This window comes from Delftia sp. CH05, from assembly GCF_009827015.1.
Lineage (GTDB): Bacteria > Pseudomonadota > Gammaproteobacteria > Burkholderiales > Burkholderiaceae_C > Comamonas > Comamonas tsuruhatensis.
On record NZ_WUMG01000002.1, the window covers coordinates 1 to 55,518 of the forward strand.

The following is a 55,518-nucleotide window of genomic DNA, read 5'->3' on the forward strand; positions in this document are numbered from 1 at the left end:
CCACTGCCCCCCCGCCCCTGCCTGCGGCGCTGGTCTTTGACGCCTGCAACGTAGGCGTGGTGCTGCGCGCCGTGCTGTTTGTGCAGGCCGTGGTGGCAACGGCCTCGATGTTCGGCGCCGACTCGCCCCTGCAGTGGCTGCAGGGCATGGCCCTGCTGACCGGCGCCTGCCTGCCCGGCACGCTGGTCTGGCTGGTGGCCGCCTGCCTGCTCAAGCACCCGCTGCAGCGGCTGCCCGCATCCGGCCAGTACGCGGCCGGTGTGCTGCTGGGCATGGCGGCCGGGCTGTATGCCTGCGCCATGCTGCACCTGGCCGGCGGCACCAGCGCCCCCTGGCTGGCCAGCGCCGTGTCCGGCGGACTGCTGGCAGCCCTGCTGGTCGCAGCCCTGGTGCTGCGCGCACGCGGCCACGCACCCGCCGACACGCAGGCGCGGCTGGCCGAGCTGCAGTCGCGCATACGCCCGCATTTCCTGTTCAACACGCTCAACAGCGCCATCGCCCTGGTGCGCGCCGAGCCCGCCAAGGCCGAGGCCCTGCTGGAGGACCTCAGCGACCTGTTCCGCTATGCGCTGGCCGAGCCGCACAGCACGACCACGCTGGCCGAGGAGATCGAGCTGGCCCAGCGCTACCTGGCCATCGAGCAGGTGCGCTTTGGCGAACGGCTGCAGGTGCGCTGGCAACTGGACCCTGCCGCCCACGGCGCCCTGCTGCCGCCGCTGCTGCTGCAGCCGCTGGTGGAAAACGCCATACGCCATGGCGTGGAGCCCAGCGCACGCGGCGGCAAGCTGCAGGTGCGCACCGAGCGCCGTGGCGATCTGGTGGAGGTGCGCATCACCAACACCCTGCCCTCCGAGATCGATTCCGCCAGCGCAGCCGGCACGCGCGGCAACGGCATTGCGCTGGCCAATGTGCGCGCCCGGCTGTCGCTGCTGCACGACCTGCAGGCCCACCTCACGGCGCGCACGCTCAACGGGCATTTCGTGGTGCGCATCAGCCTGCCGCTGGCACCGCCTGCCAGCCAACCCACGAAGGCTTTATCGAAGAAGAAGCACCATGCACATCCTGATCGTTGACGACGAAGCCCTGGCCCGCGCGCGGCTGCGCACCCTGCTGGCCGACGTGCAGGCATGCACGGGCAGCGGCCCGCACCAGGTCAGCGAGGCGGCGGACGCCCGCCAGGCCATGGCCGTGCTGCAGGCGCCGGGCCCGCGCCCCGTGGAACTGGCGCTGCTGGACATCCACATGCCCGGCCAGGACGGCCTGGCCCTGGCCCATATGCTGCGCCGCCTGCCGCTGCCGCCTGCCGTGGTCTTCGTCACCGCCCATGCCGGCCACGCGGTCGAGGCCTTCGACCTGGATGCTGCCGACTACCTGACCAAGCCCGTGCGCCGCGAACGCCTGCAGCAGGCCCTGGCCAAGGCCGCGCGCACGGCCGCGCACCAGACGGCCGAACGCGACAGCGGCCCCGTGCTGCTGATACAGGACCGGGGCGCCACCGTGCGCCTGCCCCTGTCGGAGGTGCTCTACCTCAAGGCCGAACAGAAATACGTGACCGTGCGCACCGTGGGCCGCAGCTACATCCTCGACGGCGCCCTGGCCGACCTGGAGGCCCGCCACGCCGACCACCTGCTGCGCGTGCACCGCAACGCCCTCGTGGCACGCAGCGCCCTGCGCGCCCTGGAACGCCACGACGACCCCACCGAAGGCGAAGGCTGGGCCCTGCGCCTGCACGGCATCCCCGAACTGCTCATGGTCTCGCGCCGCCAGCTCCCCCAGGTCCGCGCCGCCATCCGCGACGAAGGACAGCCCGGCTGAGGCGCAGGGCTCAAGGAGCCCGGCCCAAGACAGCCCCCCGCGTCAGAAAGCACGCCCGCAACACAAGCATGGCCCAACGCGAGGGACACCGAGCAAGGGCCGCCCCGCAGCGAGGGTGTCGTCCCCCTCGGGGGGAAGGCGCGCAGCGCCTCAGGGGGCTACATTTTTCTAGACAGATCCCACATCGCATCCACCAGCAGATCGATGTCCCGCGCGTCATGCCACAGGTGCGTGGACACGCGCACGCCGTAGTGGTCTGCCGCCGCGCCGATCACGGGGAAGTTGGAGTTGCGGATCACGAAGCCCTGCRGATAGTCGCTGAGCATGCGCGCCACGAAGGTCGAGGACTTGGTCCCGTTCATCACGTCGTCCTTGTTCTGGAACGGGTTGAAGCAGGTCAGCGCCGACAGCAGCTTGGGATCGTCCTTGGGCGAGTACAGCGAGTCCACGCCCCAGCGCTCGACGATCTTTTCCTTGAGGTAGGACGACAGCGTCAGGTCATAGGTCTCGATCTTCTTGCGGCCGATGCTGTCCCACTGCGCGCAGGCCTGGGCCAGCGCCATGAACATGGGCGTGTGCACGCTGCCGCAGGAAGTGACCGAGGCGGCGATGTCGTAGGTCTCCTTGGCCGTGGTCGTGCGCTCCAGCGCCGGATAGGCGCTGGTGTGCACCGGGTACCACTTGGGCAGGGGCAGCGGGTTGGAGGCGCGGATCTTGTTGCGGATGATGAGGATGCCCGTGGAGCCCGGGCCGCACTGCCACTTGTGGCCCGCGCCCGACATGAAGTCCATGCCCAGCTCCGCATAGTTGTAGGCCATCATGCCCGGCAGGTGGGCGCCGTCCACGATGCTGATCAGGCCGTGCGCCTTGACCACGCCCATCAGGTCGGCAATGGGCAGCATGGTGCCGGTCTTGTAGGTGGGAGAGGACCACATCATGGCGCGCACGCGCTTGCCCTGGGCCTTGAGCGCGCGGATGCGCTCGTCGAACAGGTTCACGTAGGTGGCGGCCGTCTGGTTGTTGCCCACGGGCAGCGCAATGCGCGAGACCTCGATGCCGTAGCGGTCCTGGGCGATCTTCAGCGGCGTGTCGCCGCCGCCGTGCTCGTGGTTGGTGGTCACCACCACGTCGCCACGCTGCCAGTCGATGCCCAGGATGGCGTGGCACATGCCCGAGGAGGTGTTGGCCGAGAAGGCCAGCTCGTCGGCATCCACGCCAAAGCCCGGCGCCACCTGCTTGCGCAGGTCCAGCAGGTTGCTGTAGCCGTTGCCCGAGTCGGCGGCCTTCTTGCGGTTTTCGGTATCGAACACATCGAGCACCAGCTTGGGCATGGAGCCCGCCGTGCCGATGTTCATATAGGTCTTCTCGGGCTTGAGGATGAACATGCTCTGCACGTCGGTCCAGAAGGCCTCGTCACGCATGAGCTGCTCGCGCAGCGCAGCGGCCGAGGTCTGGGCATTGCCGCTGCCGCAGGCAGCCAGCAGCGGGCCCAGCGTGGCTGCGCCGGTGCCGTAGCCCAGCATGCGCAGGAAGTCGCGGCGCTTGGAAGTCCAGCGCGCGGGATAGCCGGATTCGCCGGCGGCCGCAGTGGCGGTCAGGGATGTGGCCTGCTCGGCCGCGATCTGGGGGTGTCGTGCGTTCATGCGGTCCTCCTGTCGTTGCGCAAGCGGTCAGCGGCGGCCGACGATGGCCGAGATTTCGATCTTCACATCGCGCGGCAGGCGCGCCACCTCCACCGTGGCCCGAGCGGGGGCGCCGGTCTTGAAGTACTCGCCATAGACCTTGTTCATGGCGGCGAACTCGTTGAGGTCCTTCATGAAGACCGAGGTGGACAGCACATCCTCATAGCCCAGTCCCTGGGACTTGAGCTTGGCGCCGATGTGGTCCAGCACGGCGCGCGTCTGCTCCTCGATGGTCGTGCCCTGGATGGCCGTGCCCTGCGCGTTCAGCGGCAGCACGCCCGAGAAGTAGATCGTGTTGCCATGCGCCACCATCTGCGAATACGGGCCGATGGCCGGATAGATCTGCGTGGTGGACAGCACCTCGCGCTTGTGGGGCGCGGCGCAGCCCGCCAGCGTCGCTACCGCCGCCGCCACACCGCATGCCAGCGCCACGCGCCGCAGGTTCGATCGAATATCCATGGTATTGCCTTTCTGAAACAAAAATACAAACTGCCACTGCCGTGCCGCGCATTACTGCAACGGCGCCCCGGAAACACTTCGTCACCATTTAATTGGGTCATCGAAGGCGACATGAATCATTGACACAAAATGATTCGAATCAGTGATTTCACGGAGAAATTCTAGGCAGGGATCTGGAGCATTCGATAATGAATTTTCCCCTACGCACCACTACGCAGGACCGCTTGCGCAGTGCTACGCAGCAGGATAACTCTCTTCTGAAACAACGGCTTGGCACGGAACCTGCTCAACCGTAGCCAGGCATGTCAGACAGATGAGGGACGGCGCACCACAATACGGCAAAACCATTATTCAAGACCCCAAAAAGGGGACAACGCACCAAGAAAATGCATATCGGATTCCCTATGTCAATGGGATATTCTTTCGTGCGCGAAATATATTATCCATGGCATTTTCCTTGGGATATTCAAATTCCTTTTCCTGCGCGCGTGGATATGCAGCGCGCACAGGCCATTGGCAGATACGACGCCCGCCATTCAAGGTCCGCTGCCGGGCCCCGGCGCCATGCGCGCAAGCCCTGTTGACAAGGTCCGTGCACTGGGCGGAAAAGATCGTCGGTGCACTCCACACAGGCTCCCATGCAACTTCCGCTGAAACTTGCGCTTCTGTCGATTGCCGCCATCGCGTTGGCCCTGGGCCTGGTCGCGGTGACCGTGCAACACCAGACACTGGAGCTGGCCCGCCAGGAACGAGAGCTGGTCGAGACCGCCTACCTGCACAGCAAGGAGACCGAGCTGCGGCACTACGTGCAGCTTGCGACCACGGCGCTGGCGCGCATCCAGTCCAGCGGCGAGGAGCCATCCGTGCAGCGGCGCCAGGCGCTGGATACGCTGGCGCGCATGCAGTTCGGCGAGGACGGCTACTTCTTTGTCTACGACGAACACGGCAACGTGCTGCTGGATGCGCGGCAGATGGGCCTGTCGGGCGTGGACCTGTGCGATCCCAACAGCCCGGGCGGCGCAGGGCCCGCCAGGATCATCCTGGATGCCGCGCGCAGCGGCGGCGGCCTGGTGCGCTACCAGTGGCAAAAGCCGTCCTCGCTGCGTACCGAGGCCAAGCTCGCCTACGTGGCCACGGTCCCCGAATGGGGCTGGTCGCTGGGCACGGGCCTGTACCTGGACGATGTGGAGCAGGCGCTGCGCCAGATCGACGAAAGCGCCCAGGCCAATATCGCGGCCACGCGCTGGCGCATCTTCGGCATTGCGGCGCTGTGCATCGTGCTCATCGGCGTGGCGGGGCTGGCGTTCAATCTCAGCGACCACCGCGTGTCCAGCACCAAGCTGCAGCGCCTGGCCCAGCGCGTGGTGCATTCGCAGGAGGAAGAACGCACGCGCGTGGCGCGCGACCTGCATGACGGCGTGGTCCAGGTGCTGGTCTCGTCCAAGTTCCTGCTGGAGACGGCCCAGGCCCAGCTCAGGCGCCTGGCCGCACAGGACCCGGCCACGGCCCAGCGCATGGTGGACCAGGGACTGGAGCAGCTCAACCACGCGCTGGTGGAGATACGGCGCGTCTCCCACGGCCTGCGCCCCGCCCTGCTGGACGACCTGGGCCTGGCCCCGGCCCTGGCACTGATGAGCCAGCAGATGCAGGCCGAGGACGGCCTGCGCATGCAGTTCGGCTGCCGGGGCGAGACCCGCTTTCTGCCGCCCAGCCACGCCACGGCCCTGTTCCGCGTGGCCCAGGAGGCCGTGACGAATGCGCAAAACCATGCGCAGGCCACGCGCATCGACGTCAGCCTGCACTTTCAGCGCCGCCGCGTGGTGCTGCAGGTCAGCGACGACGGCCAGGGCTTCGACATGCGCCGCGTGCAGCGCGACCGCCAGGGCGGCATCGGCCTGCGCAACATGCGCGAGCGCATCGAGGGCCTGGGCGGCCATCTGAGCATCAGCTCGGGCGCCCGGGGCACCCGGCTGGTCGCCGTGCTCTACCGCAGCGGCGGCATGCCGCTGTCTCCCTCACCGGAATTCGAACTCCCACAGGCCGCTGCATGAACCCCATGATCCGCATCCTCCTGGTGGACGACCACCCTCTTGTGCGCGACGGCGTGTCCATGCGCCTGCAGGCCACCGACCATATCCGTGTCGTGGGCGAGGCCGCCAGCGTGGACCAGGCCGTGCCGCTGGCGCGCGAGCTGTCGCCCGACCTGGTGGTGACCGACATCCGCATGCCGGGCGCCAGCGGCATCGACCTGGCCGCGCTGTTCCGCGATCAGTTCCCCCTGGTGCGCGTGCTGGTGCTGTCCATGCACGAGGACCCCGAGTACGTGCGGCGCGCCGTGGCACTGGGCGCACGCGGCTATGTGCTCAAGGATGCGCCGGCGCAGCAGCTCATCGAGGCCATAGACCGGGTCTACGCGGGCGGCCTGTATTTCAGCCCCGGCCTGCAGCCCGTGGTCGAGGACGACGGCGCCGGTGCCGGCCCCCGGCGCGCCCTCACGCCGCGCGAGGCCAGCGTGCTGCAGTGGATCTCGGAGGGCCGCTCCAACAAGGAGATTGCAGCGCTGATGGGCACCTCGGTGCGCACCGTGGAAACCCACCGGCTGCACCTGCGCCGCAAGCTGCGCATCGACGGCCATGCGGCCTTCATCAAGTACGCCGTGGACTATGCCGACCTGCTGGGCAGCACGCCCGTGCAGGCCGGTGCGGGATAGCCTGAAACGCCGCCCGCTCAGTGCGCGTGCGCCGCGCGGCTGACCACGGTGACCAGCACGATGCCCAGCATCAGCCAGCCCACCTGGGCCACGGTCTCGCGCGCGCTCAGGCGCTTTTGCAGCTGGGGAATCAGGTCGGCCAGCGCCACGTAGATGAAGCTGCTGGAGGCCACGGCCAGGAAGTACGGCAGCAGCTCCTGCAGCTGGCCGACCAGGAAATAGCCGCCAATGCCGCCCAGCGTGGTCACGGCCCCGGCCATGGACACCTTGATCAGGGCCACGCGCCGGTTGGAGCTGGACTGGCGCAGCACCACGATGTCGCCCATGTGGTGCGGCACCTCGTGGGCCAGCACCGACACCGCCGCGATCAGCCCCAGGCGCATGTCGGCCATGAAGGCGGAGGCGATCAGCACGCCATCGCCGAAGCAGTGCACGCTGTCGCCGGTCAGCACCGCCCAGCCGCCGTGGCGGTGGCCATGATGGTGGCCATGGGAATGGTCATGGGCGTGGCCCTGGTGATCGTGATGCTCGTGGTGATCGTGCTCATGGGCCGGCGGCGCGCCGTGCTCATGCCCGTGGTGCCACAGCTCGGCCTTGGACAGCAGGAAAAAGAACACCAGGCCCACCAGCAGCGTGACGAACAGGTCGTGCGCGCCGGCCTCGCTCTCGAAGGCTTCGGGCAAGAGGTGCATGAAGGCCGTGGCCAGCAGCGCGCCCGCCGCCAGGCTCAACAGCCGCTGCGGCATCATGCCCGGCGAGCGGTTGCCTCCCAGCCCCATCAACAACGCGGCCACCCAGACGCTGCCAATACCGGCGGCCAGGGTGGCCAGAATGATTGCTACCAATGTCATAGCGATTTGTGCTTCAACCGTATGCCCTTGCAGGCGAAACCCGCGAATTCTCGCAGAAAGACCGGCCCCATCGCAGCCGTGGCCTGCGATCCCATGAAGGAAGCAGGCCACGGTGTCGGGTGCCCTCGGTTTCAGCCTACAGAAGCTGTCAAGCCCCCCCAGCGCAAAAAAGCTCAGGGCGCGACGCCGTTCTTGTTGAACCAGGCCAGCATTTTTTGCCAACCGTCGCGCGCAGCCTGCTCGCGGTAGCTGGGCCGGTAGTCGGCATGGAAGGCGTGGGGCGCCTCCGGGTAGATCACAAACTCCGAGGCCTTGGCCGCTGCCGAGCCCTGCTTGAGCGCCTCGCGCATGCGCTCCACGGATTCCAGCGGAATGCCCGTGTCCTGCCCGCCATACAGGCCCAGCACCGGCGCCTTGAGGCTGGAGACCAGCTCCAGCGGATGGCGTGGCTGCAGCGCGGTCTTGGCGCCTTCCAGCCGGCCGTACCAGGCCACGCCGGCCTTGACCGGGCCATGGGCCGCATACAGCCAGGTGATGCGCCCGCCCCAGCAAAAGCCCGTGATGGCCACGCGCGCCGTATCGCCGCCCTGCGTGCCCGCCCATTGCACGGCGCCGTCCAGGTCGGCCATGACCTGTTCGTCGGGCACCTTGGAGACCAGCTCGCTCATGAGCTTGGCGATCTCGGTATAGGTCTTGGGATCGCCCTGGCGCGCATACAGATCGGGGGCGATGGCCAGGTAGCCGGCACGCGCCAGGCGGCGGCAGGTGTCGGCAATGTATTCGTGCACGCCGAAGATCTCGGAGATCACCAGCACCACGGGCACATTCTTCTTGCCGGCGGGTGCGGCGCGGTAGGCCGGCACCTTGAAGCCGTTCACGGTGAAATGCACCTCGCCGGCCGTCAGGCCATCGGCCGGCGTGGAGATGGCGGTCTGCGCCATGAGCGGCGTGGCCGCGGCGGCATAGCCCAGGCCCAGGGCCGTCTGCAATGCCAGGCGCCGCGTGGGCCCCTCTTCGCTGCTGCGCCCCGGAACCAGGGCCTTCAGGTCTTGCTGCTGATCGTCACGCATGCATCTCTCCTTGGTGGTGGTTGAGAACCGGCCAAGTCTACGATGCGCGCGTGAAGCTCAATGTGCCTTGTCCCAGTTGGGGCCGACGCCCACTTCGGCGAGCAAGGGAACCTTCAGTTCCGCCACGCCGGCCATCAGGCGCGGGATCTCGGTGCGCACCCAGTCCGACTCGCCTTCGGGCAGCTCGAACACCAGTTCGTCGTGCACCTGCATGATGACGCGGACCTCGGACTGCCTGGCATCGAGCTCGGCCTGCACCGCCACCATGGCCTTCTTGATCAGGTCGGCCGCCGTGCCCTGCATGGGCGCGTTGATGGCCTGGCGCTCGGCCGCCTTCTTGCGCGGGCCGCTGCCGCCGTTGATATCCACCAGGTACAGGCGGCGGCCGAAGACGGTTTCCACGTAGCCGTGGTCGCGCGCGAATTCCACCGTCTCGTCCATGTAGCGCTTGACGCCTGGATAGCGCTGGAAATAGCGGTCGATGTAGGCGGCGGCAGCCTTGGTCTCTATGCCCAGGTTCTTGGCCAGGCCAAAGCTGCTCATGCCGTAGATCAGCCCGAAGTTGATGACCTTGGCATAGCGGCGCTGCTCGCTGCTGACCTGCTCCAGCTCCACGTTGAAGACTTCCGATGCCGTGGCCCGGTGCACGTCGCGGCCTTCGTGGAAGGCGCGCAGCAGCGACTCGTCGCCCGACAGGTGGGCCATGATGCGCAGCTCGATCTGCGAGTAGTCGGCGCTGGCGATCACATGGCCGGGCGCGGCAATGAAGGCCTCGCGCACGCGCCGGCCTTCGGGCGTGCGGATAGGGATGTTCTGCAGGTTGGGGTCGTTGCTGGACAGGCGCCCCGTCACGGCCACGGCCTGGGCGTAGTGCGTGTGCACCCGGCCCGTGCGCGGCAGCGCCAGCTGGGCCAGCTTGTCGGTATAGGTGCCCTTGAGCTTGGACAGGCTGCGGTGCTCCAGCAGCTTGGCGGGCAGCGGATAGTCCTCGGCCAGCTTCTCCAGCACCTCTTCATCGGTGCTGCGTGCGCCGGTGGCCGTCTTCTTGACCACGGGCATGCCCAGCTTGTCGAAGAAGATCTCGCCCAGCTGCTTGGGGCTGGCCAGGTTGAAGGGCTGGCCCGCGATGTCGTAGGCCTCCTGCTCCAGCTGCACGATGCGCTGGCCCAGATCGTTGCTCTGCCTGGCCAGCGTGGCGGCATCGATGAGCACGCCGTTGCGCTCTATGCGGAACAGGGCCTCGCTGGTGGCGATCTCCAGCTCGTAGATGCCGCGCAGGCCGTCGTGCGCCTGCAGCTGCGGCCACAGCACGCGGTGGACGTCCAGGGTCTGGTCCGCATCCTCGCAGGCGTAGGCGGCAGCCTTGTCCACGGGCACCTGGGCAAAGGGGATCTGGTGGGCGCCCTTGCCGCACAGGTCTTCATAGCTGATGCCCGTGCGGTTGGTGTGGCGCAGCGCCAGGCTGGCCAGGCCGTGCGGGCGGTGCACTTCCAGCACATAGCTTTGCAGCATGGTGTCGTGCACATAGCCCTGCACCTCGATGCCGGCATTGGCGAAGACATGGCGGTCGTACTTGACGTGCTGGCCCAGCTTGGGCCGGGCCGCATCCTCCAGCCAGGGCTTGAGGCGCTGCAGCACTTCGTCGGCCGGCAGTTGCTCGGGCGCGTCGGGGCCGGCATGGCGCAGGGGGATGTAGGCAGCGGCGCCGGGCTCCACGCTCAGCGAGATGCCGACGATCTCGGCACGCATCTCGTCCAGCGAGGTGGTTTCGGTATCCAGGGCCGTGAGTTCGGCGGCGTTGATCTTGGCCAGCCACTGGTCGAACGCTTCCCAGGTCAGCACCACGTCGTAGTCCAGCGCACGCTGCTGGGCGGTCTCGGCCTCGGCGGTGGCGTCGTCGGATTCGGCCTGCTCCTGGGCAAACATGTCGCCCGTGGACTGGTCGGCACGCGGCTTGGCCGCTGGCTTGCGGCCGGCCTTGACGGCTTGCAGCGCATCGGGCTCGGGCGCGGCACCGCCGAGCATGCGTGCCAGCCCCTTGAAGCCGTAGCGCTCATAGAACTCGCGCAGCGGCGCGGTATCGGGCTCGCGCGGCGCCAGCGCGTCGAGCACGGGCAGGGTGGGCACTTCGGCGCTCAGGTCGCAGTCGGTCTTCATGGTGACCAGCTGGCGGCTCAGTGCCAGCTGGCCCGAGGCGATGGCATCGCGCAGGTTCTGGCCAGCCACGCCCTTGATGCCGTCGGCCGCAGCGATCAGGCCGTCGAGCGAGCCGTGCTCGGCCAGCCACTTGACGGCCGTCTTGGGGCCGACCTTGGCAACGCCGGGCACGTTGTCCACGGCATCGCCGACCAGCGCCTGGTAGTCGATCATCTGCGCAGGCGGCACGCCGAACTCGGCCGTCACGCCGGCCACGTCGCGGCGCTTGCCGCTCATGGTGTCCATCACCATGATGTGGGGATCCACCAGCTGGGACAGGTCCTTGTCTCCACTGGAGATGACCACGTTCACGCCCTGGGCGGCGGCCGTCTTGGCCAGGGTGCCGATCACGTCGTCGGCCTCCACGCCCTGGATGGCCAGCACGGGCCAGCCCATCAGGCGGACCACTTCGTGGATGGGCTCGATCTGCGAGCGCAGATCGTCGGGCATGGGCGAGCGGTGCGCCTTGTATTCGGGATAGAGCGCATCGCGGAAGGTGGGGCCGCTGGCGTCGAACACGCAGACCGCGTAGTCGGCCGCCACTTCCTTGCGGATCGCCTGGAGCATGTTGATCATGCCGCGGATGGCGCCCGTGGCGGGGCTTTCCGGGTTGCCGGGCTCGGCGCGCAGATCCGGCATGGCGTGGTAGGCGCGGTAGAGGTAGCTGGAGCCGTCGATCAGCACCAGGGTCTTGGAATTGCTCATGCGCCGATTGTGCACGCGCCGGCAGGGGGACAGGGCGGGACAGGGCCCGCCGCAAGACCTACAATGGAGCCCATGCGCGCCGCTCCACTTCTCATCCTCCTGAGCCTGGCCGCCAGCCCCGTGCTGGCCCAGAACCCCACGCCTGCCCCGGCTGCCTCCACCGCCCCCGCGGCGGCGACCGCCGGGCAGACCGCGCCGGACACGGCCAGGCCCGAGGCCCGCGACCGAAGCAACCAGCGCGTGGAACGCATCCATGTGGAAGACGAAGGCAGCCGCGTTGACGAACTGCGCGTGGGCGGCCAGACCCGAAGCATCACCGTGCAGCCCAAGGTCGGCGACATGCCCTCCTATGAGGTGCAGTCCAACGACGGCGCCCGCTCCTCGCGCAACCGCGGCGATGGCGACGGCACCAACGGCACGCGCGTCTGGAACCTCAAGAAGTTCTGATCCTCACCGGACTGTCCGGGCCCCGGGCCCGGCGGCATCCCAGGGGGCAGCACCTGACGGCGCTGCCCTCTTTCCATATCTGACGACAACGATTTCCGCCGAGCCGCGCTGGCCGGCAATGCAAACATGGCCGTTTTCACCGAAGTCTCCGACAAAGATGCGCGCGAGCTGCTGCGCCGCATGTCCCTGGGTTCCTTCAAGGAGCTGCGCGGCATCCAGGGCGGCATAGAGAACACCAACTACTTTCTCACCACCGAGCAGGGCGAGTGGGTGCTGACGCTGTTCGAGCGCCTGACGGCCGAGCAACTGCCCTTCTACCTGTACCTGATGAAGCATCTGGCGCAGGCCGGCATTCCCGTGCCCGACCCTCAGGCCGAGACGCGCAGCGGCGACATCCTGCTGCGCGTGTGCGGCAAGCCCGCCTCCATCGTCAACCGCCTGCCCGGCAGGAGCGAGCTGACCCCCCAGCCCGCACACTGCGCCGCCGTGGGCGAGATGCTGGCGCGCATGCACCTGGCCGGCCGAGACTACGATCGCCAGCAGCCCAATCTGCGCGGCCTGCCCTGGTGGAACGAGACCGTGCCCACGGTGATCCCGCACATCGACGCACCCACCGCCGACCTGCTGCGCTCCGAACTGGCCTTCCAGAACCATGTGGCCGCCTCGCCCGCCTATGCGGCCCTGCCGCGCGGCCCCGTGCATGCCGACCTGTTCCGCGACAACGTGATGTTCGAGGGCGAGCGCCTGACCGGCTTCTTCGATTTCTACTTCGCAGGCGTGGACAGCTGGCTGTTCGACCTGGCAGTGTGCCTCAACGACTGGTGCATCGAACACGCCACAGGCGCCCATGACGCGGCCAAGGCCAAGGCCATGATCGATGCCTACCAGTCCGTGCGCCCCCTGACCGCCGCCGAGCGAGAACTGTTCAACCCCATGCTGCGCGCGGGCGCGCTGCGCTTTTGGATCTCCCGCCTGTGGGATTTCCACCTGCCGCGCGAGGCCTCCATGCTCGTTCCCCACGATCCCACGCATTTCGAGCGCGTGCTGCGCCAGCGCCTGGCCCGCCCCGTGGCGCTGGACTGACGTCCCAGGCCGGCCACGACGCGGCTGCCGGAGGGCTTTGCGGTCCACGGGCCGCGCTTCCTCGGGTACAGTCCCCGTTCGGGCGCCAGCGGCGCGGCCCATGCCAGAGGCCATGCCCCATCCAGGCGCCCCGACTTCCTCACCCCATGAAACTTCTCATCGTTCCCGCCCGTACCGGCCTGCAATGGGTGCAGCAGGGCATCCGCACCTTCCGCCAGCAGCCGCTGGCGCTGGCGGCACTGTTCTTTCTGTCGATGGCGGCCATGTCGCTGGTCACGGTGCTGCCGCTGATCGGCCCCGTGATCGCGCTGGGCCTGCTGCCGGCCACATCGCTGGCCATGATGGTGGCGGCGGCCGAAGCCTCGCACGGGCGCGCGCCCACGCCGGCCCTGCTGCTGGTGGCCTTTCGCACCGGGCGCCAGCGCCTGAATTCCATGCTCACGCTGGGCGCCATGTATGCGGCAGGCTTCTTGCTGATCATGGGCCTGTCCATGCTGGTGGACGATGGCCAGTTCGCCAATGTCTACCTGGGCGGCGAGCCGCTGACGCGCGAGATCGCCGAATCGCCCGACTTCCAGGCCGCCATGTGGCTGAGCATGGGCCTGTACCTGCCGCTTTCGCTGCTGTTCTGGCATGCGCCGGGCCTGGTGCACTGGCACAACGTGCCGCCGGTCAAGGCCGTGTTCTTCAGCCTGGTGGCGTGCGTGCGCAACATCGGCGCACTGGTGGTCTTCGGCCTGAGCTGGATGGGCGTGTTCATCGTGGCCGGCATCGTGATGGCACTGATCTCGGCCGTGCTGGCCCAGGTGCTGGGCGGCATTGCCAACGGCCTGATGATTGCCACGGCCATGCTGCTGGCCGCCATGTTCTTCACCTCCATCGTCTTCACCTTCCGTGACTGCTTTGCGGCGCCCGATGAAAGCGATGGCAGCGACGCCATCGGCACCGAACCGCCGCAGCCGCCCGGACTGTCCGGCTGACGCCTGCACGGCACCAGATCACCAGGCCCCTTTCGAGGGGCTTTTTCTTTGCCGTTTCTCTGTCGTGCCAGCGGCCACCCGGGCGTCCACATGACGCAGTCACTGTTGTGTCATACGGATGCCATCGCTTTGTCACAGTGCCTGCCTAGCATGCCGTGCGGATGCATAGCCAGCGAGTGCGCAGCGGCATCCCGGCCCATCCCGCCCCCGATGGGCTGATGCAGACAACCCCACAACGGAAGCCCCATGTCCCAATCCACGATGCTCTCCCGCCGCAAGGCGCTGCAATTCCTGACCGGCGCCCCCCTGCTGCCGCTCGGCTCCGCCGTGTCCGCCGCCGGCCTGCTGACCGCCTGCGGCGGTGGCGATGACGGTCCCGCGAAGAACTATGTGGCGGCCAGCTTCACCTCCATGGCCGCGCCCACGCTGGCCACCCCCCAGGCCATGGCCCGGATGACCGTGGCCTCGCAGCTCAAGGTGCAGTACAGCGACAACAGCGAGCAGAGCTTCGACCTGGGCTACCAGCCCTTCTTCGTGACCGGCGACGAAGTGCCGGACGGCAAGGGCGGCAAGATCCTGGCCGGCGGCTACTACGACATCAACAACAACAAGATCATCGACCGCACCGTGGCCGGCAGCGAGCGCCACTTCTTCTCCGATGCGCCCGACGGCACCTCGCTGCTGACCGTGCCCAATGCCAAGGTGGATGGCGTCAAGGGCAAGCCCGTGTTCGCCGTGGTGCAGTTCGAATACACGACCTGGGCGCAGGATGGCAAGACCGACATGTACGGCAAGCTGCCCTCGCCCATCGCCGTGCTGACGCTGGACCAGGACCAGACCACGGGCAAGCTCAGCCTGGTCAAGTACCACAACGTGGACACCTCCAAGGTGCACGGCCTGTGGATCACCTGCGGCGCCAGCCTGTCGCCCTGGGGCACCCATCTGTCCAGCGAAGAGTACGAGCCCGACGCCTTCGCCACCGGCAATGCGCAGTTGCAGGCCTTCAGCCAGAACCTGTATGGCGACCAGACCAAGGCCAACCCCTACCACTACGGCCACATGCCCGAAGTGACTGTCAACGTGGACGGCACGGCCAGCATCAAGAAGCATTTCTGCATGGGCCGCATCTCGCACGAGCTGGTCCAGGTCATGCCCGACCAGCGCACGGCGCTGATGGGCGACGACGCCACCAACAGCGGCTACTTCGTCTTCGTGGCCGACAAGGAAAAGGACCTGTCCTCGGGTTCGCTGTACGTGGCCAAGGTGGGTGCAGGCTTCTCCATCGACCCCGCATCGGGCAGCGCCGCCGCGCTGACCTGGATCAAGCTGGGCTCGGCCACCAGCGCCGAGATCGAGCAGTTGGCCAACACGCTCAAGCCCACGGACATCATGACCGTGGCCAAGACCGATCCGGGCGACGCCAGCTACACCAAGATCACCGCCAACGGCAAGGTGGAGTGGATCAAGATCAACCCCGGCATGGAAAAGGCCGCCGCCTTCCTGGAAACCCACCGCTACGCCGCCTTCAAGGGCGCGAGCATGGGCTTCACCAAGATGGAAGGCACGACCGTCAACGCCAAGGACAAGGTGGCCTACTCGGCCCTGCAGAACTGCGAAAAGTCCATGGTGGCCGGTGATGCGCTGAACGTGGCAGGCAATGGCGTGTCCATCCCCAAGCAGCTCAAGGCCGGCGCCGTGATGGCACTGAACCTGCGCGGTGGCCAGAAGGACACGGCCGGCGCCGCCATCAACAGCGAGTGGATGCCCGTGGACACCAAGGCCCTGCTGGCCGGCGAGGACATCAGCGCCGACGCGCTGGGCAACACCGGCAACCCGAACAAGATCTGCAACCCCGACAACCTCAAGTTCTCGGAGAAGATGCGCACCCTGTTCATCGGCGAGGACAGCGGCCAGCACGTCAACAACTTCCTGTGGGCCTACAACATCGACACCAAGCAGCTGTCGCGCCTGATGTCGATTCCCGCAGGCGGCGAATCCACGGGCCTGCACGCCGTGGACGAGATCAACGGCTGGACCTACATCATGAGCAACTTCCAGCACGCCGGTGACTGGGGCAGCATCCACAACGTGGTCAAGTCCACGCTGGACCCGCTGATCAGCACCAACTATCGCGGCAAGTTCGGCGCCGCCGTCGGCTACCTGACCGGCACCGCTTCCCAGCCCAAGCTGTCGGCCTGACCGCCGCCACAACGCCCCGCCGCCCTGCGGCGCGTGGCGCCACAACAAGAAGGCCATGGATTTCCATGGCCTTTTTGCATGCCTGCGCCGCAACTGCATGGATGTCATGAACCCGACTCCTGGCGTGCAAAACAAGAGTCATTCTCACCTGGTCGCTATAATTTCTGATGCATTGCGGCGTCGCTAGCCCGCCATCGCACCATCTTCAGCCCCGCCGGATCACGCCCCTCAAGGCCCGGCAGGCGCACGCAGAGCCACACCACAGGAGAGACTCCATGACCCCAGCTTCCCGCATCCTTCGCAGCACGGCCTCCGCATGGCTGGCGGCCGCTGCCACCCTGGCGGTGCCGGCTGCACATGCCGACTACCTCTGGCTGCAGCAGGACGCAGGACAGGCCCGGGCCTATGCCGGAGAACTGCGCAAGCCGCTGCAACAGCTGCCGGCCCTGGAGGACGCCAAGCAGGTCCTGCCCGACGGCAAGAGCCTTCCCCTGAAGGCCGAGGCCAATCATTTCACCGCGGACGCAGGCCAGGGCGATGTGCGCATCGCCGCCACGCGCCCCGGCGCCAATGGCGTGCTGACCTATTACCAGGCCCGTTTCGGCCGCAATGACACCAAGGCCGTGAACGACCTGGAGCTGGTGCCCACCACGGCGGGCGGCGATACGTTCCAGCTGGTGTTCAAGGGCCGCAAGGTCGCGGCCAGCCAGGTCAATGTGCAGACCAGCGAGGGCTGGTACCGCACGCTCACGCCATCGCAGGACGGCACGGTGAGCTTCAAGCCCTACTTCCCGGGCCTGTACGTGCTGGAGGTGACGGCGCGCGTGGACAACGGCTCGGTCACGCTGGACGGCAAGAAATACACCGACGTGCGCCACACCACCACGCTGAGCTTCGAAGTCAAGCCCTGACCGCCGGACACGACGGCCCGGCCCTCACTCCACGACCGTGAGCTTGGCAATGGACAGCGCCAGCCACTTCGTGCCGTGGCGCCCAAAGCTGACCTGGGCACGCGCGTCGTCGCCCGTGCCTTCCAGGGCCAGCACCTTGCCTTCGCCGAACTTGTTGTGGAACACGTTCAGGCCCACGCGCAGGCCGTGGCCCGGGTCGGCCTTTTGCGGCGGCACGGGCGGGCTGGCGAAGACCTCGCTGCGCCAGCCTTCGGCCTTGCTGCCGAAGCCGCCGCGATCGCGTGAGCCATAGCCGCTACCACCGCCGCCACCGGGGCGGGGCGCGTAGCTGCCAAAGCCGCCCTGCTTCGGCGTGATCCACTTGAGCGCCTCTTCAGGCAGCTCGTCGAAGAAGCGGCTCTTGACGTTGTAGCGCGTCTGCCCGTGCAGCATGCGCGTCTGCGAATGGCTCAGGTACAGGCGCTTGCGCGCGCGGGTGATGGCCACATAGGCCAGGCGGCGTTCTTCCTCCAGGCCGCCTCGGTCCATCATGGCGTTCTCGTGCGGGAACAGGCCCTCTTCCACGCCGCCGATGAAGACGGCGTCGAACTCCAGGCCCTTGGAGGCATGCACGGTCATCAGCTGCACGGCGTCCTGGCCTGCCTGGGCCTGGTTGTCGCCAGCCTCCAGCGCCGCGTGCGTCAGGAAGGCGGCCAGCGGCGACAGGGTCTCGCCGGTATCGGCATCGACCATGCCGGCCACGGTGCCGGCCGGCGGCGTGAGCGGCGTGTCCAACAGCGGCAGCGCAGGGTCCAGGCCCTGGCTGGCAGGGCTTTGCGTCAGCGCCCTGGCGCCGTCGTGCTCGTCCAGCGGCAGGGCCACGGCATCGCGGCCAAAGCCTTCCTGGGTGACAAAGCTCTCGGCCGCGTTCACGAGTTCCTGCAGGTTCTCGATGCGGTCGGCGCCCTCCTTTTCGTTGCGGTAGTGCTCGAGCAGGCCGCTTTCTTCCTCGATGGCCTCGATGATCTCGCGCAGCGTGCGGCCCTGGGTCTGCTCGCGCAGCACGTCGATCTTGGCGACAAAGCCTGCGAGCTTGGCGCCCGGCGCGCCCGCCACCGCCGAGACGGCATCGTGCAGCGAGCAGCCCGCGCTGCGCGCCGCGTCCTGCAGCGTCTCCACGCTGCGCGCGCCGATGCCGCGCGGTGGGAAGTTCACCACGCGCAAAAAGCTGGTGTCGTCGTGCGGGTTCTCCAGCAGGCGCAGGTAGGCCAGCGCATGCTTGATTTCGGCGCGCTCGAAAAAGCGCAGCCCGCCGTACACGCGGTAGGGAATGGCGGCATTGAACAGCTGCGATTCGATCACCCGGCTTTGCGCATTGCTGCGGTAGAGCACGGCGATTTCCTGGCGCTGCCAGCCGTCCTTTTTCACGAGCTGCTGGATTTCCTCGACCATCCACTGCGCCTCGGCCATGTCGGTGGGCGCCTCGTAGATGCGCACGGGCTCGCCCGGGCCCTGGGTGGTGCGCAGGTTCTTGCCCAGGCGCTGGCTGTTGTGGCTGATGAGCGCGTTGGCGCAGTCCAGGATGTTGCTGTAGGAGCGGTAGTTCTGCTCCAGCTTGATCTGCTGGCGCACATCGAACTCGCGCACGAAGTCCTGCATGTTGCCCACGCGCGCACCGCGAAAGGCGTAGATGCTCTGGTCGTCGTCGCCCACGGCGATCACGCTGCCCAGGGCCTGCAGGCGGCCATCCACCACGTCGCCCGCCAATTGCTTGAGCCACTGGTATTGCAGCTTGTTCGTGTCCTGGAACTCATCGACCATGATGTGGCGAAAGCGCCGCTGATAGTGGGCGCGCAGCGCGGCGTCGTCGCGCAGCAGCTCGAAGGAGCGCAGCATCAGCTCGCCGAAATCGACCACGCCTTCGCGCTGGCACTGCTCCTCGTAGAGCTGGTAGATCTCGACCTTCTTGCGCGTGTCCGGGTCATTGGCCACCACGTCGCCGGGGCGCATGCCCTCTTCCTTGCAGCCGGCAATGAAGTACTGCAGCTGCTTGGGCGGGAAGCGCTCGTCGTCCACGTTGAACTGCTTGCACAGGCGCTTGACGGCCGACAGCTGGTCCTGCGTGTCCAGGATCTGGAAGGTGGACGACAGCCCTGCCGCCTGATGGTGGGCACGCAGCAGCCGGTTGCACAGGCCGTGGAAGGTGCCTATCCACATGCCGCGCACGTTGTAGGGCAGCATGGTCGACAGGCGCGCCAGCATTTCCTTGGCCGCCTTGTTGGTGAAGGTCACGGCCAGGATGGAGCCCGGCGTGGCCTGGCCCGTCTGCAGCAGCCAGGCGATGCGCGTGGTCAGCACCCGCGTCTTGCCCGAGCCGGCGCCGGCCAGGATCAGCGCATGGCCGGCCGGCAGCGTGACGGCAGCGAGCTGCTCCTCGTTGAGGTTGGCCAGCAAAGGGGAGTTGGAGGCGGGTGCGGCACCGGAGGCGCCGTCGAGCAGATCGATCGGGAACATCCCGGCATTGTAGGAAGCGCCCTGGCCTGCGGGGAAAGCCATGCTGCATTTCCCGCATTCGACACATGCAGCGCATCTTCCCGGTCCATAACGCCATTGCTATAACCGCTATATTGACAGGGCGCCCAGGCCCGCCGCCGGCAACGTATAGAATCAATCACCGGGCCCAAGTTTCTTGCGGTCCGGTTTTTTGTGCCCGGGCCACAGCCGCCCTGGCGACGCGGCCCGCCCGCGCCGCCCGCAAGACCGGCCTCCAAGCCAAGCGCCCCATCGCGGAGGGATGTTCCTGCCGCGACCTTTCATGGAGCTTGGAATCAAATGGAAATCTTCGACTACGACAACATCCTGCTGCTGCCGCGCAAGTGCCGCGTGGAAAGCCGCTCGGAGTGTGATGCCAGCGTGGAGCTGGGCGGTCGGTCCTTCCGCATCCCGGCCGTGCCGGCCAACATGAAGACGGTGGTGGATGAAAGCATCTGCACCTGGCTGGCCCGCAACGGCTACTTCTACGTGATGCACCGCTTTGACCTGGACAACGTGCAGTTCGTGCGCGAGATGCAGGGCAAGGGCTGCTTCGCCTCCATCTCGCTGGGCGTCAAGAAGCCCGACTACGACACCGTGGACCGCTTCGTCGCCGAAGGCCTGTGCCCTGAATACATCACCATCGACATCGCCCACGGCCATGCCGACAGCGTGAAGAACATGATCGGCTACCTCAAGGAAAAGCTGCCCAAGTCCTTCGTGATCGCCGGCAACGTGGGCACGCCCGAAGCCGTGATCGACCTCGAGAACTGGGGCGCCGACGCGACCAAGGTCGGCATCGGCCCCGGCAAGGTCTGCATCACCAAGCTCAAGACGGGCTTCGGCACGGGCGGCTGGCAGCTGTCGGCGCTCAAGTGGTGCGCGCGCGTGGCCACCAAGCCCATCATTGCCGACGGCGGCATCCGCAGCCACGGCGACATCGCCAAGAGCGTGCGCTTTGGCGCCACCATGGTGATGATCGGCTCGCTGTTCGCGGGCCATGAGGAATCGCCGGGCCAGACGGTCGAGGAAAACGGCCAGCGCTTCAAGGAGTACTACGGCTCGGCCTCGGACTTCAACAAGGGCGAATACAAGCACGTCGAAGGCAAGCGCATCCTCGAGCCCGTCAAGGGACTTCTGGCCGACACCCTGATCGAGATGGAGCAGGATGTGCAAAGCTCCATCAGCTACTCGGGCGGCAAGAAGCTGATGGACATCCGCAAGGTCAACTACGTGATCCTGGGCGGTGACAACGCAGGCGAACATCTGCTGATGTAAGCGCAGACACCAAGGCAAGGCGGCTTCGGCCGCCTTTTTTTGTGCCTGCGTTCCCGACGTCACGCAGGCCGCGCATGCCGAGATCGCGCCATGAACCAAAAAATTGGCGTGTCTTCCTGCAAGCATGCCAAAAATGCCGCATAATTGCGGTCTCGTTTGCAGCGCAGACTTGTTTTTGGGGCTCTTAGCTCAGCTGGTAGAGCAGCGGACTCTTAATCCGTTGGTCGAGTGTTCGAATCACTCAGGGCCCACCAAAAATTCCTTTTCAGCCTGGATTCATCCAGGCTGATTCCTTCGGAATACCCGAGGGGGCTCTTAGCTCAGCTGGTAGAGCAGCGGACTCTTAATCCGTTGGTCGAGTGTTCGAATCACTCAGGGCCCACCAAGAATTCCTTTGCCTGATCTCTTCAGGCAGCCACGCAGAAATACGTGGGGCTCTTAGCTCAGCTGGTAGAGCAGCGGACTCTTAATCCGTTGGTCGAGTGTTCGAATCACTCAGGGCCCACCACCAACACCCCGAAAAAGGCACTCAGCGCACCGGCGCTCAGTGCCTTTTCTTGTTGTACTCCATCAGCACCGACATATTGCTGCTGCCGGCCTTGGCCACCCACTCGCGACCAAAGCGCTCGCCCACCAAATCCAGCATGTGGCGCAGATCCGCCGAAGGCGCGGCCACGGACACCTTGTTGTCGGCAAGGATCTTCTTGCCCAGCTCATCGGCCTGCTGGGCCAGCGCCCAGCCCTCTTTTTCAGCCGACTCGGTAGCGCGGCCGATGGCCTGGCGCTCGGGCTCGGTGAAGCCCCTCCAGGCAAGTTCGCTGACGCAAAGCATGTTCTTGGGAATCCAGGCCTTGATATCCAGAAACACCTTCATGGCCTTCCAGGCCTGGATGTCGGCGCCCGTGGCGCTGGAGGTAATCATGGCATCGATACCACCTTGCTCCACGACGGCACCCAGATCGCCTGCGGCAATCACCACCGGCTGCGCCCCCCAGAGCTCGGCCAACCGCTTGGTCGCATCGCTTTGCACACGCAGCCTGAGGCCCTTGAGATCCGCGATGCTGTGGACCGGGCGCCGACTCAGGAGACCCTGCGCCGGCCAGGGCACGGCAAACAGCAGGCGCGCGCCCTGCTGGGCCAGCAAGAACTCCTGCAGCACGGGGCGGGTCAACTGCCACAGGCGCGCGGCCTCGTCAAAGCCACGCACCATGAAAGGCAGCGAGTCCATGGCCAGCAGCGGGTGGATATCCGCACAGGACGACATGAGCACTTCGCCGAACTGGAGGTCATTGCGCTTGAGCGCAGGCAGCACCTGCGCCATGGGCTTGAGCGCCGAGCCGGACACCACCTCGATCTCCAGCGACTGCCGGGTGTCGGCACCCACGCGTGCCGCGAAATTGCGCAGGTTCTGCGTGTGGAAGATGCCATCGCCATAGGCCGCCGACAGCTGCAGCCGGTGGCCCTTGGACCAGGCAGCGCCGGCGGTCAGTTGCAACGCGGCCGGAGCCAGGCCTGATATCAACGTGCGGCGAGAAACAGTCATGAAAGATCCTTGGCGAAAGCGCCCAGAACCATGCCATCCACCCGACGGCGGACCTGTGCATGCGGACGGAAAGATAAATTCTATCGATATTTATATCATTTAGATATAAACTATCGATCTATTCCATCGCCCAGGTCATTCGCCAAGCCATCCATCACACCGGATTCCAGCCAAGCCGCTACAGTGTCACCCTGCCGCAGACGCATGAGTGTGCGGCCCTCTTCTGCGCCTGTGGCCCGCCTGCAGCGCACAACCGCCTCGCCTGCATGCCACAAAATGTTTCCCCGCTCTGGCAGGGCCCGCGCTGGGCCCTGGCCGTCCTGCTAGCCATCCTGGGCATGCTGGGACCGTTCTCGATCGACACCTACATCCCGGCCTTCTCGGGCATCGCCCAGGCCTTGAACGCCACGCCGCTGCAGATGCAGCAGACGCTGTCGGCTTATCTGTTCGGCTTTGCCTTCATGAACCTTTTCCATGGCGCCATGGCCGACAGCTTTGGCCGCCGCCCCGTGGTGCTATGGGGACTGGCCGTGTTCACGCTGGCCTCGGCAGGCTGCGCGCTGTCGCAGAACATCACGCAACTGGTGCTGTTCCGGGCGCTGCAGGGCCTGTCCACGGGCGCCGGCATCGTGGTGTCGCGCGCCGTGGTGCGCGACCTGTTTCCGCCTGCCCAGGCCCAGCGCGTGATGGCCCAGATCACCATCTTCTTCGGCATTGCCCCGGCGCTGGCGCCGGTGCTGGGCGGCTGGCTGTTCGTGCACCTGGGCTGGGCCGCCGTATTCTGGTTCCTGACGCTGGTGGGCGTGCTGCTGTGGAGCATCAACTGGCGCTTTCTGCCCGAGTCTCTGCCGCAGGCGCAGCGCCAGCCCTTCCGGTTCAAGCCACTGATGCAGGGCTACAAGGCGCTGTGCAGCGATCCGCGCTTTGTGCTGCTGGCCTTTGCCAGCGGCGTGCCCTTCAACGGCATGTTTTTGTACGTGCTGTCGGCCCCCGCCTTCCTGGGCGACCTGCTGCACCTGCAGCCGCAGCAGTTCTTCTGGTTCTTCGTGATTTCGATCTCGGGCATCATGGGCGGCGCCTGGGTGAGCGGCCGGCTGGCCGGGCGCATTCCACCCAAGCACCAGATCCGCCACGGCTTTCTGATCATGTTCGTGGTGTCCATCGTCAACCTGGTTGCCAACCTGATCTGGCCTGCCCATGTGAGCTGGGCGTTGATTCCCGTGGGTGTGTTCGCCTTCGGCTGGGCCATGATGGTGCCCGTCGTGACCTTGCTGGTGCTGGACATCCATCCCGAGCGGCGCGGCCTGGCCTCATCGCTGCAGGCCGTGGTGGGCTCCACGGCCAATGGCATCGTGGCCGGCGTACTGGCGCCTCTGGTGATGCATTCGACGGTGCTGCTGGCCCTGGGCTCGATCAGCATGATGCTGATCGGGCTGGCGTCGTGGATCTACCTGCATCACCGCTGGCCCGAAATCGGGCGGCACGCCGCGGAGGCCTGAAGGCCACTGCTCCCGGAATCCCGGGCGTCTATGCCCGGCCCGCGCGGCGGTCCAGCATTTTTTCCTTGTAGTAGCGCGCCTTTTCGGCATACATGGCCTGGTCCGCGCGTGACACGGTGGCCTCCAGCTGGCTGCCCTCGTTGCAACAGGCCACGCCCATGGACAGGCTGACCAGCTGACCCGGATAGAACTGGTTGTTGAGCTCCAGCAGGGACAGGATGCGCTCCTTGACGGCTTCGGCGCCGCGCTCGTCCGAGGCTGGCAGCAGCACCATGAATTCGTCGCCGCCCACGCGTGCCGCACAAGCGGGCGCATCCACGGCCTTGGTCAGCACTTCGCCCACGCGGCGAAGCATGTCGTCGCCTGCGGCATGGCCATGCTCGTCATTGGCCTCCTTGAGACCATTCATGTCGATGGCGATCACGGCCAGCGGCCACGGCCCCTTGCGCGCCAGGCGGTTCAATTCCTCGATATAGAAGGCGCGGTTGCGCAGTTGGGTGAGCACGTCGTGCTTGCCCAGGTATTCCAGATAGGCCTCGGCCTTCTTGCGTGCCGTGATATCCACCAGGGACAGCAGCACCAGCCCCCAGTCGTCCGCATGGCCGTCCAGCACGGCCAGCTGCATGTGGATGTGCAGCGTGTCGCCCGACAGCGCGTAGTTCACCACTTCGCGGTGCTGCACGAGCTTGCCGTTCCACAGGTCCTGGAGTTGATCGGCAAAGGAGTCGATCATTTCATCGCGGAAGATGCGGCCCAGCCGGCTCAGCAGCTGCAGCTTGTCGGTGGCACCGAACATGCGCAGCGTCTGGCGGTTCACGTCGATGACGCGAATCTCCTGCATGCAGCGCGAGATGAATTCCGGATGCACCTTGAGGAAGGTGGCGAAATCGCTGATGCCCTGGGCGCGCACATCGTCGAGCAGGCGCTTGATGGAGCTGAAGTCCTCGACCCACAGCGACACGGGCGAGTACTCGAACAGGTCGCGCGAGTACTGCTCGCTGCGGCGCAGCTGCCGCGTGCTGCGCATCTCGGCCGTCACGTCTTCCAGCGACACCAGCACGCAGTCCCAAAGCTCCTCATGGCCGGGCAGGATGCGGCCACGGATCTGCACGTCCAGCCGGCGCCCGTCCAGCGTGTAGTTGGCGGTGCGGTTGGCAAAAGTCGGCGAGCCCTTCCAAAGCTCCTGCAGCTCGCAGGCCAGGCCGGCATGCATGTCGTCACGGAACACCTGGCCCAGGCTGTCGAGAAAGGTCTGCTGGTCCGCGGCGCCGAACAGGTCCAGCGTGCGCTGGTTGACGCGAACCACCCTGAGCGCGGCACTGCACTGCTGCAGTGCCTGCGGATGGGCAGAAAAATGCGCCTGCAGATCGGTCACGCCCTGTGCTCGCCACTGGTCGAGCAGGCGCTTGAGCGCGCTGTAGTCCTCCAGCCATAGCGAGACGGGGGCCAGTTCGAACATGTGCTCAAAATCCACACTGGACGCGATCAAAGACTCCACAGGGCACCTCCGCGCCGCGATTATGGCAGTCGCAGAGCCCGCCAGACAGCAGGTTCTGCGCCACGAACACAGGCAGCGCCAGGCAGGCAGGCGGATTGCCCAAAAAAAACCGGCCCCGAAGGGCCGGTCTGCATGCAAAGCCGGAATCGATCAGCGCACGGCGCGCTTGCGATCGCCGCCCTGGGGCGAGTAAGGCTTGGGAGCGCTCTTGCCAAAGGCCGGACGGCGCTCACCACCGCCGAAGCCGCCGCGGGATTCACCGCCGAAGCCACGCGATTCACCGGATGCACCACGGAAGCCGCCATCGCGGGGAGCACCCTCACGACGGTCGCCGCCGAAGCCACGGCCTTCGCCGCCACGGCCAAAGCCGCCTTCACGCGGAGCCTGGCTGTAGCCACCTTCACGCTGGCCCTGGCCAAAGCCGCCTTCGCGCTGACCCTGGCCGAAGCCGCCTTCACGCTGGCCGCCACCGAAGCTGCCGAAGCCGGCCTTGCGGCCATAGCCTTCCGAATCACGGCGGGGGCCGAAGCCACGGTCGCCACCGCGATCACCAAAGCTGCGCTCGCGGTCACCACCGCCGAAGCCGCGGTCGCCACCGAAACCACCACGACCACCGCCGGCGGAGCCTCGGCGATCACCACCACGGCCTTCAAAGCCGCCGCCACGACGGCCGCCACGGCCTTCGTTGCTGCTGGGTGCGCGCTGTGCAGGCTCGAGACCAGGAATCACCTCGGCCTTGAATTGCTGACGGCTGTAGCCTTCGATATCGAAAATGCGGCGGCGGTCACGGAATTCCGCGAACGTCACGGCCACGCCTTCGCGACCGGCACGACCCGTGCGGCCGATGCGGTGGGTGTAGTCCTCGGCCTTCATGGGCAGGCCGTAGTTGAAGACGTGGGTGATGGAGGGCACGTCAATGCCGCGTGCCGCCACATCGGTCGCCACCAGCACCTGCACCTGGCCGCTGCGCAGCGCCATCAGGCGGCGGTTGCGCAGGCCCTGGCTCAGGGCGCCGTGCAGCGCCACGGCCGAGAAGCCGTCCTGCTGCAGGTCGTTGGCCAGGCCGTCGCACTCGACCTGGGTCGATGCGAAGACGATGGCCTGGTTGATGGTGGTGTCGCGCAGCCAGTGGTCCAGCAGCTTGCGCTTGTGCTGGGAGTTGTCGGCCCAGAACAGCACTTGCTTGATGTTGGCATGCTTTTCCTGGGGCGTGTCGATGGTGACCTTCTTCACGCCCGATCCGCCGTCATGCATCACGCGCATGGCCAGTTGCTGGATGCGGGGCGCGAAGGTGGCGCTGAACATCATGGTCTGCTTGCGCTGGGCCGTCAGGTCGTTGACTTCGGCCAGATCGTCCGAGAAGCCCAGGTCCAGCATGCGGTCGGCCTCGTCCACCACCAGGAACTGCACCTGGTCGAGCTTGATCTGCATCGAGCGCTGCAGGTCCAGCAGACGGCCAGGCGTGGCCACCACGAGGTTGGCGTTCTGCAGCTTGGCAATCTGCAGCTGGTAGGGCATGCCGCCCACCACGTTGGCAATGCGGATGCCACGGCAGTGCTTGACCAGTTCGATGGCGTCATGCGCCACCTGCTGAGCCAGCTCGCGCGTGGGGCACAGGATCAGGGCGCCGGGAACGGCCGCCTTGAAGTTGCGGGGATTGGTGGGGTCCTTGCGCTTGTTGCGCTTGGGCGTGGGCTGGCCGCTGGCAGTGGCCTCGGCGCACTGGCGGTCATATTCGGCGCGGATGGCGGCTTCCTCGTCAGCCTTTTGCTGGATCAGCGTGTGCAGCACGGGCAGCAGGAAGGCGGCGGTCTTGCCCGAGCCGGTCTGGCTGGAAACCATCAGGTCGATGAAGGCCTGATCACCACTGCCCATGGCCAGGGGAATGGCTTGCGCCTGCACGGCCGTGGGCTGGGTGTAGCCCAGATCGGCAACGGCGCGGACCAGCTCTTCAGCCAGGCCCAGCTCGACGAAGGCGTTGGGGAGTTCGGGAGCTGCCTGAGCGGCTTCGGCGCCCTCGACGGTTTCAGCAGCGGCCTGCGACTCGGCGGCCTGCTCGGCACCGGCAACGGCGGCGTCCAGCACGGAAGAGGCTTGGGCAGCGCAAGCAAAAGAGGAATCGGCAGCGGCAATGATGCCCTGCTCTTGAGAGATGTCGTTCATGAATGGCTCTAACGAAAAGCACGCGCAGTCAGCGATCTGCCACGCTTTTCTCGACGGTTGGGTCAACATCCACCGTCAGACTTGACCGGCCCTTCGCAAAAGGGCGGATGGGCGTTTTCGGCTGGTCCGAAACCGATGGTCCCGCCATCCATGAAAGCCTTCATGGAGGTCTGTGGACATCGACCTCAGACACACAGCGCAGGAGCCCTTGTGTGATGGAGATGTGCAAATTGCCCCTTGTTGATGGAGGCAAGCTGTAGATTGTCGCACTCCTGGGGTTTTCCCGCAAGCCCCCTGCACAAAAATGGCCGGAGGGCCCCGGCTCTGGGCGCTAGACGCTCAGCAGGCGTGCGCGATAGTGCGCCAGCTCATCGATGGATTCATGCACATCGGCCAGCGCCGTGTGGCGCTGGGCCTTCTTGAAGGATGCGTAGGCATCGGGCTTCCAGCGCCTGGCCAGTTCCTTGAGGGTGCTGACATCAACGTTGCGGTAGTGAAAGAAGTCGTTGAGCTTGGGCATGTAGCGCTCCATGAAGCGCCGGTCCTGGCCAATGCTGTTGCCGCACAGCGGCGCCTTGCCCTTGGGAACGTACTGCGCCAGGAACTTGATCAGCGCGGCTTCCGCATCGGCCTCGGTGGTGGTCGATGCCTTGACGCGCTCGATCAGGCCGCTCCTGCCGTGCGTGCCCTTGTTCCAGGCGTCCATGCCGTCGAGCAGGGCATCGCTTTGATGGATGGCGAACACAGGACCCTCGATGCGCGTGGCAAGGTCCGGACTGGTGACGACCACGGCGATCTCGATGATGCGATCGGTGTCGGGCTGCAGCCCGGTCATCTCGCAGTCGAGCCAGACGAGATTGAGGTCGGATTTGCTCAGGGTGACGGGCGTGCCGGATTCGGCGGGGACGGGAATGCAGGCGCTGGAGGCTTCGGACATGGCCCAAATTGTCGCCTACACTGCGGCCACATGGTCTTCAACCCCGATTTTTCCTCGACGCTTTCCCTGCTGTTTGCCGCAGCCGTGCTGGCCCAGTGGCTGCTGCGCGCCTGGCTGGCCTCGCGCCAGGTTCGCCATGTGGCAGGCCACAGAGCGCAGGTGCCCGAGGCCTTTGCGCAGCGCATCAGCCTGGCCGCCCACCAGAAGGCCGCCGACTACACACTGGCGAAGGCACGCGTTGCCCTGATCGACATGACGCTGGGCGCCGTGGTGCTGCTCGCATGGACGCTGCTGGGCGGGCTGGATGCACTCAACCAGCAGTTGCTGGAATGGATGGGCGCCGGCCTGTGGCAGCAATTGGCGCTTCTGACCAGCTTTGCTCTGATCTCCGACCTGGTGGAGCTGCCGCTGTCGCTCTACCAGACCTTTGTGCTGGAGCAGCGCTTCGGCTTCAACCAGATGACGCTGCGGCTGTGGCTGGCCGATGCCGCCAAGTCCACGGCCATGGGCGCAGCCATCGGCCTTCCGATTGCGGCACTGATCCTGTGGCTCATGGGTTCGGCCGGCGACCTGTGGTGGCTCTGGGCATGGGCCGTCTGGACGGGCTTCAACCTGCTGCTGATGTGGATCTTCCCGACCTTCATTGCACCGCTGTTCAACAAGTTCGATCCACTGGAGGACGGCCCGCTCAAGGAGCGCGTGAGCGCACTGATGCAGCGCTGCGGCTTCACGGCCAAGGGCCTGTTCGTGATGGACGGCAGCCGCCGCTCGGCACATGCCAATGCCTATTTCACGGGCTTCGGCCACTCCAAGCGCGTGGTGTTCTTCGACACCTTGCTCAAGCAGCTGGACGCCGACGAGGTGGAGGCCGTGCTCGCGCATGAGCTGGGCCATTTCAAGCACCGCCACATCCTCAAGCGCATGCTGCTGATGTTTGCCGCCAGCCTGGCGGGCTTTGCGCTGCTGGGCTGGCTGTCGCAGCAGCTGTGGTTCTACCTGGGCCTGGGCGTGCGTCCGGGTCTGGACCTTGCGCTGGGACACAGCGGCATCGGCGCCGGCAACGAGGCCGTGGCGCTGCTGCTGTTCCTGCTGGCCGTGCCGGTGTTCAGCTTCTTTGTCACCCCGCTGTTCTCGGCCCTGTCGCGCCGCGACGAGTTCGAAGCCGATGCCTACGCCATGCAACAGGCCAGCGGCGCCCACCTGGCCTCGGCACTGCTCAAGCTGTACGAGGACAATGCTTCAACGCTCACGCCCGATCCCTGGTACGTGAGCTTTTACTACTCGCATCCGCCCGCCCTCGCCCGGCTGGCGCGCATGCCCTCTCCGACCTGAACCATACGCACTCACCATGAGCACACAACGCTTGCAACAACAGGACTGGTCCAACCAGCAGCGCCGCGCGCTGACTTCCGACGAACTGCACACCGCACTGGCCGCCCTGCCGGGCTGGCAGCTCGATGGCGATGCCATCGCCAAGAGCTACGCCTTCGCCAACTACTACGAGACCATGGCCTTCGTGAATGCGCTGGCCCTGATCGCCCACCAGCAGGACCACCATCCCGACCTGACCGTGAGCTACGGCCGCTGCGGTGTACGCCTGAACACGCATGACGTGAACGGCATCTCGTCCACCGACATCGAGTGCGCACGCCGCATCGATGCGTTGCTGGCGCGCCCATGAATCGCACCCCGCTGACCCATGGCTGAGCGCTCCGCACTGCACGAAGGCCTGGTCGTCTCCAGCCATGGCCGCCATTGCGTGGTCGAGACCGAAGACGGCTCGCGCCACATCTGCCACCCGCGCGGCAAGAAGAGCCAGACCGTGGTGGGCGACCGCGTGCGCTGGCAGCTTCCGCCCCCAGGCCAGGGGGAGGAAGGCACCATAGAAAAGGTGCTGGAGCGGCGCAACCTGTTCTACCGGCAGGACGAGATACGCACCAAGTCCTTTGCAGCCAACATCGACCAGGTGCTGATCCTGATCGCCGCCGAGCCGGTCTTCTCCGAAAGCCAGCTGGCCCGCGCCCTGATCACTGCCGAAGCCACCCACATCAAGCCCCTGATTGCCCTCAACAAGCGTGACCTGGCCGAGCCCTTTGCCGACGCCTGGGAGCGCCTGGAGCCTTATCGCGAGATGTACCTGGGCCACGAAAAGCCGCACTACGAGGTGCTGTCGCTGTCGCTGGCCAATGAGGGCGAGGCCGATCGGCAGCTGCTGATGAAGCACCTCAAGGGCAAGGCCACGCTGGTGCTGGGCCCTTCCGGCTCGGGAAAGAGCACCCTGATCAACCTGCTGGTCCCCGGCGCACGCGCGGCCACCAACGAGATCTCGCAGGCACTGAACTCCGGCAAGCACACGACCACCACGACCAGCTGGTACTGGATGGACGAGGAGCGCACGACAGCCCTGATCGACTCGCCGGGCTTCCAGGAGTTCGGCCTGCGCCACATCGAACCCACCGACCTGCCCCGCTGCATGCCCGACATCGGCGCCCATGCGCAGGAATGCAAGTTCTACAACTGCACCCACCTGCACGAGCCCGGATGCGCGGTCATGCCGCGCGTGGAGGATGAGGAACACGGCATGGACGCCGACCATGACATCAGTGCCAACCGGTACTGCATCTATGCCGAGCTGTTTGATGAGTTGAGTCAGGCCACGAAGTATTGAGCCTCCCCCAAACGCCACCGGGCCGCTCCGGGAGGAAGAAACGACGCCTCCAAAGGGGCGTCATCCAGGACTCGCCCGCAGGCTCCGCACTCAGCCCAACAGGCGCGCCAGCGACAGCAGGGCCAGCAGCAGCAGCCAGACCACGACCGAGCGCCAGACCAGGCCGACCACGCTGCGCAGGTGGCCGATCTCGGGCTCACGGCCCGGCGTGGCTTCGCTGTCCACGTCGAGGTCGATCTCCTCGCCGTCGTCACGGGTCACCGAGATGCCCTCGCGGCGCTTGAGTGCCTCGCCGCCCAGGCGCACGTTGATGGCGCCCGAGGTGGCGGCCAGGATCACGCCGTCGTTGTCGTTGGGAAAGCGCTGGGCATGGAAGCGCCAGCCCTCGATGGCCTCCTCGAAACTGCCGACCACGGCAAAGGAAAGAGCCGTCAGCCGTGCGGGCAGCCAGTCGATCACGGTCCAGGCCAACCGTGAGGCGTGCTGCAACTGGACACTGACCTGGCTGCCACCCAGCAGGCCCTTGCGCGACCAGGAGCGCGACAGGTGCTCGGTCATGCGGTAGAACACGGCGCCCAGCGGGCCCAGGCCCAGCGCCGCCAGTGCAGAGAACCAGAACAGCACGCCAAACACATGGCGATGCGCTGCCAGCACCGAATACTCGATCACATGGCGCACCACCTCGCTGCGGGGCACTTCGCTGGCGTCCACCTGCTGCCAGTGGGCGAGGGCTTCGCGCGCCGCGTACTCGTCACCTGCATCCAGCGCATCGCGGATGCGCGTGAAGTGGTGGCTGAACTGGCGAAAGCCCAGCGTGACGTAGAGCACGGCCACATTCCAGACCATGGCCAGCGGCCAGCCCACGCCCCACAGCAGCAGCAGATAGATGCCTGTCACCAGCACGCAGGGCAGCGCCACCGCCACGGTCCAGGCCAGCCAGCCGTGGTGCGCCTGGCCGGCATCGAAGTTGCGGCGCACCGAAACCGTCCAGGCCCTGTAGCCTGTGTGCACCAGGTTGGCCGGCGTCAGGGGGCGCGCCTGCTCGATCAGCAAGGCGATCAGAATGGCAAAGAAACTCATCCGGCCATCATACTGGCGCATGCGGGCAGGCCCGTGACCCCGGGGTGGCACGGCACCCCATCCGGGCATCAGGCCGACAGGAATCGGTAAAGATTGCGCAGCATGCCGGCCGTGGCGCCCCAGATGTAGCGCTGGCGGTCTCCATCCTGGTAGGGCATGGCAAACCATTCGCGCGGCACGCCGTTCCAGACCATGGCGTGGCGCTCATGGTTGGCAGGATCGAGCAAAAAGGACAGCGGCACCTCGAACACGTCCGCCACCTCGTAGGGATTGGGATGCAGGCGCGCCCGGGGATCGACCAGGGCCACCACCGGCGTGATCAGAAAGGCCGTGCCCGTGGTGTAGATGGGCAGGGTGCCCAACACTTCCACATCGCCGGCAGCAAGCCCGACTTCCTCCTGCGCCTCGCGCAGGGCCGTGGCCTGGGCAGACACATCCTCAGGATCGCGCTTGCCACCCGGAAAGGCCACCTGGCCCGAATGCGTGGACAGATGGGCCGTGCGTTCGGTCAGCAGCACCGTGGGCTCGGAGCGCAGCACGATGGGCACGAGCACGGCGGCATCGGTGGGCTGGCGATCACTGAAGCGTTTCTCGCGCACCACCTCGGGAGCCCAGCGGGGCGGCCGCGCAAAGCGCTGGCGCAGGGCATCCGGCGCGCGGGCCTCCAGAGGCACGGCGGGCAGGTGGCTGTCCCTGCCCACCAGTTGCGCCATGCGCGGGTCGGCGACCGAGGCGACGGCCGCTGGCGTCGGGCCGCCGGTCGGCACGGGTATGGCGGTATCGGGCAGAGAGGACACAAATGAAGGAATGTGGTGAGAAACGACCGGGCAACAAAAAAGCCGCTACAGGCGACTGTAGCGGCTTTCCAGCTGTGACGCAGGTGCTCAGGCTTCGGCAGAAACCTTGACACGCGACGGCAGCTTTTCCTTGATGCGGGCCGACTTGCCGCTGCGCTCGCGCAGGTAGTACAGCTTGGCACGACGCACATCACCGCGACGCTTGACTTCGATGCCGGCGATCAGGGGCGAGTAGGTCTGGAACGTACGCTCCACGCCTTCACCACTGGAGATCTTGCGCACGGTGAAGCCGCTGTTCAGGCCACGGTTGCGCTTGGCGATCACGACGCCTTCGTAGGCCTGCACGCGCTTGCGGCTGCCTTCGACCACGTTCACGCTCACGATGACGGTGTCACCGGGGGCGAACTGGGGGATGGTCTTGTTCAGACGGGCGATTTCCTCTTGCTCGAGGGTCTGGATCAGATTCATGGTCAACATCCAATCGATCTTGTCCGCGCCAGGATTGGCAAGCGCCGGGATTGGCGCCATGGCTGCTTTGTTCGTAGCAGCGGCCGGATAGAGGATCGAAGAATCGCGGATTATAGCCCGGCGGCGTTTTTTGCCAAAAACCCCTCGTCCTTGGCATTGAGCAGGCCCTGGGCGCGCGCCTGCTCTATCAGCTCGGGCCGGTGCCTGGCCGTGATGGACAGGCGCTGGTCGCGGCGCCAGCGCTCGATCTGCGCGTGGTGCCCAGACAACAGCGGCGCCGGCACTTCGCGCCCTTCCCAGACTTCGGGGCGCGTGTAGTGCGGGCAATCGAGCAGGCCGTCGAGCGCGGGATTGAAGCTGTCCTGCTGGAAGCTGCCCTCGTCGTTGAGCACGCCGGGCTGCAACCGGGCCACGGCATCGAGCAAGGCCATGGCAGCAATCTCGCCACCGGAGAGCACGAAATCGCCCAGGCTCAGCTGGTGCGTGACATGGGCATCGATGAAGCGCTGGTCCAACCCCTCGTAGCGGCCGCACAGCAAGATGGCACCCTGCCCCTGCGCCCAGTCGGCGACCACGCAGTGGCGCAGCGTCGTGCCTATCGGCGAAAACAGCACCACCGGCGCCGGCTCGGTCTCGCCCGCGTCGCGGCGCGCCTGCTGCGCCGCCTCCAGGCAGCGCTGCAGCGGCTCGGCCATCATCACCATGCCCGGCCCGCCGCCAAAGGGCCGGTCGTCCACGCGCCGGTAGTTGCCCTGGGCATGGTCGCGCGGATTCCACAGGTGCACGCCGACCTGGCCCGAGGCATAGGCCCGGCGCGTCACGCCGCTTTCGAGAAACGGCGTGAACAGCTCGGGAAACAGCGTGAGGATGTCGAAGCGCATGGATGTCGGCGATCAGTAGTCGGGCTGCCAGTCGGCAACGATGGTCTTGCCCGGCAGATCCACCTTGTCCACATAGGCGTCGACAAAGGGAATCATGCGCTCGCGCTCCTTGCCATCCTCTTCATAGGCCAGCACCAGCACGGTCTGCGGGCCGGTGGACAGCAGGTCTCGGACGATGCCCAGGGCCACGCCTTCGCGGTTGACCACGGACAGGCCCAGCAGGTCGACCCAGTAATACTCGCCATCCTCGGGCTGCGGAAAATCGCTGCGCGCCACGAAGATGCGCGCACCGCGCAGGGCCTCGGCAGCGTTGCGGTCGTTCACGGCGGGCGAGGTGGCGACGACGGAGTCGGAGTGCACGCGCGCCTGCTTGACCGGCAGCAGCACGGTTCCGGTGAACTGCCGGGCGCCTTTTTCGGCGGGCTGCAGATACCACTGCTTGGCCGTGAACAGGGCCTCGGGGTCGGAACTGAAGGCCGCCACCTTGAACCAGCCCTTGATGCCCCAGGCATCGGCGATGCGCCCGACCTCCACGGCATCGGCAGGCAGGACGCTGGCTTCGAGTTCAGGCATGTGGCTCATGGCAGTCGGTAGGCAGTAGGTGGACGGTCAATGCAGATCGGTGCAAGGCGATCCGGAGGGGGAAAACAAAAACGGGCCCCGTCAGACAAGCCAACGGAACCCGATTTCAGAAGGGGTGCTGGATTAGGCAGCAGTCTTCTGGGTGGCCTGCTTGATCAGGCGCTCTGCGGTCTCGGAAGCCTGCGCGCCAACGCCCTTCCAGTAGTTCACGCGGTCCAGAGCAACGCGCAGACCCTCTTCGCCACCACGGGCGTTGGGGTTGTAGAAGCCCAGACGTTCGATGAACGAACCATCGCGGCGAACGCGCTTGTCAGCAGCAACGATGTTGTAGAACGGACGGGCCTTGGAACCGCCGCGAGAGAGTCGAATGACGACCATGATTTTCCTTCGGGTGGCGCAGCCACCACGTAATTAACACACAATAAATGGCTGCACAGAGTTTTGCGGCGTTTGAGACACGCGACATGGCCACCCGGCCAGCGACACGCCGTAAAACCAGCGATTATATCGAACTTCTTTTCTCATGCCTACCATCCGCCCAAGCCAGGACAGCGATCTCGCTGCCATCACCGCCATCTACCGCCACCACGTGCTGCATGGCACAGGAACGTTCGAGACCGATCCCCCTTCCGAAGCCGACATGGCCACGCGCCGCGCGGATGTGCTGGCCAAGGGCCTGCCCTATCTGGTCGCCGTGGACGCACAGGGCCAGGTGCTGGGCTTTGCCTACGCCAACTGGTTCAAGCCGCGCCCGGCCTATCGTTTTTCTGCCGAGGATTCCATCTATGTGCATGACGCGGCACGCGGCCAGGGCGTGGGCCGCCTGTTGATCGATGCGCTGTCGCACGACTGCGAGGCGGCCGGCGTGCGCAAGCTGCTGGCGGTGATCGGCGACTCGGCCAATGCCGGCTCCATCGGGGTGCACCGCGCTGCAGGCTTCACCCCTGCGGGCACGCTGCGCTCCATGGGATGGAAGTTCGGCCGCTGGCTGGACATCGTGCTCATGGAGAAGACCCTGGGAGACGGCAACCGCAGTTCGCCCGAATAATGGGCGCATGAACCGACCCAGCACGCCCCTGCCCCAGACCACCGGCGCCGACCGGGCTCCCCGCCCCAGGAACAAGACACTGGCCGCCTGGCTGGCCTTTGTGGGCGGGCCGCTGGGGCTGCATCGCTTTTACCTGCATGGGCTCGGCGACTGGCTGGGCTGGCTGCTGCCCGTGCCCACGGCGCTGGGCGTGTACGGCATCGAACGCGTGCAGCAACTGGGACAGGACGACCAGCTCAGCTGGCTGCTGATTCCGCTGCTGGGCTTCACCATCGCCGGCTGTGCGCTGCGCGCCATCCTCTACGGGCTGACCGACACCGAAGCCTGGAACCGGCGCCACAACCCCGGCATTGACGTGCAGGCGCAGGCCGGACGCACGGGCTGGTCAACCATCTTTGCCATTGCGCTGTCGCTGATGCTGGGCGCCGCCGTGCTCATGGCCAGCATTGCCTACAGCTTCCAGCACTACTTCGAGCACCAGGTGGAGGAGGCGCGCAAGATTTCGCAGTGAGGCGCAGCCAACGCCTCCCCCGAAAAAAGAAAGACCGCCATGGGCGGTCTTTCTTTTTGGCGGCAGCAGCCCCGGCTCAATACAGCTGCAGGCTGATCCAGTAGGCAATCGATGCCACGAAGGCGCTGGCAGGGATCGTCAGCACCCAGGCCCAGACGATGTTGCCTGCCACGCCCCAGCGCACGGCGCTGGCGCGCTGGGTGGAGCCCACGCCGACGATGGCGCCGGTGATGGTGTGCGTGGTCGAGACCGGCACGCCCAGGAAGGTTGCAAAGAACAGCGTCAGTGCACCACCGCTTTCGGCGCAGAAGCCGCCCACGGGCTTGAGCTTGGTGATCTTCTGGCCCATGGTCTTGACGATGCGCCATCCGCCGAACATGGTTCCCAGGCCGATGGCCAGGTAGCAGCTGACGATGGTCCACAGCGGCGGCTCGGCGTCGCCGGCATTGGCATAGCCGGTGGCGATCAGCAGCAGCCAGATGATGCCGATGGTCTTTTGCGCGTCATTGCCGCCGTGGCCCAGGCTATAGGCACCGGCGGAGACCAACTGCAGCCTGCGGAACCAGCGGTCCACCCTGTTGGGCGCGGCGCGCCGGCAGACCCAGGCCACCAGCACCATCATCAGCGAGCCCAGCAGGTAGCCCAGCAGCGGCGAGACGAAGATGAAGGCCACGGTCTTCCCAATGCCGCTGGCAATCAGCGCGCCTGCGCCGGCCTTGGCCATCACCGCGCCCACGATGCCGCCGATCAGCGCATGCGAGGAACTGCTGGGGATGCCGTAGTGCCAGGTGATCACGTTCCAGGCAATGGCACCGACCAGGGCACCGAAGACCACATGCGTGTCGACGATGCCGGGCTGCACGATCCCCTTGCCCACGGTGGCTGCCACGCTCAGGTGAAAGACAAAGACCGCCACCACGTTGAAGAAGGCCGCGAAGGCCACGGCCTGCGTGGGCTTGAGCACGCCCGTGGAGACCACGGTGGCGATCGAGTTGGCAGCATCGTGGAAGCCGTTCATGAAGTCGAACAGCAGGGCCAGCACCACCAGCAGGATCACGACCCACAGGGCCGCTTGTACGGATTCCATAGAGAAACGACTCCGCGAGGGCTCAGGAATTTTCGAGGACGATGCCCTCGATCAGGTTGGCCACGTCCTCGCAGCGGTCGGTCACCGTCTCCAGCAGCTCGTAGATGGCCTTGAGCTTGATGACTTCGCGCACATCGGGCTCTTCGCGGAACAGCTTGCTCATGGCCGAGCGCATCACGCGGTCGGCGTCCGATTCGAGACGGTCGATTTCCTCGCAGGTCTTCATCGCCGCGTCCACCACCGAGGGATCGGAGATGCGCGACAGCAGCTTGACCGCATCGCGCAGCCGCTCGCAGCAGCGCACGCACAGGTCCGTCAGGCGCGTGATCTCTTCCGTCATGTGGCGCACGTCGTACAGCGCCATGGTCTCGGCCGAGTCCTGGATCAGGTCGGCCACGTCGTCCATGGTGTTGATCAGCGAGTGGATGTGCTCGCGGTCCAGCGGCGTGATGAAGGTCTTGTGCAGCGCCTTGGTGACGTCGTGCGTCACGCGGTCTGCGGCACGCTCGGCGTTGTTCACGTCCTCGTTGTACTTCTCGCGAAGATGAGGATCGTTGTAGTTGGCGACAAGCTGCGAGAAGGCATGCGCGGCTTCGACGATGCGATCGGCATGCTGGTTGAACATCTCGAAAAAATTGCCTTCGCGCGGCAATAACTTGCCAAAAAGCATGAATGCTCCTTACCGGGAAACAGGGGGAACCAGGCGACTCACTGCGTCACATTGCGGATGCTTGGCATGGCTTCCCGGCTTGAACGGGGCGAAGTGTACTCTTGAGTCCCAGGCGCGTTTTTGCGCGCCGGCGCGCCGCCCTGTCAGCCGCTGCGAAAAATAAAGTACACCGCGCCCACCATGCACAGCCCGGCCCAGAGGAAGTCCCATTTGAGCGGCTGGTTCAGGTAGAGCACGGCAAAGGGCGCGAACACCGCCAGCGTGATCACCTCCTGGATGATCTTGAGCTGCGCCACGCTGAACTGCGTGTGGCCTATGCGGTTGGCGGGCACCTGCAGCAGGTACTCGAACAGCGCGATGCCCCAGCTGACAAGGGCTGCCACGTACCAGGGCGACGAGGCGTGGTTCTTCAGGTGGCCATACCAGGCGAAGGTCATGAAGACATTGCTCATGGCCAGCAGGACCACGGTCTGCAGCCCGACGGGGATGTGTTGGAGCCAGTTCATGTGATGTGCAGCCCGACGCGGGGAAACCCAAATTATCGCGTCCGGCACTGGGCAGGGCGGATTTTCGATTTCTTTCCAAAAATTGCCTTTTTGCGCGAATTTCCTCGAATAACCCATTCCATCGCACAAATACGCAAAGTCTCGCATCGATCGACGCTTGATGAATCTTCATCAAATCGTCATATTTTTGCCATATCCCGTCAGTGGCACGGGGCATTCCATCCATCCCCGCGCTCACGGCAGCCGTGGCGCTCACTCGCCCAGATAGGCAGCCCGCACGCGCGGGTCGCTGAGCAGGGTCTGGCCGGGCCCCGTCATGGTGATCAGGCCGGACTCCATCACATAGCCGCGATCGGCCAGCGCCAGCGCACGGCTGGCATTTTGCTCGACCAGCACAAGGGTCACGCCCAGGCCGTGCACGTCGCTCACCACCTCGAAGATCTTGTCCACCATGATGGGCGACAGGCCCATGGAGGGCTCGTCCAGCAGCAGCACCTTGGGCTGGCTCATCAGCGCGCGCGCCATGGCCAGCATCTGCTGCTCGCCACCCGACATGGTGCCGGCCAGCTGGTCGCGGCGCTCCTTCAGCCGCGGGAAGATGCCGAACATGCGCTCGATGTCGGCGGCAATGCCGGCCTTGTCGTTGCGCGTGTAGGCGCCCATGAGCAGGTTCTCGGTGATGGTCATGCGCGCGAACACGCCGCGCCCTTCGGGCACCATGACCAGGCCCTGGGCCACCAGATCCCAGGCGCCCACGCCCCGGATGCTGCGGCCCAGGTAGTGCACGTCGCCGTCCGCCATCTGCAGGCTGCGCGTGACGGCCTTCATGGTGGTGGTCTTGCCGGCACCGTTGGAGCCGATCAGCGAGACCAGCTCGCCCTGGCGCACCTCGAAGTCCACGCCCTTGACGGCCTGAATGCCGCCATAGGCCACCTTCAGGCCCTCGACCTTCAGCAGCACCGGAGGGGGCACGCCCTTGTCTTGCTCTTGCTCGCCCATGGTTCAGTGTCCTCCCGTGCCCAGATAGGCTTCGATCACCTTGTCGTTCTTCTGCACCTCGGCCGGCGTGCCTTCGGCAATGGGCTTGCCATAGTCGAGCACGGTGACGCGGTCGCACAGGCCCATGACCAGCTTCACGTCGTGCTCGATCAGCAAGATGGTGCGCTGGTCGCGGCGGATGCGGTCGATCAGCTCGCGCAGCTGCACTTTCTCGGTGGCATTCATGCCGGCGGCAGGCTCGTCCAGCGCGATCAGCTGCGGGTCGGTGGCCAGGGCGCGGGCGATTTCCAGGCGCCGCTGGTCACCGTAGCTCAGCGTGCGGGCCTTGAAGTCCGCGTACTTGGAGATGCCCACGTAGTCCAGCAATTCACGGGCGCGCGCGCGGATGGCGGCCTCCTCGGCCTTGAAGCCGCGCGTGCGCAGCACCGCGCCGATCAGGCCCGAGTGCGTGCGCACATGGCGCCCGACCATCACGTTCTCCAGCGCCGTCATCTCGGCAAACAGCCGGATGTTCTGGAAGGTGCGCGCAATGCCGGCCTTGGCCACCTTGTGCACGGCCGTGGGCTCGTAGGCCTTGCCGGCCAGCTCGAAACTGCCGCTGTCGGGCGTGTACAGGCCCGTGATCACGTTGAAGAAGGTGGTCTTGCCCGCGCCATTGGGTCCGATCAGTCCGTAGACCTGGCCCCGGCCAATGGTCATGCCCACATCGGACAGCGCCTGCAGCCCGCCGAAGCGTTTGGAAATGCCCGAAACCCTGAGCACCGGAGCGCTGGAGCTGTTGTCTGCCGTATTCGCCATCTGCGGTTTCTCCATGCTCAGGACTGGTGCGGCAGGTTCTTGCCATGCTCGGGCGACGGCCACAGGCCGCGCGGACGCATCAGCATGATGACGATCATGGCCAGCGCGATCAGCAGCTGGCGCAGGATGGAGGCATCGAGCCGCCCATCGGTCATCTGCTGCAGGGGACCGGCCACATAGCGCAGCACCTCGGGCAACGCCGACAGCAGCACCGCACCCAGGATCACGCCGGGCAGATGGCCCAGGCCGCCGAGCACCACCATGGCCACGATCATGATGGACTCCATGAGGCTGAACGACTCGGGCGAGACGAAGCCCTGGAAGGCCGCGAACATGGCGCCCGAGACACCGCCAAAAGAGGCGCCCATGCCGAAAGCCAGCAGCTTCATGTTGCGCGTGTTGATGCCCATGGCCTTGGCGGCGATCTCATCCTCGCGGATGGCCATCCAGGCGCGGCCTATGCGCGAGTCCTGCAGGCGCCAGCAGATCACGATGCTGACCAGCACCAGGAAGAGGAACAGGTAGTAGTACAGCGTGACCGAGCTGATGTCGTAGCCGAAGATCTCCTGGCGCTTGGCCAGGTCCAGTCCCAGGATCTTGACCGAGTCGATCTGGCCTATGCCTTTGGGGCCATTGGTGATGTTGACCGGCTGGTCCAGGTTGTTCATGAAGATGCGGATGATCTCGCCGAAGCCCAGCGTGACGATGGCCAGGTAGTCCCCGCGCAGCTTGAGCACCGGAATGCCCAGCAAAATCCCCGTGATGGCCGCCAGCAGCGCCGCCAGCGGTATCACCAGCCAGATGGAGGTATGCAGCCCGTCCGGGAACATGGCGGCAAAGCCCTCGAAGGTCTCCGCCAGATGCGGCGAGGCCATCAGCGCGAACATGTAGGCGCCCACGGCGTAGAACGCCACATAGCCCAGGTCCAGCAGGCCCGCGTAGCCCACCACCACGTTCAGGCCCAGTGCCAGCAGCACATAGAGCAGCGCCAGGTCGGCGATGCGCACCCAGGCATTGCCGAAATACTGCAGCACCAGCGGCAGCACCAGCAGCGCCAGTCCGCCCAGGATCCATTGCACGGTCTTCTTGCTGTTCATGCGTCTCTCCTCAGGCGCGGTCGGCCACACGCTCACCCAGCAGACCCGAGGGGCGCAGCGTCAGGATGATGATGAGCACGATGAAGGCGAAGATGTCGGTGTAGTGGCTGCCCAGCACGCCACCCGTGAGATCACCGATGTAGCCCGAGCCAATGGACTCGATCAGCCCCAGCAGCATGGCGCCGACCACGGCGCCCGCCAGGTTGCCGATGCCGCCGAACACGGCCGCCGTGAAGGCCTTGAGCCCCGGCAGAAAGCCCATGGTGTGGTGGGCCGTGCCGTAGTTGGAGGCGTACATGATGCCCGCGATGGCCGCCAGCACGGCGCCGATGATGAAGGTGGCAGAGATCACCATGTCAGGCTTGACACCCATCAAGGCCGCCACGCGCGGATTCTCGGCCGTGGCCCGCATGGCGCGCCCGAGCTTGGTGTAGTTGACCAGGTAGGTCAGCGCAGCCAGCGCAATCGCCGTGACCACCAGAACCAGAATCTGGGTGGGCGTGATCACCGCCGTGCCGATCTCGAAGGGCGTGCTCGGCAGCAGCGTGGGATAGGCCTTGTAGTTGGGCTTCCAGATGATCATGGCCAGCGTCTGCAGCAGCAGCGAGACGCCGATGGCCGTGATCAGGGGCGCCAGGCGCGGGCTGCTGCGCAGGCGCCGGTAGGCCACTTTCTCGATCACGAAATTCAGTGCGGCGGCCACCACGCAGGCGATCACCGTCGCCAGCAGCAGGATCAGCCAGCCCGGTGCGCCCGGCATGGCCTCCTGCATCAGGCCTATGCAGCTCCAGCTGGTCAGCGCCCCGACCATGAGCACCTCGCCATGGGCGAAGTTGATGAGCTGGATGATGCCGTACACCATGGTGTAGCCCAGGGCGATCAGGGCATACATGCTGCCCAGGACCAATCCGTTGATGACCTGCTGAAGCAGTATGTCCATATGCGCTCTCCCCTTTTGCTCAGGATGGAGACATTCAGCGTGCCTCGCATCCAAACGAACGGAGCCAGCAATGCCATGGTGGTGGAAGCTCTCCTGCCGCATCCCGGCTTGTGATCAGGAAGCCGCAGGGGATGGGCGATTCTAGGCACCCCCCGGTGGCCTGCAACGCCTTGTTGCAGCGGGGTTTCCCGAGGCTTTACAAGCCACGCGCTCTTATGTAGCACTGCAGCAATTTGCCGCAGCCAGCATGAACTCCTACCATCAACGGCAGTGCCGCCAGCAAGCGGTGGCCACGGAGAACCCCGATGAAATACCACGGCAGCTGCCACTGCGGCGGCATCGCTTTCGATGTGGAAGGCGAACTCACCCAGGTCATGGCCTGCAACTGTTCCATCTGCGCGCGCAAGGGCGCCCTCATGTGGTTCGTGCCCCGCGAACAGCTGCAGCTGAGCACGCCCGAGGAGCAGATGCGCTCCTACACCTTCCACCGGCATCTGATCCAGCACCGCTTCTGCCCGACCTGCGGCATCCACCCTTTCGGCGAAGCCACCGATCCCAAGGGCCGGCACATGGCGGCCGTCAACGTGCGCTGCCTGGAAGGCGTGGATGCCGAAGCCTTGCGCATCACGCGCTACGACGGACGGTCGGCCTGAGGCTGGCTTCAGGCCCGCAGCGCTTCTTCCTCCACATCGCGCAGGCGGTCCTTGCCGAAGTAGATCTCGTCGCCAACAAAAAAGGTGGGCGATCCGAAAGCGCCACGGTGGAAGGCCTGCTCGGTATTTGCCAGCAGCCGGGCCTTGACTTCGGGCGTCTGGCTTGCGGCGATCAGGGCTGGGGCGTCCAGACCCGCCCCGGACAGCTCGGTGCCGATCACCTGGGCATCGTCCATCTTGCAGCCCTTCTCCCACATGCTGGAGAACACCGCATCGACATAGCGCTCGAAGCAGCCCATGTCCTGGGCGGCCACGGCCCCACGCATGATCTGCAGGGTGTTCACGGGAAAGTGAGGATTCATCCGGAAACGCGTGAGGCTGTGCCTGTGCACGAAGCGCTGCAGCTCCAGCGCCTCATAGGCGCGCTTGTTGGGAATGTCGGCATTGGCCTCGGCCGGGGAGCGGTTGTTGGCCAGCTTGAACAGGCCTCCCAGCAGGACAGGCACATATTCGAAGCGGATGCCGCTGCGCGCCTCGATCCGGGGAATGACCTGGTGGCAGAGATAGGCGTTGGGGCTGCCGAAGTCGAAGAGAAATTGCACCTTGGTGTTCATGGCGTGGCCTGCGGGAGTGGGAGGAAGTGACGATGCGATAAGGCAAGGCGGCTCACCACGGCTCCATCCAGGGACGGATCTCGGTCTCGTGCGTCCAGGCGTCGCGCGGCTGCTGGTGCAGTTGCCAGTAGAGGTCGGCAATGTGCTCGGGATTGAGGATGCCGCCCTGCTCCTTGAGGGCATAGCGCTCGGGGAAATTGCTGCGGATGAATTCGGTGTCTATGGCGCCGTCGATCACGGGATGGGCCACATGGATGCCCTTGGGCCAGAGTTCGCGCGCCATGCTCTGCGCCAGGGCGCGCAGGCCGTGCTTGGCACCGGCAAACGCGGCAAAGCCCTCGCGCCCGCGCAGGCTGGCCGTGGCGCCCGTGAAGATGATGGTGCCCCGGCCGCGCGGCAGCATCACCCTGGCCGCCTCCCGCCCCATCAGAAAGCCGGCGAAGCAGGCCATCTCCCATACCTTGAAGTAGACGCGCGCCGTGGTTTCGGTGATGCCGAAGCGCACATTGGCGCCGATGTTGAAGACGGCGACCTCGATGGGTGCGATCTCGGCCTCGATCTTCTGCACCAAGGCCACCATTTCCTCTTCCTTGCGCGCGTCGCTGCCAAAACCATGGGCTTCACCCCCAGCGGCGCGGATCTGCTCGACCAGCGGCTGGAGTTTGTCGGCATCGCGGCGGGTGACGCAGGCGATATAGCCTTCGCGCGCAAAGCGCCGGGCAATCGCCCCGCCCGTGGCGTCACCGGCACCGATGACGAGGATGGCTTTCTTGTCGGTCATGGAATCTCCGTGGATGAAGAAGTCAGTTCATTTTTTGAACTTTATGCACGGTAGGTTTAAAATCTGAACCCGTCAAGCGGGGAACTGCCCAATGAAATGGAACGAACTGGAAGAGGAGCGCTGCTCCATCGCACGCACGGTCTCGGTCATCGGTGACCGCTGGACGCTGCTGGTGCTGCGCGACTGCTTTCTGGGAGTGCGCCGCTTCGATGAATTCCTGGGGCGCCTGGGCATTTCACGCCCTATGCTGTCGGACAGGCTGGCCAGGCTGGTCGAGGCCGGCGTGCTCAAGAAGGTGGCCTACCAGGAGGCGCCGGTGCGGCACGAGTACCGCCTCACGTCCAAGGGACTGGACCTGCATCCCGTGGTCATGGCCATCGTGCACTGGGGCGATGTGCACATGTCCGGCGAGGAAGGCCGGCCCCTGCTGCACCGGCATTCGGTGTGCGGCCACACGTTCGATCCCCTGATCGTCTGCTCGCACTGCCACGCTCCCTTGCACGCGCGGGATGTGACGGTGGAGCCCGGCCCGGGCGCCTAGCCCTGGCTCCAGCCCCGGCCTGCTCTCACGGGATTCGGCTATGCGCCGCCGCCGCCGCCAGCCTCTTCATCCCACTTGCGCAGCACGGCCAGCTTCTCGCCGATCTTGATCTCCAGGCCCCGTGGCACGGGCTGGTACCAGCCCGGCTCCGCAATGCCCTCGGGCAGATAGGTCTCGCCGGCCGCGTAGGCGTTGGGCTCGTCGTGCGCGTAGCGGTATTCATGGCCGTAGCCCAGCTCCTTCATGAGCTTGGTGGGCGCGTTGCGCAGGTGCACGGGCACCTCGCGGCTCCTGTCCTGCTTCACGAAGGCCCGGGCCTTGTTGTAGGCGTTGTAGCCGGCGTTGCTCTTGGGAGCCATGGCCAGATAGATGACGGCCTGGCCCAGGGCCAGCTCGCCTTCGGGGCTGCCCAGGCGCTCGTAGGTCAGGGCCGCATCGTTGGCGATCTGCATGGCGCGCGGATCGGCCAGGCCTATGTCTTCCCAGGCCATGCGCACGATGCGCCGCGACAGGTAGCGCGCATCGGCGCCGCCGTCGAGCATTCGGGTGAGCCAGTAGAGCGCCGCATCGGGATGGGAGCCGCGCACGGACTTGTGCAGGGCCGAGATCTGGTCGTAGAAGTTGTCGCCCCCCTTGTCGAAGCGCCTGGCATTCAAGGTCAGCGCGTTCTGCACGAATTCGGCATCGATCCGGGTGACGCCTGCAGCGCCCGCCGCAGTCTGGCATTGCTCCAGCAGGTTCAGGAACCGCCGGGCGTCGCCATCGGCATAGCCGATGATGGTGTCCCGCGCCAGGTCGTCGAACTGCAGGCCGCCCAGGGCCTTTTCCTGCGCACGCTGCAGCAGCTGCCTGAGCTCTTCGTCGGTCAGGGACTGCAGCACATAGACCTGTGCGCGCGACAGCAGGGCCGAGTTCACCTCGAAGGACGGATTCTCCGTGGTGGCGCCGATGAAGGTCACCAGGCCGCTTTCCGCATAGGGCAGCAGCGCATCCTGCTGGGATTTGTTGAAGCGGTGGATCTCGTCCACGAAGAGGATGGTGTGCCGGCCCATGGCCAGGTTCTGCTGCGCCTGCTCCATGGCCGCACGGATGTCCTTGACCCCGGAGAACACCGCAGACAGCGCAATGAACTCGCACTTGAAGGCCGTGGCCGTGAGCCGGGCCAGCGTGGTCTTGCCCACGCCGGGTGGCCCCCAGAAGATCATGGAATGCGGCTTGCCCGACTGGAAGGCCAGGCGCAGCGGCTTGCCTTCGCCCAGCAGGTGGGACTGGCCCACGACCTCGTCCAGGGTCTTGGGCCGCAGGGCTTCGGCCAGTGGTGCGGAGGGCTCCTGGGTGAACAGATCAGCCATGGGGCAGCTCTCTCGAAGGCCGCTCCCCGCACGCGAGGTGCGGCAGACCGTGTTGCGGATTCTTCGCCAAAGGGAACAGATGCAGTTGCAGAACCATGGCGCCATTGTCCACGCCATGGCTGGCGCAGGTGCGCCAGGCCTTGATGCCTGATGTCGGCCGTGGACTGAAACTCCTGATCTTCAGACGGGAATATGGCCATCGCCTCCAGGCATGTCACTGAAACGACATGGATTGTTTGCATGCACCCCATCAAGAGCAATCACTGACATTTCACACCTGCTTCGGGCCGCAGCCCTAAAATGCTGCCCTTTGCGGAGCCGGCCGCGCGATCCGCGCGCGACCTTCGGGCCTGCGTCATCGCAGCCTTCCAACCCCGCGCCTCCCTCCGTTTACGGAACCGCCTGCCATGCGGCAATGCGGGGCCTTTTCATTTCTGCATCCATGCAAACACTCAAGACCAGGGACCTGATCGCCCTAGGCTTCATGACCTTTGCGCTGTTCCTCGGCGCGGGCAACATCATCTTTCCGCCCATGGTCGGCCAGGGCGCCGGCGAACACGCGGCTGCCGCGGCCACCGGCTTCCTGCTGACGGGCGTGGGCCTGCCCCTGCTCACGGTGGTCGCACTGGCGCGAGTGGGCGGCGGCATGGACGCACTGACCTCGCCCGTGGGCCGCAAGGCCGGAATGGTGCTGGGCCTGCTGATCTATCTCATCCTGGGGCCGCTGTTCGCCACGCCGCGCACGGCGACGGTGTCGTTCGAGATGGGCTTTGCGCCTTTCATGGGCCACAGCAGCACAGCCCTGTTCATCTACTCTGCCGTGTACTTCGCCCTGGTCATGGGCCTGTCCCTGTTCCCGGGCAAGCTGATCGACAACATCGGCAAGCTGATCACGCCCGTGTTGATCCTGGCGCTGGTGGTGCTGGGCGCCGCCGCCGTGCTGCTGCCGGCCGGGGAGGCCACCAGGGCCAGTGGCGACTACCTGGTGTCGCCGCTGACCGAAGGTTTCCTGGAGGGCTACCAGACCATGGACGCGCTGGGGGCGCTGGCCTTCGGCATCGTCATCGTCAACGCCATCCGTGACCGCGGCATCTCCGATACCGGCCTGCAGACGCGCTACGCCATCGTCGCGGGCGTGATCGCCGCCGTCGGACTGGGCATGGTGTATCTGTCGCTGATCCATCTGGGCGCCACCAGCCAGTCCATCGCCCCGCAGGCACAGACCGGCGTGCTCATCCTCACGCGCTATGTGGATCACACCTTCGGCCCCATCGGCAGCCTGCTGCTGGCCGTGGTGATCTCCCTGGCCTGCCTGACCACGGCCGTGGGCCTGGTCAGTGCCTGCGGCGCCTACTTCAGCCAAATGCTGCGCCTGCCCTACCGTGCAGTGGTGGTGGCCATCGGCCTGGCCTGCATTCTGGTGTCCAACCAGGGCCTGGCCCAATTGATCGCCGTATCCGGACCCGTGCTCGTGGGCATCTACCCGCTGGCCATCGCCCTGGTGGTGCTGAGCCTGCTGTCTGGCCTGTGGCGCAATGCGCAGCGGGTGTTCGCACCGGTGCTGGCCGTGGCCCTGTTGTTTGGTCTCATCGATGCAGCCAGGGCTGCCGGCTGGCAGGACTGGCTGCCCGCGTTCCTGAACAGCCTGCCGGGCAACGGCATGGGCTGGGCCCTGCCCGTGGCCGCGACCCTGGTGCTGGCCGCCCTCCACGACCGGCTGCGCCCTGCGCCCGCCGCCGCGTTCAAGCCGTCCTGAACCTTGACATGAGTTCGACCAGCTGATGGGCCTGCTTGCGCAGGCTCTCGGCGGCCGAACTGGTCTGCTCCACCAGCGCGGCGTTCTGCTGGGTGCCTTCCTCGATGCGGACGATGGCGCTGTTGACATGGCTCACGCCCGCGCTCTGTTCGCCGCTGGAATGGCTGATGGCGCCGATCATGCGCGAGACCTTGGCAATCGCCTCCTGCACCGAGGCCATGGTCGCGCCCGCACTGTCCACCTCCTGGGCGCCCAGGGCCACGCGCTGGGCGTTGGCCTGGATCAGGTCGCGGATCTCCCGCGCCGCACCCGAGCTGCGCTGGGCCAGCGTGCGCACCTCGGCGGCCACCACCGCAAAGCCCCGGCCCTGCTCGCCGGCCCGTGCGGCCTCCACGGCCGCGTTGAGCGCAAGAATGTTGGTCTGGAAGGCAATGCCGTCGATCACCTCGATGATGCTGACCACGCGCTCGGATGCATCCTGGATGCTGCGCATGGTGCCCACGACGGCCGAGATGGCATCGCCGCCGCGCGTGGCAATGTCGCTGGCGGAGGAAGCCAGCAGGTTGGCCTTCTCTGCGTGATCGGCATTGCCGCGCACGGTGGAGTCGAGCTGGTCCATGGACGATGCCGTCATCTGCAGGGCCGACGCCTGCTGCTCGGTGCGCTGGGCCAGGTCGCTGTTGCCCGCTGCGATCTGCGAGCTGGCGGATGCCACCTGCTCCGCATTGCCGCGCACTTCCACGACGATGCTGCGCAGCTGTTCCTGCATGGCGCCCAGCGCCCGCAGCAGCTGGCCCAGCTCGTCGCGGCCGCCGCTCGCTATGGCATTGGTCAGATGGCCACGGGCCACGTTCTCGGCCAGCCGGACCGCGCTGCGCAGCGGTGCCACCACGGCGCGGGTGATGAGCCAGCCAATGGCCACGCCGGCCACGGCCGCCACCAGCATCAGCGCCAGGCTCAATTCCGTGGCGCGCCTGCCGCTGCTGTACGCATCGTCGGCCACGGACTTGCTCTGGGCAGCGATGCCTGCCTTGAGTTGGGACAGCAGCTCGGCCGGCTCGCGGTCCACGCCGCGCACGGCCATGTCGCCCACGGAGGGGTCGAAGCCCGTGGCCTCGAACTTGTCCAGGCCCACGCGATAGCCCTCGGCCATCTTGCGGTGCTGTGCCACAAAGCGCTGGGCCATCTCGCGCAGGGCGGCGTCTTCCACCAGGGCCAGCAAGGCGGTGGTCTTGTCCTGCACGGCGCGCTCATCGGACAGAAAGCCCTTCCAGTGCCGCTCGCGCAGCGCGTTGTCCGAGCCGCGCAGCAGCACGTTCTTCCATTCCTGGACCTGGGTCTTGAAGTGGCCTTCCACTTCTGCGGCAAGGCGCTCTGCGGCCATGTGGCGCTGTACGTCGCCGTGAAAGACGCCAAGGGATTGATGGGCCGACCAGAGGCCGAAGAATCCGGCGGCCAGGGTGAATAGCAGCGCCATGGCAATGGCGAGCGGCAACTTGCGACTGAGGTTCATAAAGACATGCGAGAGCCGGCCAGCATGTCCTCGAAGGGACGCCGAAACAGTCGCTGGCCGCAGGCCGCTATTGTCCCGGCGATATTAGGCAAAACCATTACAAAACCTCACAAACTGCGCACCGCAGCGTGTGAGGTTCTTGAAGGGCCGCCCTGTGCAGCGGTGGATTACTGCTTGAGCACGTCGGCGCCCGCAGGCACCTTGAACTCGAAGGTCGAGGCCGGCAGGGATGCGTGGGTCTGCAGCTTGCTGAAGCGGATCAGCGAACGCTGGCCAAAGCTGTCGAGGATGTCCAGCGCCGAAAGCTGCCCATCGGCTGCAAAGCCCACGCGCACGCTCTTGAGCTGGCCGTTCCTGTCCTTGGGGCTGGCCTGGACCCATTGCAGGCCATCCTGCTCGGGCGCGGACTGCAGATCGAAATCGGCGCTCAACGCCTTGAGATCGCTGGCCGACGCCAGGATGGCGGCAGGCGTGCTGCCCAGGGCCTGGGCCTGCGCGCGCTGCGTGACCTGGTTGAGGTCGGCGTCATAGAGCCACAGTGTCTTGCCGTCGGCCACGATGGTCTGCTCGAACGGCTTGGTGTAGACGAACCTGAACTTGCCGGGACGCTGGAATTCGAATTGGCCGCTGGAGTTCTTGGTGCGCGGCGGCTGGCCATCCTTGGACGGGGCCGTGACGGCCTGGGTGAATTCGGCGCGGCCGGCCTGGGAATTTTTCATGAAGGCTTCCAGGCTCTTGAGGCCATCGGCCCACGAAACCGTCGCGCTTGCCGCGATCACAACTGCAGTCAACAGACGTTTCATTCTTTCTCCATGATTGCGAAATGCGGGCTCATTCCCCGGCGCGCGCCGGCACCAGCACTTCGCGCTGCCCGCTGGCCGTGAGACCGCTGACCAGGCCCGCCTTTTCCATATCTTCCAGCAGGCGGGCCGAGCGGTTGTAACCAATCCTGAGCTTGCGCTGCACATACGAGATGCTGGCCTTGCGGTCCTTGAGCACCACTTCCACGGCCTGGTCGTACATGGGATCCTTCTCGCCGTTGCCACCGTCGCCGGACTCCGCGCCGAACTCGCTGTCGCCCTCGGCCGTGCCGCCTTCGAGCACACCCTCGATATAGTCGGCCTCGCCCTGCTCCTTGAGGTAGCCCACGACGCGGTGCACTTCCTCGTCGGACACAAAGGCGCCGTGCACGCGCACGGGCAGGCCCGTGCCGCTGGCCATGTAGAGCATGTCGCCCATGCCCAGCAGGGACTCGGCACCCATCTGGTCGAGCACGGTGCGGCTGTCGATCTTGCTGCTGACCTGGAAGGCGATGCGCGTGGGAATGTTGGCCTTGATCAGGCCGGTGATCACGTCCACGCTGGGGCGCTGGGTGGCCAGGATCAGGTGGATGCCGGCCGCGCGGGCCTTCTGGGCCAGGCGCGCGATCAGCTCCTCGATCTTCTTGCCGACCACCATCATCAGGTCGGCCAGCTCGTCGATGACGATGACGATGTGCGGCAGGCGCTGCAGCGGCTCGGGCTCCTCGGGCGTGAGGCTGAAGGGGTTGGGAATCGATTCCTCACGCGCCTTGGCCTCGTCGATCTTGGTGTTGTAGCCCGCCAGATTGCGCACGCCAAGCTTGCTCATGAGCTTGTAGCGGCGCTCCATCTCGGCCACGCACCAGTTCAGGCCATTGGCGGCCTGCTTCATGTCGGTGACCACGGGGCACAGCAGGTGAGGAATGCCTTCGTAGACCGACATTTCCAGCATCTTGGGGTCGATCATCAGCAGGCGCACATCGCGGGCCTCGGCCTTGTACAGCAGCGACAGGATCATGGCGTTGATCCCCACCGACTTGCCCGAACCCGTGGTGCCAGCGACCAGCACGTGCGGCATCTTGGCCAGATCGGCCACCACCGGGTTGCCCACGATGTCCTTGCCCAGGCCCATGGTCAGCATGCTCTTGGCATCGTGGTAGACCTGCGAGCCCAGCACCTCGGACAGGCGGATGGACTGGCGCTTGGCATTGGGCAGCTCCAGCGCCATGAAGTTCTTGCCGGGGATCGTCTCGATCACGCGGATGGACACCAGGGACAGCGAGCGCGCCAGATCCTTGGCCAGGTTCACGATCTGCGAGCCCTTGACACCCGTGGCCGGTTCGATCTCGTAGCGCGTGATCACGGGGCCGGGCATGGCGGCCACCACATGCACTTCCACGCCAAAGTCCTTGAGGCGCTTTTCGATCAGCCGGCTGGTCATCTCCAGCGTCTCGGGCGAGACGCTTTCCTGGCGCTGCTGCGCCGCATCGAGCAGGTCCACCTGGGGCAGCTTGCTGTCGGGCAATTCGGAGAACAGCGGCTTCTGGCGCTCCTTGACCACGCGCACGCTGGGGGCTGCCGCCTCCTGCAGCACGGGCTCGATGATCTGCACGGGCTGCGGGTGCTGCACGGCGCTTTCCGTGCGCTCTTCCTGCAACACCTCTTCGCGCTCGCGCGCGGCACGGCGGCCTGCGGCCTCGTCCCGGGCCTTCTCGCGGCGCGCGAAGAGGAAATGCACCCATCCATCCAGGCGTGCGCCCATGGATTCGGCCAGATGCCCCCAGGAAAAGCGGAACACCATGGCCAGGCCGATCACGGCCACGCAGATGCCGATCAGGCCCGAACCCATGAAGCCCAGCCATTGCAGGCTGTGGTAGCCCAGCATGTAGCCAAAGACGCCGCCGGCAGGGCCTGGCAGTACGCTCTCGAAGCGGTACAGCCGCGTCCATTCCAGCGCGCAGCTTGCGCCCAGCAGCAGCAGCAGGCCACCCCAGAAACGCAGGCGCCGGCGCCACAGCGGCGGCAGTTGCACGCCATCGCGGGGCACGCCGCCCCGCAGCCAGCGGGCGAAGGAAGACATCCAGGTCTGCACCGAGGCCAGCACCAGCCACCAGACCGACATGCCGAAGCCGAAATAGCAGGCGTCGGCCAGCCAGGCTCCGACGCGGCCCATCCAGTTGGCGACCAGGCGCGCGTGTCCCGCCCCGGAGGTGGACCACGCTGGATCCTGGGGCGAGTAGCTGAGCATGGAGGCAAGCCAGAACACCAGGGCCAGCAGCCCCGCCAACAGCAGCATTTCATGGCCGAAGCGCGCCACCATGCCGGGGCGCGCCGCAGACTTGGATTTGCCCTTGGCGGATGTGGAAGCGTTCAGAGCGTTCAATGAGTAGGTCATACGCAGGCGGGAGCTTACCCCAGCCCCCTCGGGCTGGCCGCAAAAACAGCCAGGACGGCCTGCTAGCGTAATGCAAGCACTTGCAACAGAACATGACGCCGCTGCATGACGGCGCCATGCCGATCATTTTTGACAATCCGGGCCATTGATCCGCATGGCAACGGGAACCCGGCTGCGGAGCGATACTCCATGGCTGTGCCCGATGTATCTTTTTTCTGCACGCCGACTGCCGGCGTGCGCCTTTTTCAAGAACTGCATCCATGTCTTCTACGCAACACGCCAAAGTCCTGATCCTCGGCTCCGGCCCTGCCGGCTACACGGCCGCCATCTACGCCGCGCGCGCCAACCTCAACCCGCTGCTGGTGACCGGCATGGCCCAGGGTGGCCAGCTGATGACGACGACGGAAGTGGACAACTGGCCTGCGGACGTGAACGGCGTACAGGGCCCCGAACTGATGCAGCGCTTCCTGGAGCACGCAGAGCGCTTCAAGACCCAGGTGGTGTTCGACCACATCCACAGCGTCGATTTCTCCAAGCGCCCCTTCACGCTGACCGGCGACTCCGGCACCTATACCTGCGACAGCCTGATCATCGCCACGGGCGCCTCGGCCAAGTACCTGGGCCTGCCCTCCGAAGAGGCCTTCATGGGCCGCGGCGTCTCGGGCTGCGCCACCTGCGATGGTTTCTTCTACCGCGAGCAGCCCGTGTGCGTGGTCGGCGGCGGCAACACCGCCGTCGAGGAAGCCCTGTACCTGTCCAACATCGCCAGCAAGGTCACCCTGGTGCACCGCCGCGACAAGTTCAAGGCCGAGCCCATCCTCGTGGACAAGCTCATGGACAAGGTCCGTGCCGGCAAGATCGAACTCAAGACCCACTTCGTGCTCGACGAGGTGCTGGGCGACCAGTCCGGCGTGACCGGCATCCGCATCAAGAGCACCCAGGATGGCCATGCCGAGGACATCCAGCTGCAGGGCTGCTTCATCGCCATCGGCCATGCGCCCAACACCGAGATCTTCAAGGGCCACCTGGAGATGGACGAGACCGGCTACATCATCACCCAGGGCGGCCTCAAGGGCTTCGCCACCCAGACCAGCGTGCCCGGCGTGTTCGCGGCCGGCGACGTGCAGGACCATGTCTACCGCCAGGCCATCACCAGCGCCGGCACGGGCTGCATGGCCGCGCTGGACGCCCAGCGCTTCCTCGAGCAGGAATAAGCGGGATGCCATCCCGCCCGCCCTGCCCTCGTGCAGGGCGGCAAAAGCCCCTGGCTGCCGCCGTGATTGGCTGGCCCAGGGGCTTTTCTCATGAAGACGCTATAATCCATGGCTTTGCTGAATTTGAAGCGCGCCTTGCTTGCATGGCCAGGACACTTTCAGCGATGGGGTTACCGCCACCCTTTATGGCGAGGTGAGGTTGCCGGCAGGCCCTGCAGCAAATGCAGGGCATCAGCGTCGGCGGCTGTACAACTATCGGAGTGTCCTCATGGCACGCGTATGTGAAGTAACGGGCAAGAAGCCCATGGTGGGAAACAACGTTTCCCACGCCAACAACAAGACCAAGCGTCGTTTCCTGCCCAACCTGCAATACCGCCGTTTCTGGGTTGAGAGCGAAAACCGTTGGGTGCGCCTGCGCGTTTCCAGCGCTGCTCTGCGCCTGATCGACAAGAACGGTATCGACTCCGTGCTCGCAGACCTGCGTGCCCGTGGCCAAGCCTAAATCCCTCAAGGAGAAACACCATGGCTGCTAAAGGCGGACGCGAAAAGATCAAGCTGGAATCCACTGCAGGAACCGGCCACTTCTACACCACGACCAAGAACAAGAAGACAATGCCCGAGAAGATGGCGATCATGAAGTTTGATCCCAAGGCTCGCAAGCACGTCACGTACAAGGAAATCAAGCTGAAGTAATTCAGCCTGTCCCTGGTACCGACAAAGAAACCGCCCGGCGCAAGCCCGGCGGTTTTTTTGCGTCCCTCACCCGTGGCGCGCGGGCTGGCCCAGCTGCGCGCAGGCCATGGCGCCGAGATCGCGACAGGCCTGCTCGACCACGCCATCCACGGGCAGGGTGCAGCCCAGGCGCATGCAGTGCTCGTAGCGGCCCGAGTTGGAGAACATGCTGCCCGGCGCCGTGCGTATGCCGCGCGCCAGCGCCTGCGTGAACAGCGCGGACGTGGACACGCCAGCCGGAAGCTCCAGCCACAGGCTGAGCCCGCCGGGCGGCAGGCTTAGCCGCGTTCCCAACGGGAAAAAGCGCGCCACCAGCTGCGCCATGCCCTCGCGCTGGCGCCGCAGCTGCTGCTTCAGGCGCTGCAGATTGCGCAGATGCGCGGGCGAGCCCACGCAGGCGGCCGCCAGCAACTGGGCCAGGGTCTGGGTCCCCCGGCTGCGCGCGAACTTGAGCATCTGCACACGGCCATGCCACTGGCCGGCGTTCATCCAGCCCTG

52 protein-coding genes and 3 tRNA genes (1 of these 55 only partly in view) are annotated in these 55,518 nt (G+C 66.0%); 25 read left to right on the forward strand and 30 right to left on the reverse strand.

Going from position 1 to position 55,518, the window contains the following annotated elements; all coding sequences use genetic code 11:
- Positions 1–1,073 (forward strand): sensor histidine kinase (locus tag GRX31_RS01835; protein ID WP_237426600.1); only part of this gene is annotated, 1,073 nt, incomplete at its 5' end.
- Positions 1,054–1,815, forward strand: a complete 762-nt coding sequence (locus tag GRX31_RS01840) for a LytR/AlgR family response regulator transcription factor (protein WP_016445809.1) — start codon at positions 1,054–1,056, stop codon at positions 1,813–1,815. The genes GRX31_RS01835 and GRX31_RS01840, both read left to right, overlap by 20 nt.
- A 158-nt stretch (positions 1,816–1,973) precedes the next feature.
- Here the strand turns inward: GRX31_RS01840 and GRX31_RS01845 are convergent, their stop codons facing one another.
- Together GRX31_RS01845 and GRX31_RS01850 are read right to left on the reverse strand one after the other, a co-directional pair.
- Positions 1,974–3,458, reverse strand: coding sequence for an aminotransferase class V-fold PLP-dependent enzyme (locus tag GRX31_RS01845; RefSeq protein WP_160851277.1), 1,485 nt, complete (start codon positions 3,456–3,458; stop codon positions 1,974–1,976).
- A 27-nt stretch (positions 3,459–3,485) separates the two neighbouring features.
- Positions 3,486–3,956: a Rid family detoxifying hydrolase gene (locus GRX31_RS01850; protein WP_016445807.1), complete on the reverse strand. Its 471-nt coding sequence runs from the start codon at positions 3,954–3,956 to the stop codon at positions 3,486–3,488.
- A gap of 638 nt (positions 3,957–4,594) precedes the next feature.
- Here GRX31_RS01850 and GRX31_RS01855 point away from each other — a divergent pair.
- Together GRX31_RS01855 and GRX31_RS01860 are read left to right on the forward strand one after the other, a co-directional pair.
- Positions 4,595–6,007 carry a cache domain-containing protein gene (locus tag GRX31_RS01855; protein ID WP_016445806.1) on the forward strand — a complete coding sequence of 471 codons (1,413 nt, stop codon included), beginning with the start codon at positions 4,595–4,597 and terminating at the stop codon, positions 6,005–6,007.
- Positions 6,004–6,666, forward strand: a complete 663-nt coding sequence (locus GRX31_RS01860; RefSeq protein WP_034366318.1) for a response regulator — start codon at positions 6,004–6,006, stop codon at positions 6,664–6,666. The genes GRX31_RS01855 and GRX31_RS01860 overlap by 4 nt, the downstream gene beginning before the upstream one ends.
- Positions 6,667–6,683: 17 nt before the next feature.
- Here GRX31_RS01860 and GRX31_RS01865 read toward each other — a convergent pair whose 3' ends face one another.
- From GRX31_RS01865 to polA, 3 genes are all read right to left on the reverse strand, one after another.
- Positions 6,684–7,517: a ZIP family metal transporter gene (locus tag GRX31_RS01865; protein WP_016445804.1), complete on the reverse strand. Its 834-nt coding sequence runs from the start codon at positions 7,515–7,517 to the stop codon at positions 6,684–6,686.
- A gap of 173 nt (positions 7,518–7,690) precedes the next feature.
- A complete protein-coding gene (locus GRX31_RS01870; RefSeq protein ID WP_047217403.1) occupies positions 7,691–8,587 on the reverse strand; it encodes a dienelactone hydrolase family protein in 897 nt (298 codons plus the stop codon).
- A gap of 57 nt (positions 8,588–8,644) precedes the next feature.
- Positions 8,645–11,488, reverse strand: coding sequence for a DNA polymerase I (gene polA / locus GRX31_RS01875; protein ID WP_074921077.1), 2,844 nt, complete (start codon positions 11,486–11,488; stop codon positions 8,645–8,647).
- 72 nt (positions 11,489–11,560) lie between these two features.
- Here polA and GRX31_RS01880 point away from each other — a divergent pair, with 72 nt between their 5' ends.
- From GRX31_RS01880 to GRX31_RS01900, 5 genes are all read left to right on the forward strand, one after another.
- Positions 11,561–11,935 (forward strand): hypothetical protein, encoded by a 375-nt coding sequence (locus tag GRX31_RS01880; RefSeq protein WP_016451118.1) that lies wholly within the window; start codon positions 11,561–11,563, stop codon positions 11,933–11,935.
- 126 nt (positions 11,936–12,061) lie between these two features.
- Positions 12,062–13,018: a homoserine kinase gene (locus tag GRX31_RS01885; RefSeq protein ID WP_061287392.1), complete on the forward strand. Its 957-nt coding sequence runs from the start codon at positions 12,062–12,064 to the stop codon at positions 13,016–13,018.
- Between the two features lie 146 nt (positions 13,019–13,164).
- Positions 13,165–13,998: a BPSS1780 family membrane protein gene (locus tag GRX31_RS01890; RefSeq protein WP_016445799.1), complete on the forward strand. Its 834-nt coding sequence runs from the start codon at positions 13,165–13,167 to the stop codon at positions 13,996–13,998.
- A gap of 246 nt (positions 13,999–14,244) precedes the next feature.
- Complete coding sequence (locus tag GRX31_RS01895; RefSeq protein ID WP_016445798.1) at positions 14,245–16,197, forward strand: PhoX family protein; 1,953 nt, start codon at positions 14,245–14,247, stop codon at positions 16,195–16,197.
- Positions 16,198–16,472: 275 nt separating this feature from the next.
- Positions 16,473–17,108 carry a hypothetical protein gene (locus GRX31_RS01900; RefSeq protein ID WP_016445797.1) on the forward strand — a complete coding sequence of 212 codons (636 nt, stop codon included), beginning with the start codon at positions 16,473–16,475 and terminating at the stop codon, positions 17,106–17,108.
- Between the two features lie 24 nt (positions 17,109–17,132).
- Here the strand turns inward: GRX31_RS01900 and GRX31_RS01905 are convergent, their stop codons facing one another.
- The gene (locus tag GRX31_RS01905; protein ID WP_160851515.1) at positions 17,133–19,601 is read right to left on the reverse strand and encodes a UvrD-helicase domain-containing protein; all 2,469 of its coding nucleotides are present in this window, start codon (positions 19,599–19,601) and stop codon (positions 17,133–17,135) included.
- Between the two features lie 318 nt (positions 19,602–19,919).
- Between GRX31_RS01905 and GRX31_RS01910 the strand changes: the two genes are divergently transcribed.
- From GRX31_RS01910 to GRX31_RS01925, 4 genes are all read left to right on the forward strand, one after another.
- On the forward strand, positions 19,920–20,897 hold the full coding sequence (locus tag GRX31_RS01910; protein WP_016445795.1) for a GMP reductase: 978 nt from the start codon (positions 19,920–19,922) through the stop codon (positions 20,895–20,897).
- A 178-nt stretch (positions 20,898–21,075) separates the two neighbouring features.
- A tRNA-Lys gene (locus GRX31_RS01915) sits at positions 21,076–21,151 on the forward strand.
- A 55-nt stretch (positions 21,152–21,206) separates the two neighbouring features.
- Positions 21,207–21,282: transfer RNA gene (locus tag GRX31_RS01920), tRNA-Lys, on the forward strand.
- A 47-nt stretch (positions 21,283–21,329) separates the two neighbouring features.
- A tRNA-Lys gene (locus tag GRX31_RS01925) sits at positions 21,330–21,405 on the forward strand.
- A 36-nt stretch (positions 21,406–21,441) separates the two neighbouring features.
- Here the strand turns inward: GRX31_RS01925 and GRX31_RS01930 are convergent.
- Positions 21,442–22,440, reverse strand: coding sequence for a TRAP transporter substrate-binding protein (locus tag GRX31_RS01930; RefSeq protein WP_160851279.1), 999 nt, complete (start codon positions 22,438–22,440; stop codon positions 21,442–21,444).
- Positions 22,441–22,706: 266 nt separating this feature from the next.
- On the opposite strand from GRX31_RS01930, the gene GRX31_RS01935 reads away from it, so the two are divergent.
- Positions 22,707–23,939, forward strand: coding sequence for a multidrug effflux MFS transporter (locus GRX31_RS01935; protein WP_160851282.1), 1,233 nt, complete (start codon positions 22,707–22,709; stop codon positions 23,937–23,939).
- A 28-nt stretch (positions 23,940–23,967) separates the two neighbouring features.
- Here GRX31_RS01935 and GRX31_RS01940 read toward each other — a convergent pair whose 3' ends face one another.
- The 3 genes from GRX31_RS01940 to orn all read right to left on the reverse strand — a co-directional run bounded on the left by GRX31_RS01940 (position 23,968) and on the right by orn (position 28,537).
- Positions 23,968–25,437, reverse strand: a complete 1,470-nt coding sequence (locus GRX31_RS01940) for a sensor domain-containing diguanylate cyclase (RefSeq protein ID WP_337193838.1) — start codon at positions 25,435–25,437, stop codon at positions 23,968–23,970.
- Between the two features lie 150 nt (positions 25,438–25,587).
- Complete coding sequence (locus tag GRX31_RS01945) at positions 25,588–27,600, reverse strand: DEAD/DEAH box helicase (protein ID WP_160851286.1); 2,013 nt, start codon at positions 27,598–27,600, stop codon at positions 25,588–25,590.
- 331 nt (positions 27,601–27,931) lie between these two features.
- The gene (orn, locus tag GRX31_RS01950) at positions 27,932–28,537 is read right to left on the reverse strand and encodes an oligoribonuclease (protein WP_016445790.1); all 606 of its coding nucleotides are present in this window, start codon (positions 28,535–28,537) and stop codon (positions 27,932–27,934) included.
- 30 nt (positions 28,538–28,567) lie between these two features.
- Here orn and GRX31_RS01955 point away from each other — a divergent pair, with 30 nt between their 5' ends.
- Genes GRX31_RS01955 through rsgA form a run of 3 tightly spaced genes read left to right on the forward strand, consistent with a single transcriptional unit; the run spans position 28,568 to position 31,205 of the window.
- A complete protein-coding gene (locus GRX31_RS01955) occupies positions 28,568–29,869 on the forward strand; it encodes a M48 family metallopeptidase (RefSeq protein WP_160851288.1) in 1,302 nt (433 codons plus the stop codon).
- A gap of 16 nt (positions 29,870–29,885) precedes the next feature.
- Positions 29,886–30,218, forward strand: a complete 333-nt coding sequence (locus GRX31_RS01960) for a 4a-hydroxytetrahydrobiopterin dehydratase (protein ID WP_016445788.1) — start codon at positions 29,886–29,888, stop codon at positions 30,216–30,218.
- Between the two features lie 18 nt (positions 30,219–30,236).
- The gene (gene rsgA / locus GRX31_RS01965; protein ID WP_160851291.1) at positions 30,237–31,205 is read left to right on the forward strand and encodes a ribosome small subunit-dependent GTPase A; all 969 of its coding nucleotides are present in this window, start codon (positions 30,237–30,239) and stop codon (positions 31,203–31,205) included.
- A gap of 90 nt (positions 31,206–31,295) precedes the next feature.
- Here rsgA and GRX31_RS01970 read toward each other — a convergent pair whose 3' ends face one another.
- From GRX31_RS01970 to rpsP, 6 genes are all read right to left on the reverse strand, one after another.
- A complete protein-coding gene (locus GRX31_RS01970; protein ID WP_026062341.1) occupies positions 31,296–32,285 on the reverse strand; it encodes a CobD/CbiB family protein in 990 nt (329 codons plus the stop codon).
- A gap of 68 nt (positions 32,286–32,353) precedes the next feature.
- The gene (locus GRX31_RS01975; protein ID WP_016445785.1) at positions 32,354–33,082 is read right to left on the reverse strand and encodes a CoA pyrophosphatase; all 729 of its coding nucleotides are present in this window, start codon (positions 33,080–33,082) and stop codon (positions 32,354–32,356) included.
- 87 nt (positions 33,083–33,169) lie between these two features.
- Positions 33,170–33,550, reverse strand: a complete 381-nt coding sequence (rplS, locus tag GRX31_RS01980) for a 50S ribosomal protein L19 (RefSeq protein WP_016445784.1) — start codon at positions 33,548–33,550, stop codon at positions 33,170–33,172.
- Positions 33,551–33,660: 110 nt separating this feature from the next.
- Positions 33,661–34,431, reverse strand: a complete 771-nt coding sequence (trmD, locus tag GRX31_RS01985) for a tRNA (guanosine(37)-N1)-methyltransferase TrmD (protein WP_017405202.1) — start codon at positions 34,429–34,431, stop codon at positions 33,661–33,663.
- Positions 34,432–34,443: 12 nt separating this feature from the next.
- Positions 34,444–35,013, reverse strand: coding sequence for a ribosome maturation factor RimM (gene rimM, locus GRX31_RS01990; protein WP_016445782.1), 570 nt, complete (start codon positions 35,011–35,013; stop codon positions 34,444–34,446).
- A gap of 123 nt (positions 35,014–35,136) precedes the next feature.
- The gene (gene rpsP / locus GRX31_RS01995) at positions 35,137–35,391 is read right to left on the reverse strand and encodes a 30S ribosomal protein S16 (RefSeq protein ID WP_012207143.1); all 255 of its coding nucleotides are present in this window, start codon (positions 35,389–35,391) and stop codon (positions 35,137–35,139) included.
- Between the two features lie 145 nt (positions 35,392–35,536).
- On the opposite strand from rpsP, the gene GRX31_RS02000 reads away from it, so the two are divergent.
- Together GRX31_RS02000 and GRX31_RS02005 are read left to right on the forward strand one after the other, a co-directional pair.
- Positions 35,537–36,061, forward strand: a complete 525-nt coding sequence (locus GRX31_RS02000) for a GNAT family N-acetyltransferase (protein WP_043789808.1) — start codon at positions 35,537–35,539, stop codon at positions 36,059–36,061.
- Positions 36,062–36,068: 7 nt separating this feature from the next.
- A complete protein-coding gene (locus GRX31_RS02005) occupies positions 36,069–36,572 on the forward strand; it encodes an NINE protein (protein WP_016445780.1) in 504 nt (167 codons plus the stop codon).
- Positions 36,573–36,648: 76 nt separating this feature from the next.
- Here the strand turns inward: GRX31_RS02005 and GRX31_RS02010 are convergent, their stop codons facing one another.
- The 7 genes from GRX31_RS02010 to GRX31_RS02040 all read right to left on the reverse strand — a co-directional run bounded on the left by GRX31_RS02010 (position 36,649) and on the right by GRX31_RS02040 (position 42,669).
- On the reverse strand, positions 36,649–37,659 hold the full coding sequence (locus GRX31_RS02010; protein WP_016445779.1) for an inorganic phosphate transporter: 1,011 nt from the start codon (positions 37,657–37,659) through the stop codon (positions 36,649–36,651).
- A 22-nt stretch (positions 37,660–37,681) separates the two neighbouring features.
- Positions 37,682–38,329, reverse strand: coding sequence for a DUF47 domain-containing protein (locus GRX31_RS02015; RefSeq protein ID WP_016445778.1), 648 nt, complete (start codon positions 38,327–38,329; stop codon positions 37,682–37,684).
- 143 nt (positions 38,330–38,472) lie between these two features.
- Positions 38,473–38,835 carry a DMT family protein gene (locus GRX31_RS02020; RefSeq protein ID WP_016445777.1) on the reverse strand — a complete coding sequence of 121 codons (363 nt, stop codon included), beginning with the start codon at positions 38,833–38,835 and terminating at the stop codon, positions 38,473–38,475.
- A gap of 252 nt (positions 38,836–39,087) precedes the next feature.
- Positions 39,088–39,834: an ABC transporter ATP-binding protein gene (locus tag GRX31_RS02025; RefSeq protein WP_046239648.1), complete on the reverse strand. Its 747-nt coding sequence runs from the start codon at positions 39,832–39,834 to the stop codon at positions 39,088–39,090.
- A 3-nt stretch (positions 39,835–39,837) separates the two neighbouring features.
- The gene (locus GRX31_RS02030; RefSeq protein ID WP_016445775.1) at positions 39,838–40,632 is read right to left on the reverse strand and encodes an ABC transporter ATP-binding protein; all 795 of its coding nucleotides are present in this window, start codon (positions 40,630–40,632) and stop codon (positions 39,838–39,840) included.
- A 17-nt stretch (positions 40,633–40,649) separates the two neighbouring features.
- Complete coding sequence (locus GRX31_RS02035) at positions 40,650–41,729, reverse strand: ABC transporter permease subunit (protein WP_016445774.1); 1,080 nt, start codon at positions 41,727–41,729, stop codon at positions 40,650–40,652.
- A gap of 10 nt (positions 41,730–41,739) precedes the next feature.
- Complete coding sequence (locus GRX31_RS02040; RefSeq protein ID WP_016445773.1) at positions 41,740–42,669, reverse strand: branched-chain amino acid ABC transporter permease; 930 nt, start codon at positions 42,667–42,669, stop codon at positions 41,740–41,742.
- Between the two features lie 305 nt (positions 42,670–42,974).
- On the opposite strand from GRX31_RS02040, the gene GRX31_RS02045 reads away from it, so the two are divergent.
- The gene (locus tag GRX31_RS02045) at positions 42,975–43,322 is read left to right on the forward strand and encodes a GFA family protein (protein ID WP_016445772.1); all 348 of its coding nucleotides are present in this window, start codon (positions 42,975–42,977) and stop codon (positions 43,320–43,322) included.
- A gap of 8 nt (positions 43,323–43,330) precedes the next feature.
- Here the strand turns inward: GRX31_RS02045 and GRX31_RS02050 are convergent, their stop codons facing one another.
- Entirely contained in the window at positions 43,331–43,936 is a 606-nt protein-coding gene (locus tag GRX31_RS02050) for a 2-hydroxychromene-2-carboxylate isomerase (RefSeq protein ID WP_016445771.1), read from the reverse strand.
- A 52-nt stretch (positions 43,937–43,988) separates the two neighbouring features.
- Positions 43,989–44,717 (reverse strand): SDR family oxidoreductase, encoded by a 729-nt coding sequence (locus GRX31_RS02055; RefSeq protein ID WP_016445770.1) that lies wholly within the window; start codon positions 44,715–44,717, stop codon positions 43,989–43,991.
- A gap of 91 nt (positions 44,718–44,808) precedes the next feature.
- Here GRX31_RS02055 and GRX31_RS02060 point away from each other — a divergent pair, with 91 nt between their 5' ends.
- Entirely contained in the window at positions 44,809–45,258 is a 450-nt protein-coding gene (locus GRX31_RS02060) for a winged helix-turn-helix transcriptional regulator (RefSeq protein WP_016445769.1), read from the forward strand.
- Between the two features lie 38 nt (positions 45,259–45,296).
- On the opposite strand, the gene GRX31_RS02065 is transcribed toward GRX31_RS02060, so the two are convergent.
- Positions 45,297–46,610 (reverse strand): replication-associated recombination protein A, encoded by a 1,314-nt coding sequence (locus GRX31_RS02065; RefSeq protein WP_160851293.1) that lies wholly within the window; start codon positions 46,608–46,610, stop codon positions 45,297–45,299.
- A 442-nt stretch (positions 46,611–47,052) separates the two neighbouring features.
- Here GRX31_RS02065 and brnQ point away from each other — a divergent pair, with 442 nt between their 5' ends.
- A complete protein-coding gene (gene brnQ / locus GRX31_RS02070) occupies positions 47,053–48,366 on the forward strand; it encodes a branched-chain amino acid transport system II carrier protein (RefSeq protein ID WP_016451105.1) in 1,314 nt (437 codons plus the stop codon).
- Here brnQ and GRX31_RS02075 read toward each other — a convergent pair.
- The 3 genes from GRX31_RS02075 to GRX31_RS02085 form a co-directional block, all read right to left on the reverse strand.
- Positions 48,353–49,879, reverse strand: coding sequence for a methyl-accepting chemotaxis protein (locus GRX31_RS02075; RefSeq protein ID WP_016445766.1), 1,527 nt, complete (start codon positions 49,877–49,879; stop codon positions 48,353–48,355). The genes brnQ and GRX31_RS02075 overlap by 14 nt on opposite strands.
- A 167-nt stretch (positions 49,880–50,046) precedes the next feature.
- Positions 50,047–50,682 carry an outer membrane lipoprotein chaperone LolA gene (lolA, locus tag GRX31_RS02080; protein ID WP_160851295.1) on the reverse strand — a complete coding sequence of 212 codons (636 nt, stop codon included), beginning with the start codon at positions 50,680–50,682 and terminating at the stop codon, positions 50,047–50,049.
- Positions 50,683–50,710: 28 nt separating this feature from the next.
- Positions 50,711–53,074, reverse strand: coding sequence for a DNA translocase FtsK (locus GRX31_RS02085; protein ID WP_016445764.1), 2,364 nt, complete (start codon positions 53,072–53,074; stop codon positions 50,711–50,713).
- Between the two features lie 260 nt (positions 53,075–53,334).
- Here GRX31_RS02085 and trxB point away from each other — a divergent pair, with 260 nt between their 5' ends.
- The 3 genes from trxB to rpmG all read left to right on the forward strand — a co-directional run bounded on the left by trxB (position 53,335) and on the right by rpmG (position 54,981).
- Positions 53,335–54,288, forward strand: a complete 954-nt coding sequence (gene trxB, locus GRX31_RS02090) for a thioredoxin-disulfide reductase (RefSeq protein ID WP_016445763.1) — start codon at positions 53,335–53,337, stop codon at positions 54,286–54,288.
- Positions 54,289–54,556: 268 nt separating this feature from the next.
- A complete protein-coding gene (rpmB, locus tag GRX31_RS02095) occupies positions 54,557–54,790 on the forward strand; it encodes a 50S ribosomal protein L28 (RefSeq protein WP_012207163.1) in 234 nt (77 codons plus the stop codon).
- Between the two features lie 20 nt (positions 54,791–54,810).
- Entirely contained in the window at positions 54,811–54,981 is a 171-nt protein-coding gene (rpmG, locus tag GRX31_RS02100) for a 50S ribosomal protein L33 (RefSeq protein ID WP_012207164.1), read from the forward strand.
- A gap of 66 nt (positions 54,982–55,047) precedes the next feature.
- Here the strand turns inward: rpmG and GRX31_RS02105 are convergent, their stop codons facing one another.
- On the reverse strand, positions 55,048–55,518 hold the 3' end of the coding sequence (locus GRX31_RS02105; protein WP_016451100.1) for an aminotransferase-like domain-containing protein. The gene runs 1,014 nt beyond the window's last position; 471 of the gene's 1,485 nt are visible here — the last part of the coding sequence; the start codon falls outside the window, past its right edge; the stop codon is at positions 55,048–55,050.

Bases quoted from the DNA above. Each gene is read 5' to 3' on its own strand.
- GRX31_RS01840 (WP_016445809.1), top strand. From the start codon at position 1,054: ATGCACATCCTGATCGTTGACGACGAAGCCCTGGCCCGCGCGCGGCTG.
- GRX31_RS01850 (WP_016445807.1), bottom strand. From the start codon at position 3,956: ATGGATATTCGATCGAACCTGCGGCGCGTGGCGCTGGCATGCGGTGTG.
- GRX31_RS01855 (WP_016445806.1), top strand. From the start codon at position 4,595: ATGCAACTTCCGCTGAAACTTGCGCTTCTGTCGATTGCCGCCATCGCG.
- GRX31_RS01860 (WP_034366318.1), top strand. From the start codon at position 6,004: ATGAACCCCATGATCCGCATCCTCCTGGTGGACGACCACCCTCTTGTG.
- GRX31_RS01865 (WP_016445804.1), bottom strand. From the start codon at position 7,517: ATGACATTGGTAGCAATCATTCTGGCCACCCTGGCCGCCGGTATTGGC.
- GRX31_RS01870 (WP_047217403.1), bottom strand. From the start codon at position 8,587: ATGCGTGACGATCAGCAGCAAGACCTGAAGGCCCTGGTTCCGGGGCGC.
- polA (WP_074921077.1), bottom strand. From the start codon at position 11,488: ATGAGCAATTCCAAGACCCTGGTGCTGATCGACGGCTCCAGCTACCTC.
- GRX31_RS01880 (WP_016451118.1), top strand. From the start codon at position 11,561: ATGCGCGCCGCTCCACTTCTCATCCTCCTGAGCCTGGCCGCCAGCCCC.
- GRX31_RS01885 (WP_061287392.1), top strand. From the start codon at position 12,062: ATGGCCGTTTTCACCGAAGTCTCCGACAAAGATGCGCGCGAGCTGCTG.
- GRX31_RS01890 (WP_016445799.1), top strand. From the start codon at position 13,165: ATGAAACTTCTCATCGTTCCCGCCCGTACCGGCCTGCAATGGGTGCAG.
- GRX31_RS01895 (WP_016445798.1), top strand. From the start codon at position 14,245: ATGTCCCAATCCACGATGCTCTCCCGCCGCAAGGCGCTGCAATTCCTG.
- GRX31_RS01900 (WP_016445797.1), top strand. From the start codon at position 16,473: ATGACCCCAGCTTCCCGCATCCTTCGCAGCACGGCCTCCGCATGGCTG.
- GRX31_RS01905 (WP_160851515.1), bottom strand. From the start codon at position 19,601: ATGTTCCCGATCGATCTGCTCGACGGCGCCTCCGGTGCCGCACCCGCC.
- GRX31_RS01910 (WP_016445795.1), top strand. From the start codon at position 19,920: ATGGAAATCTTCGACTACGACAACATCCTGCTGCTGCCGCGCAAGTGC.
- GRX31_RS01930 (WP_160851279.1), bottom strand. From the start codon at position 22,440: ATGACTGTTTCTCGCCGCACGTTGATATCAGGCCTGGCTCCGGCCGCG.
- GRX31_RS01935 (WP_160851282.1), top strand. From the start codon at position 22,707: ATGCCACAAAATGTTTCCCCGCTCTGGCAGGGCCCGCGCTGGGCCCTG.
- GRX31_RS01945 (WP_160851286.1), bottom strand. From the start codon at position 27,600: ATGAACGACATCTCTCAAGAGCAGGGCATCATTGCCGCTGCCGATTCC.
- orn (WP_016445790.1), bottom strand. From the start codon at position 28,537: ATGTCCGAAGCCTCCAGCGCCTGCATTCCCGTCCCCGCCGAATCCGGC.
- GRX31_RS01955 (WP_160851288.1), top strand. From the start codon at position 28,568: ATGGTCTTCAACCCCGATTTTTCCTCGACGCTTTCCCTGCTGTTTGCC.
- GRX31_RS01960 (WP_016445788.1), top strand. From the start codon at position 29,886: ATGAGCACACAACGCTTGCAACAACAGGACTGGTCCAACCAGCAGCGC.
- rsgA (WP_160851291.1), top strand. From the start codon at position 30,237: ATGGCTGAGCGCTCCGCACTGCACGAAGGCCTGGTCGTCTCCAGCCAT.
- GRX31_RS01970 (WP_026062341.1), bottom strand. From the start codon at position 32,285: ATGAGTTTCTTTGCCATTCTGATCGCCTTGCTGATCGAGCAGGCGCGC.
- rplS (WP_016445784.1), bottom strand. From the start codon at position 33,550: ATGAATCTGATCCAGACCCTCGAGCAAGAGGAAATCGCCCGTCTGAAC.
- trmD (WP_017405202.1), bottom strand. From the start codon at position 34,431: ATGCGCTTCGACATCCTCACGCTGTTTCCCGAGCTGTTCACGCCGTTT.
- rimM (WP_016445782.1), bottom strand. From the start codon at position 35,013: ATGAGCCACATGCCTGAACTCGAAGCCAGCGTCCTGCCTGCCGATGCC.
- rpsP (WP_012207143.1), bottom strand. From the start codon at position 35,391: ATGGTCGTCATTCGACTCTCTCGCGGCGGTTCCAAGGCCCGTCCGTTC.
- GRX31_RS02000 (WP_043789808.1), top strand. From the start codon at position 35,537: ATGCCTACCATCCGCCCAAGCCAGGACAGCGATCTCGCTGCCATCACC.
- GRX31_RS02005 (WP_016445780.1), top strand. From the start codon at position 36,069: ATGAACCGACCCAGCACGCCCCTGCCCCAGACCACCGGCGCCGACCGG.
- GRX31_RS02010 (WP_016445779.1), bottom strand. From the start codon at position 37,659: ATGGAATCCGTACAAGCGGCCCTGTGGGTCGTGATCCTGCTGGTGGTG.
- GRX31_RS02015 (WP_016445778.1), bottom strand. From the start codon at position 38,329: ATGCTTTTTGGCAAGTTATTGCCGCGCGAAGGCAATTTTTTCGAGATG.
- GRX31_RS02020 (WP_016445777.1), bottom strand. From the start codon at position 38,835: ATGAACTGGCTCCAACACATCCCCGTCGGGCTGCAGACCGTGGTCCTG.
- GRX31_RS02025 (WP_046239648.1), bottom strand. From the start codon at position 39,834: ATGGGCGAGCAAGAGCAAGACAAGGGCGTGCCCCCTCCGGTGCTGCTG.
- GRX31_RS02030 (WP_016445775.1), bottom strand. From the start codon at position 40,632: ATGGCGAATACGGCAGACAACAGCTCCAGCGCTCCGGTGCTCAGGGTT.
- GRX31_RS02035 (WP_016445774.1), bottom strand. From the start codon at position 41,729: ATGAACAGCAAGAAGACCGTGCAATGGATCCTGGGCGGACTGGCGCTG.
- GRX31_RS02040 (WP_016445773.1), bottom strand. From the start codon at position 42,669: ATGGACATACTGCTTCAGCAGGTCATCAACGGATTGGTCCTGGGCAGC.
- GRX31_RS02045 (WP_016445772.1), top strand. From the start codon at position 42,975: ATGAAATACCACGGCAGCTGCCACTGCGGCGGCATCGCTTTCGATGTG.
- GRX31_RS02050 (WP_016445771.1), bottom strand. From the start codon at position 43,936: ATGAACACCAAGGTGCAATTTCTCTTCGACTTCGGCAGCCCCAACGCC.
- GRX31_RS02055 (WP_016445770.1), bottom strand. From the start codon at position 44,717: ATGACCGACAAGAAAGCCATCCTCGTCATCGGTGCCGGTGACGCCACG.
- GRX31_RS02060 (WP_016445769.1), top strand. From the start codon at position 44,809: ATGAAATGGAACGAACTGGAAGAGGAGCGCTGCTCCATCGCACGCACG.
- GRX31_RS02065 (WP_160851293.1), bottom strand. From the start codon at position 46,610: ATGGCTGATCTGTTCACCCAGGAGCCCTCCGCACCACTGGCCGAAGCC.
- brnQ (WP_016451105.1), top strand. From the start codon at position 47,053: ATGCAAACACTCAAGACCAGGGACCTGATCGCCCTAGGCTTCATGACC.
- GRX31_RS02075 (WP_016445766.1), bottom strand. From the start codon at position 49,879: ATGAACCTCAGTCGCAAGTTGCCGCTCGCCATTGCCATGGCGCTGCTA.
- lolA (WP_160851295.1), bottom strand. From the start codon at position 50,682: ATGAAACGTCTGTTGACTGCAGTTGTGATCGCGGCAAGCGCGACGGTT.
- GRX31_RS02085 (WP_016445764.1), bottom strand. From the start codon at position 53,074: ATGACCTACTCATTGAACGCTCTGAACGCTTCCACATCCGCCAAGGGC.
- trxB (WP_016445763.1), top strand. From the start codon at position 53,335: ATGTCTTCTACGCAACACGCCAAAGTCCTGATCCTCGGCTCCGGCCCT.
- rpmB (WP_012207163.1), top strand. From the start codon at position 54,557: ATGGCACGCGTATGTGAAGTAACGGGCAAGAAGCCCATGGTGGGAAAC.
- rpmG (WP_012207164.1), top strand. From the start codon at position 54,811: ATGGCTGCTAAAGGCGGACGCGAAAAGATCAAGCTGGAATCCACTGCA.